The sequence below is a fragment of the Ruegeria sp. CI1 genome (genome assembly GCF_056536925.1).
Genome location: NZ_JBQFQP010000001.1, coordinates 169,305 through 225,410, shown reverse-complemented (window position 1 = coordinate 225,410; position 56,106 = coordinate 169,305). Strand labels below are relative to the sequence as shown.

Here is a 56,106-nt window from a genome sequence, read left to right as displayed (position 1 = left end):
CAGAACCAACGCGCGGATCTGATCCATCCGTTTGACCGCCAGTCCCTGCGCGATCATCCCGCCAATGGAGAGGCCGACAAAGGCGCAATCGCGGACCTCCAGCATATCCAGCAGAGCCTCGGCATCCCGCACCAGCGCACCCATCGAATAGGGGGCGGGCGGCAGGGACGACAGGCCGTGGCCGCGTATGTCGTAGCGGATGAACTTCAACCCCTTGGGAAGCAAAGGCAAAACCGCATCCCAAAGCCGATAGTCGGTGCCCAGCGAATTGGCGAATACCACGGGCGCCCCGTCGGGGTCGCCGTCGATGCGATAGTAGAGCTGGACATGACCCAGATCGGCAATGTTCATGGGATACCCCTGTGTCAGCTTGGCTATGTTTCGCGAAGATATAGGGCAGGATTGCCGCGTGATCCATGCTTCGGATCGGCAGCAGGTACTCCGGCATCAGGTGTGATCTGCCAATGCCCGGGCAAAGAGAGCCGGTTCGACGTTGCCGCCCGAGGCGACGACGATCACGGTGTCGCCCTCGATCTCGTCCTGCCGGTACAGGGCCGAGGCCAGTGCCACGGCTCCGCCGGGTTCCAGAACGATCTTGAGGCGCAGAAATGCCAAAGCCATGGCGCGCATGGCTTCGGTCTCGGTAACGCTCAGACCCGGGCCGCACAAGCGTTTTAGAATCGGGAAGGTGATCTGACCCGGTTCGGGCGTCAGGATTGCGTCGCAGATATTCCCCGAAGTCCGGTTGTTCCGTTCGATCCCGCCCGAGACCAACGAACGTTTCACGTCGTCAAAGCCTTCGGGCTCGCAGGTTCTGGCGCGCAGGCCGGGCGCGTGGCCCTCCAGCGCCAAGGCGATCCCGGAGGTCAGTCCGCCACCGCCACAACAGACCAGAACGTCGGCCATATCAACGCCGAAATCAGCGACTTGTTCGGCAACCTCCAACCCGACGGTGCCCTGACCTGCGATTACCTGTGGGTCGTCATAGGGGCGGATCAGGGTCAGGCCGCGCTCATTCGACAATGCCGCGCCGATATCCTCGCGGCTTTCGGTTTCCCTGTCATACAAAACAACTTCGGCCCCCAGTGCGCGGGTGTTTTCGATCTTCAGTTGCGGCGCATCCGACGGCATGACGATGACCGATGCGATTCCGTGTTTTGTCGCCGCCATCGCTACGCCCTGCGCGTGATTACCCGAAGAATAGGCGATGACTCCGCGTTGCCGCATGTTCGGGTCCAGCGCCGAAATCGCAGACCATGCCCCGCGGAACTTGAAGCTGCCGGTGTGTTGCAGGCATTCCGGTTTGACCAGCACCCTGCGCCCGGCAATGTCATCAAGGAAAGGAGAGCTTAGCAATGGTGTTCGCCTTGCATGGCCTTGCAGCCGTTTGGCGGCGGCTTTTATCAGGGGCAGGGTACTCATGCGGCCTCCAGGATATTGCGAATGACTGCGAGGGACTGCGGTTCGTCCAGGAACGGGGCATGGCCCCGATCAGGGACTTCTTCCGCGACGAGGGCAGGATGACGCTTGCGCATTTCTGCCAGCGTGCCCGGGCTGAGTATATCGGAGTTCATGCCCCGGATAACACCAGTAGGGATGGTGCGCAACGCGTCGATCAGGGGCCATAGGTCGGGTGGTGGTCCGGCCGCGGCCTGTTCCAACAGGGCCTGCCGCAAGTTTACATCATAGCTCAGGGCCAGTCCTGTGGGCGTTTCAAGATATTGGTTTTCTGCCTGCTTTCGCCAAATCGAAAGGGGGACACCGGGGAATTGCGGTTCCATCGAGTCTTTCAGAACCTGCGCGGCATCTTCAAAAGTCTGGAATGTGGGTGGCTTGCCGACATACTCGAAAATCCGGGCAATCCCTGTCGGCTCCACAATCGGGCCCACATCGTTCAAGATTACGCCTGCCAGCCGGTCCTGGTGACAGTCAGCCAGCACCATCGCGATCAGACCGCCTCGAGACGTGCCCAGCACGGTGACTTTGCCAAGTCCCAGATGATCAAGAAGCTCGATGACATCCTGACCCTCTCGATTGACGTTGTAATTCATATAGTTCGGGTCATGGTCCGATTGCCCCCGGCCACGATAGTCGATCGCAATCAGACGCAGGTCGGGTACGTGCGGGGCGAGGAATGTGAAATCCCGGCTGGATCTGGTCAGACCGGCAAGGCAAACCAGTGGTTTACCTTTGCCGTTGTCCTCAAAGTAGATTTTTTTTCCGTCGCTTGAGGTGAAGTGCGCCATCAGGCTCCTGCCAGTTGGGGAATCGTGGTCAGGTCGGACAGTACATGCGCGGGCCGCCACGGCAAGCGGTCCATGGGTTCGGCAGCGCGGTTGACCCATGCGGTGACAAATCCGAATCCGCTGGCCGCAGCCGCATCCCAGCCGTTCGAGCTGACAAAAAGAACTTCGTCGCGGGCGCAAGCAAAGCGCTTGGTCACCAGTTCATAGACGCGGGCATCGGGCTTGAAGATGCCCACGCTTTCCACCGACAGCACATCATCCAGCACGTCGCCGATGCCTGCCGATTGCACCGCACCATCCAGCATCGCAGGCGAGCCGTTGGACAGGATTGCCGTTTGCATCCCAGCGTCCTTCAATGCCCCCAACATTGCGGGAACTTCGGGAAAGGCCTGCAGTTCCCAATAGAGATCGAGCAACCGCTGGCGAAGCCCGCCTTCTCCGTCCAGCCCGACCGCTTCGAGCGCCCAGTCAAGACCGTCCTGTGTCACCTCCCAGAAATCGGTATGGGCGCCGGTCACCGCCCTCAGCCAGGAGTACTGCAACTGCTTCAATCGCCAGAAATTGGCCAACTCCGGCCATTTGCCACTGAGCTGGGTATGCTCGGGCTCGGCTGCGGCCAGACGCGCGGCGGCTGCGACGTCGAACAGTGTTCCGTAGGCGTCAAAGACGCAGGTGGTGATTGGCATGTGCTCCTCCCTCTTCGCGGGCAGGTTCGCACAGGAATTCAGCGCGCGAAAGAGGGGCGGGTTTACAATGGTGTGACAGACATTAGGGTGGGCCGTTCAACCAAAACCCAACCGATCGGAGACCTCATGACCGAAATCAAGCAAGGCGACACGGTGCGCATTCACTATACCGGTACCCTGCTGGACGGGAGCACATTCGACAGTTCCGAAGGCCGCGACCCGCTGCAATTGGAAGTGGGGTCGGGACAGATCATCGTTGGGCTGGACAATGCCTTGCCGGGCATGACTGTCGGTGAAAGGAAAAAGGTCGAGGTGACTTGTGTCGAAGCCTATGGCCCGATCAATCCGGCGATGCGGCAGTCCATCCCGCGCGAAGGCATTCCCGACGATATACCGCTCGACATCGGCACACAGTTGCAGATGCAGACGCCCGATGGTCAGGCCCTTCCGGTAACGGTGGTCGAAGTTGACGATGCCACCGTGACACTGGATGCGAACCACCCCTTGGCGGGGCAGGACCTGATCTTTGATATCGAGGTCGTGTCGATCAATTGAACCGAAATGACGGCTGGGCCCGCGAATGCGCCTGACCTGGCCTGTTTGGCAGGCGTACTACCTGGTGGCGATCGTGAGGCCCATCATCGCCTGTGTCTGGGGCTGCGACAAGATCACCAGCGCCGCAAGCGAGAAACACAGGCTCACCAACAACAAGCGTATCAGGTTGCCCGATTGCCTTACTGGCGGTTCCGGCTTTTTCAGCGCCTTTTCGCGTTGCGCGGCGGCGGAGAGGATCATGTCAATTTTGCTCATGCCCGAATTCCTGCGCGCCAAGTGTGGTCAAAACTTGGCAAGCGCAGGGAAAGTTCGGGTCACATGAAGTCGGGTTGAGGCATTCCCAGGACGTGGAAACCGCCATCGACACGGATAATCTCACCCGAGGTGCAGGCGCCGGCATCGGACGTCAGATAAACAGCAGTACCGCCAACGGCTTCGAGCGTTGCATTCGAACGCATCGGCGCATTCTGGTCGCAGAATTTGTAGGTTTTGCGCGCGCCACCGATGGCCGCGCCGGCCAGAGTCTTCATCGGACCAGGCGAGATAGCATTGACGCGGATACCGTCAGGTCCGAGATCGTTGGCGAGATAGCGGGTCGCCGATTCCAGCGCGGCCTTGGCCACACCCATGACGTTATAGTTCGGAACCACCCGGTTCGAACCTTGATAGGTCAGCGTCAGCAGCGAGCCGCCATTTTCTTTCATCAGCGGATAGGCGCGGCGCGCCACCTCGATGAAGGAATAGGCCGATACATCCATCGAATGCTTGAAATTGGCCCGTGTAGTGTTCAGAAACCGCCCCGTCAATTCCGACTTGTCGGAATAGGCTATGGCGTGAACAACAAAGTCGACGGTGGGCCAACGGTTGGCCAGTTCGTCAAAGGCGCGGTCTAGCGACTCGTCATCGGTGACATCGGCGTCGACCATGAAATCACTGCCGACGCTTTGCGCAAGCGGTTCCAACCGCTTGCCGAAGGCTTCGCCCTGATAGGTGAATGCCAGTTCGGCACCGGCCTCGTGCATGGCCTTGGCGATGCCCCACGCGATGGAGCGGTCGTTGGCCACGCCCATGATCAGGCCGCGTTTGCCTTTGAGAAGATCCGACATTTCACTCATCCATTATACTTGGACAGAATCATGGACCCGTTTGTGCCGCCAAAGCCGAAGCTGTTGGTCATGACACTGTCCAGTCCTGCGTTTTCAACGACTTGCGTCGCAATTTCGCCGGGCAGAATGCCCTCGGCCAGGGTATCGACGTTGATCGAAGGGGTAATGAAGTCGTTGTCCAGCATCAGCAGGCAGAAGATCGCCTCGAGCGCGCCCGCCGCGCCTTGTGCATGGCCGGTCATCGACTTGGTCGATGAAATCGGCGGCACGTTGCCCTCGCCGAAAATTCGGCGTACTGCTTCGACCTCGCCCACGTCGCCAACCGGGGTCGAGGTGCCGTGTGCGTTGATATAGCTGACCTTGCGCCCCTCGGGCACGGTCTGCAGCGCCAGGCGCATCGCGCGTTCGCCGCCTTCGCCCGATGGGGCCACCATGTCATGACCGTCCGAAGTGGCGGCAAATCCGGTCACTTCGGCATAGATCCTGGCGCCGCGTGCCTTGGCGTGTTCCAGTTCTTCCAGAACCACGATCCCGCCACCACCCGAGATCACGAACCCGTCGCGGTCCTGATCGAAAGCGCGTGAGGCGCGTGCGGGGGTGTCGTTGTATTTTGACGACATCGCGCCCATCGCGTCGAACAGGCAGCTGAGCGTCCAGTCCAGTTCCTCGCCGCCACCCGCGAACATCACATCCTGCTTGCCCATCATGATCTGTTCAGCAGCGTTTCCGATGCAGTGCAGCGAAGTGGAGCAGGCCGAAGTGATCGAATAGTTGATGCCCTTGATCCTGTAGGCTGTCGCCAGGTTGGCCGAGATGGTCGAGCACATGCACTTTGGCACCGCAAACGGGCCGATACGCTTTGTCGCACCCGATTTCAGCACAGTCTGATGTGCGGTCAGCATTGCACTGGTCGAAGGACCGCCCGACCCGGCCACCAGCCCGGTGCGGGGGTTTACTACCTGATCATCGGTCAGACCGGAATCGGCAATGGCCTGACCCATCGCGATGTGGGCGTAGGCCGCGCCCGGGCCCATGAACCTGAGTGCGCGCTTGTCCACGTGTTCAGCCACATCGATTTTGAGCGTTCCAGCTACCTGACTGCGAAAGCCGTGCTCGACCATCTGTTCGTTGGCCTCGATGCCGGACCTGCCCGCTTTCAGCGATGAAAGCACTTCCTCGGCATTGTTCCCGATCGAGGAAACGATCCCCAATCCGGTGACGACGACGCGACGCATAAGCGTACTCCTGTGTTCCGTTCTCTGTTGCCTGGTCTTCAGCTGGGGTCAGCTTTCGGACAATGCAACCTTCATGTCCTTGACTTGATAAATCAATTCCCCATCTGCTTCGACCCGGCCATCCGCCACACCCATGGTCAGGCGGCGGGTCTGAACGGCCTTGGTGAAATCGACGTAGTAGGTCAGCTTCTTGCGGTCGGGGCGCACCATACCGGTCAACTTGATTTCGCCTGTGCCGATAGCATAGCCGCGCCCCTGCCAACCACGCCAGCCGAGGTTGAATCCGGTCAGTTGCCACAGCCCATCCAGACCAAGGCAGCCAGGCATGATTGGGTTGCCCGGAAAATGGCAGTCAAAGAACCAAAGATCCGGCGTGATATCGAATTCGGCCACCACATGCCCCTTGCCATGTGCGCCACCATCCGCCGAAATGTCGGTGATCCGGTCCATCATGAGCATTGGAGGTTCGGGCAACTGTGCGTTGCCTGGGCCGAAAAGTTCGCCGCGCGCGCACTTCAGCAGATCGTCTTTGTCAAAGCTGCTCGGGAATTGGGCCATTCTGCCGCCTCTCCTGCCAGAGTCTGTTGGTCACATCTGGCCTCCTCTAACACCCGTGTGCAAGGTCCTGCAAGAGCGGGTGCGCCGCAAGTTTCAAGCGAATGGCCCTGTTTGCGAATGAATTTCATTTGAAATTTCATCTGGGCACGACTTATATATATTGTCAAACGCATGCAGGTATCGACATCATGACGCCAGACAGTCTGGAAAACGCCACGCAGTGGTTGGCCAAGGCCGGTCTCAGACCGACGCGGCAGCGCGTTGCGCTGGCCGAGCTTCTGGTGGGTGACGGTAAACACCGGCACGTCACGGCGGAAAGTCTGTTCGAGGCGGCAAAGTCCAACAGTGCTGCCGTTTCTCTGGCCACCGTGTATAACACACTGCGCGCCTTTTGCGATGCAGGTGTGCTACAGGAAATCACGGTGGACGGATCGAAAAGCTATTTCGACACCAATACCCATGACCATCCCCATTTTTTTTGGGAGGATGAGGGGCGTCTGTCCGACGCTCCGTCGGATCAGCTGGTGATCCAGCGCTTGCCAAATGCACCCGAAGGGGTTGAAATTGCTTCCGTGGATGTGGTCATCCGCCTGCGCCGCAAGGCCTGATCAATTCTTTTCGAACAGAACGGCCAACACCCGTTGGGCCGCGTCAAACAGCGGGTCGGCCGGGCCGATGCCATGCCGAGCGATTACGACGGATTCGCGGGCTTCGGGATCGCGGACAGGCCGGCTTGCAATGGGAAGCCCGTCATAGCTCAGGCCGCCAACGGGGTTGGCGTAACTGATGCCGACACCCTCGCCATGCGCGGCGAGGCTGCGAAGGATTTCCAGTGAAGTTGCCCGATGCGCCACATGCGGCGACAGGCCCTTGCGTCTGAACAGTTCCAGAACATATTGCGCGGAAAGTCCCTCTTCGGACAGGATCAGCGGAAATTCGGCCAGCCGGTCCAAGGTCACGACCTCATGTGTCGCAAGCGGATGATCGGGTGGTATCAGCGCGTTGGGGCGGCAGACATACAGCAACCGCCGCGAGAATCCGGCATCCATTCCCAGATCATAGGTCAACGCGATATCTATCTGCCCCTTGAGCAATGCCGCGAGCAGGGCTTCGAAGCCATCGGCCCGATAGGTCACTTCGACATCCGGCAACTCAGAGCGCAGACGGCGGATGGCAGGGGCCAGAAGGAACGGAGCAAGGTCGACGAAACACCCTAGCCGAAGCCGTTTTGCGGGTATTGGAGGATGGGACGGGTCTTGCAACCGGGCGGCGCGGTCAAGCAGGCTTTTTGCGCCTTCGATAAAGGTCCGCCCTTGCGGGGTTACGGCCATGGCCGAACCGCGTTTTCGGATGAACAAGGGATAACCCAGATGTTGTTCGATTCTGGCCAGGGCGGCGGACAAGGCAGGTTGCGACACATTGAGATGCTCGGCCGCTGCGGTAAGGCTGCCGTGGTGGCCGATGGCGCAGACATATTCGTACTGGCGGAGTGAAATAAATAACATGAGATTATTTATTAGTTTCGAAGATATGATTTGAACAGAGGTTCGGGACCTGCACATATCTTGGCAAACACGGATTTACGGAGGATCCCTTGCCTCACCCATTGGTTACACAGGACATGATCGACACCTTTCAGCGGGACGGTGTCGTCTTTGTGCCCGGATTGTTTGCCGATCAGGTCGATACCTTGCGCGCAGGGGTCGAGGCGAACATGTCGAACCCAGGACCGTATGCATCGGAAAACAAGAAAGAAGGCCAAACCGGCAGGTTCTTTGACGACTACTGCAACTGGGACCGAATCCCACAGTTTCGCGAGGTGATCGAAACCTCACCCGTGGCCGAAGTCGCAGCGGATTTGATGGCATCCGAATCGGTGCAGATGTTCCACGACCATGTGCTGGTGAAAGAGCCCGGCACCTCGATGGCGACGCCATGGCATCAGGACGGGCCGTATTATTTCGTTGACGGACGGCAAACCATCAGTTTCTGGTCACCGCTCGATCCGGTGAAAGAGGCGACGCTGCGCTGTGTCGCAGGGTCCCACCTGTGGGAAAAGGAAGTGCTGCCGACGCGCTGGGTTTCGGAAGAGGGTTTTTTCCCTGACGAAGGTCAGTACATGCCGATCCCCGATCCCGAGGCTGAAGGTATGAAGATTGTCGAGTTTGAAATGCAACCCGGGGATGCGGTGGCGTTCAACTATCGCGTGCTGCATGGCGCGCGCGGTAATACTTCGGCGTCACGCCGCCGGGCTTTTTCCCTGCGCCTGGTCGGAGACGATGCGCGTTACGTCGAGCGCCCGGGCCGAACATCGCCACCCTATCCGGGCCATGACATGCAACCGGGCCAGCGTTTGCGCGAGGACTGGTTTCCGGTTCTGTTCAGGCGCTGAGTTTGGGGTGTTCTCGGCGCGGAGGCTGGACCGCGTTTTAGAACCACTGCCCCGGTTCAATCAGGCCAAGATCGAGCAACTGGCCCGAGGACCATTCGAACGGTACGGAATTGCGCCATTTGAAGGTGTTGATCCGCGCCGCTGACACCGGATTTCGTTTCAGCGCCTTTGCAGCGCGAAAGGAACAGATAGCTGCAGTCAGATTGTGATGCCACGGGCAGGAATAGGTATTGTATTCAGCATCATTGAACGTGTGGTTCGAAAACAGCTCTAGCCCGGGTTTGGCTCTAAAAAGTGCGATGCGATCCATTCTCCGGCTTTCCTTTGGTATGAACTCGTCAAACCGCCAGCGCAGCCCGCCGGAAAAATCGAGTTGCCGTTCAAGCGGGTCCTCGGTTGTTGGGTCTATGCGCACTTCGGCAAAGTACCCCGATTTGTCGAGCATCGCAGTCGCGGGCGAAACCGCCGAGGGGCAAGTGTTCAGGTCTTCGGCGTACAGGTCGATCACGTAGGTCAGCATCGCGCTGCGGCGTTCCTCGGCGTGAAAAGACAGCATCTCGCCCACGCTGCGCGTTTCGCAGAACGGAAAGAACAGGTATTCGGCGTTGTAGCCGTAGTACATCCAGACATTGGGCAACGCGGCGACGATCCGGTTGACCGCCGCAAAGACCAAATGTCTGGGCCTACAAGTATAGGTGATCCGGTGCACCTGGTCGCCGAGATCCGTCGGCAGTTCGAAGTCATCCGGCATCAATGCGATCACCGTTTTGAACCCGAGATTCAAATGATGCAGCAATGTTCCTGCTATCTCGACGGCGTCTTCGGCAAAGATCATCGCCACCGGTCCTTTGACTGGCGATTTCGCGACCGAGTTCAGAAAACTGTCGAGTGATGGATACTGCATACGATGTACTTGTCCTGCTCTGCTGGCATTTGCCGTCAAACTCGGGTAAATGCGCGCGCATTGCAAGCCGCGTCCGTTCCGTATAGACGGCGCCGATCCAGCGAAATCAAAGGCACGTTTCATGTCCGAACCGAAAAAGCTCTTCATCAAGACCTACGGGTGTCAGATGAACGTTTATGACAGCGAGCGCATGGCCGAGGCGCTGGGCGGGCAAGGTTATGTCGAGACGCAAAGCCCGGATGATGCGGACATGATCCTGCTCAACACCTGCCATATCCGGGAAAAGGCTGCGGAGAAGGTCTATTCCGAGCTTGGCCGATTCAAGGGACTCAAAGCGGAAAAACCCGATCTCAAGATCGGAGTCGCAGGCTGCGTCGCGCAGGCCGAAGGCGAAGAGATCATGCGCCGCCAGCCTCTTGTCGATCTGGTGGTCGGCCCGCAAAGCTATCACCGTCTGCCCGAGATGGAGGCGAAAACGCGCGAAGGCCAAAAGGCGCTGGACACGGATTTCCCGGAAGAGGACAAATTCGAAAAGCTGAAGAACCGTCCCAAGGCCAAGCGCGGCCCGACGGCGTTTCTGACCGTTCAGGAAGGCTGCGACAAGTTCTGCGCCTTTTGTGTGGTACCCTATACTCGCGGGGCCGAGGTCAGCCGGCCTGCGGATCGTATTCTGCTTGAGGCTCGCGAACTGGTGGAGCGGGGCGTGCGCGAAATCACGTTGCTGGGTCAGAACGTGAACGCCTATCACGGGGCCGGTCAGAACGGCGATATGACGCTTGCCGGGTTGATCTGGGAGTTGAACAAGGTCGACGGACTGGAACGCATCCGGTTTACCACATCGCACCCCAACGACATGAGCGACGATCTGATCGAAGCGCACGCTACCTGCGACAAGCTGATGCCCTATCTGCACCTGCCGGTGCAATCCGGCTCGGACAAGATTCTGAAGCGGATGAACCGCAGCCATACGGCGGAAAGCTATTTGCGACTGATTGAGCGTATTCGTGCCGCACGCCCCGATATTCTGATGTCGGGTGATTTCATTGTCGGTTTTCCGGAAGAGACCGAAGAGGATTTCCAGGCCACGCTCGATCTGGTCGAAGAGGTAAAGTACGGTTATGCCTATTCGTTCAAGTATTCCACACGACCGGGTACACCGGCGGCGGAACGGCCACAGGTTCCGGGAAAGGAAGCCGATGACCGGCTGCAACGGCTTCAAGCACTGATTACCAAGCATCAGCGCAGCGTGCAGGACAGCATGGTCGGGCGTGACGTGCATGTGTTGTTTGAAAAGCCCGGGCGGCTCGACGGACAGATGGTCGGAAAATCAGAGTATCTGCATGCGGTCCACGTAAATCGGGCTGATGTAGTTCCTGGTGATCTGCGTCGTGTGCGCATCACGTCCTCCGGTTCCAACTCTCTCGCCGGAGAGTTGACATAATCTTGAGGGGAAAAGCCGAAAAATAGCCAGATTTGGGGTGCTATTGGCATTTCGATAACAAAGATTCACTTTGCCGAAACCTGTTTCTGGTTTAGGTCATCGAAATCGCACCATCTGGGCAACGGTGCGAATGGTCTTTGGGGCCGGATAGTTTGTGAGGCTCCGTAAGGAGTTGGTACGAGGAGGGAGCAGAATTTGAAACGCTTGAACGGACTGTTGTCCCTAAAAGGGTGGGCACTTTCGCTGGTGTTCGGCATTGGGGCATTGAACGGAGTCCCGGTAGTCGCTGGGAATACTGAGGCTCCTTTTGTAGAACCAGAGGTCATCGAGCCAGCCAAGCGCCATGCCGATTGGCGCGGTTTTTATGCCGGGGGAACGCTGGGGTACGCATTCGGAGGCTCGGATGACGTGGGGCAGCGCGCTCCGAACGGCGATCTGGTGGCGAGCGTGGGCGAACTGAAGCCGGGTGGGTTTAATTATGGCCTCAGGCTCGGGTGGCGAAACAACATCGCATTTCGCAGCCGGTATTATGTTTACGGGGTCGAGTTGGGCTATGAGGCGGGCAGCATCGACGATGATCTGACCACAAACACGCATCAGGCATCAGTCGATGTCAAAAACGTACTGTCCCTGCGGCTCAAGGGCGGCATCACCAGCGCGTCTGGAAAGATGCAGTATTACGGTATCGTAGGATATGCGAGAGGCGATATCGACTATGCACTGGCGGGGACGGCTGGCGGTGATACGATTGCCGTGTCGGACAACTCCGATTATGACGGCTACACTCTGGGTCTTGGGATGGAACGCATCGTGGCGGAAAAGGTTCGCCTGACGCTGGAGTATGAATTCACGCAATTCGATTCGATGCGACTGATTGATTCTTCAGGATCCTCGACAGTGGCCACGCCGAGTTATGGCAATATCAGAGTCGGTCTGAATTACGCATTCTGAGGCCGATTGCTCGAGACCCGCGATTTGAATAAATCGCGGGCTTGTTCAGCCGGGGGGCGGCAAATTTGCGTTCTCGTGCAATTTTTTTTCGTCGGTGCTTGCGCAGTTGCGAGCAATCTGACTACGCTCAAATCAAATGCCAAAACAGGAGAACCTATTGGCCATTGGTGCCCTTACCCCACCGCAAGATGACATGCCCCCGCACGAGGTGCTTGTTGAATTTCCAGACAACAGATTGTTGATTGACCTGTGCGGTGAATATGACCGCAACCTGGCCGAGATCGAGCGAAAACTGTCGATCCAAATCCTTCGCCGCGGGAACCAGCTTGCCATCATGGGCGAGGAAGAAGCTCAGAAGCGGGCGGTGGAAGTGCTGGAGGCGCTTTATGACCGGCTGCAGGCCGGTCGATCTGTCGAAGCGGCGGATATAGACCGTGAACTGCGCATGGGCGGGTCCGAGACCGGAACTGGCGTTCGCGATGGCGATCAGCTTGAAATGTTCAAGGGCGGCACGGTCGAAATCAAGACTCGAAAGAAGCTGGTTGAGCCGCGCACAGATGCGCAAAAGGCTTATGTGCAATCGCTGTTCAACAACGAACTGGCCTTTGGTATTGGCCCGGCGGGGACGGGTAAGACCTATCTGGCCGTGGCTGTCGGCGTGTCGATGTTCATCGGCGGCCATGTTGACCGTATCATCCTCAGCCGTCCCGCCGTCGAGGCGGGGGAGAAGCTGGGATATCTGCCCGGCGACATGAAGGACAAGGTCGACCCCTACATGCAGCCGCTCTATGACGCGCTGAACGACTTTTTGCCTGGCAAGCAGCTCGCCAAGTTGATCGAAGAAAAACGTATAGAAATTGCACCGCTGGCTTTCATGCGCGGTCGTACGCTTTCGAACGCCTTTGTGGTTTTGGACGAGGCGCAGAATGCCACGACCATGCAGATGAAGATGTTCCTGACCCGCTTGGGCGAAGGAAGCCGCATGGTCATTACCGGCGACCGGTCTCAGGTCGACCTGCCGCGTGGGGTACCATCGGGGTTGGCAGATGCGGAACGATTGCTGAAAATCATTCCCAAAATTGGATTCAACTATTTTACCTCCAAGGATGTTGTGCGTCATCCGCTTGTCGCCGCCATTATTGAGGCTTATGAGGCCGACGCCGGGCGAACGACCTCATCCTGATCGGGCAAGGTTTGGCTGGGCCGAAAATGAGGGCATGTGCTGCCAAGGGGGCAGGTTTGACGATCGAAGTCACATTGGAAGACCCGCGTTGGGACAATCTCGTGGCTGTCGGCAGCCGCGCCGTCTCGGCTGTTCTGGCGCATCGGGGGCTTGATCCGGAGATTTGCGAAGTCAGCCTGCTGGGATGTGACGACGTCCGGATCCAGGAACTCAACGCCGAATTCCGCGACAAGCCAAGTGCGACTAATGTTCTGAGCTGGCCGGCCGCGGAACTGGCTGCCGAGACGCCCGGGGCGGAGCCCGCTGAACCCAGCCCCGACTTTGGTGGCGACATCGCGCTGGGCGATATCGCTATTTCGTACGATACCTGCGCACGCGAGGCGCAGGATGCTGGAAAATCGTTTGAGGATCACGTAACCCATCTGGTGGTACATGGCGTGCTCCATCTTCTGGGATACGACCATGTCCGTGACCCTGATGCCACCTTGATGGAAGGTCTTGAAATCGAAATACTTGGCAAAATGGGCTTGGATAACCCATATACTGGGTAATTAAGGGCTTTGCGGTCCGGTTAATTGGAACGAGAAAATGGGCGATACAGACGGCGGTTCTATGGCGGCGCAAGGCGCGCAATCCGGGAACGGCGACGACATGAGCGAAGAGAAACAGGGGTTTTTGTCCCGCATTATTGATGTGTTCTCTTCCGGCGAAAATATCAGTGACCCCCAAATGAACGGGCAGGCCGCATCAAACTCGCAACCTCGCGGAATGATCAATCTTCGCCGTATGCGGGTCGAGGATGTTGCGATTCCGACTGCGGAAATCGTTTCGGTGCCCAGCACCATCCCGAAAGACGAACTGGTGCAGGTTTTCCGCGACAGCGGTATGACTCGGATACCGGTCTATGAGGGCACGTTGGATACTCCACTTGGGTTCATTCACCTCAAAGATTTTGCCCTGACCCACGGATTCAACGGCGATACGGTCGATTTCGATCTGGCTACGATGCTTCGCCAGTTGCTATTTGTGCCGCCTTCGATGCCAATCGGAGTTCTGTTGACCAAAATGCAGACGGAACGGCGGCACATGGCACTGGTGATCGACGAATACGGCGGCGTCGACGGGCTAGTCACCATCGAGGATCTGATCGAGCAAGTGGTGGGCGAAATTGCTGACGAACACGATGCCGACGAAGATCAACTTTGGTTGCAGGAAAAACCGGGCTGCTATGTCGTTCAGGCCAAGGTTCCGCTTGAGGATTTCGAGGCTGAAATCGGGCGTTCCCTGACCAGTCACGAAGATGTGGACGAAGAAGAAATAGACACACTTGGCGGGCTCGTATTCATGTTGTCCGGCCGGGTCCCGGCGCGGGGCGAGGTGGTCATTCACCCGGAAGGTCCGGAATTCGAGGTGCTTGAGGCCGATCCGCGCAGGATAAAACGACTGCGTGTGATGCTGCCGGACCGCGCCGCATGATCCAAATCGTTCGCTGGCCAATCTGGCTGCGCTATCTGCTGGCCGCCCTCCTCGGGGCGGTCGCTGCGTATGGGCTGGCGCCTTTCGGGTTTTGGGCCGCGACGCTGATGTCGCTTGTAGCCACCTCGGCGCTCTTTTTGTCCGCACGGTCCAAGTGGCAGGCCGCGTTGCTAGGGTGGTTTTATGCCAGCGGTTATTTTGCCCATGCTCTCTTGTGGATCGTCGAGCCGTTCCTGGTGGATGCTGAACGCTATGCCTGGATGGCTCCGTTTGCCTTAATCTTCATGGCGGGCGGCATGGCTTTGTTCTGGGCACCTGCTTTCTGGTTTGCAATGCGTCCGGGCTGGTCCGTGCCTGGTCGGATCTGGTTGCTGGTGATCTACCTGTCGGTCGGAGAGTTCGTGCGCGGCTATTTGTTTACCGGGTTTCCCTGGGCAGGGTTGGCACAGGTCTGGGTGGATACGCCGGTTGCTCAACTTTTGTCCATTGTCGGCCCTTATGGGCTGGGCGCGCTTACATTTGCGGTCACGCTGCCATTGGCACTCCTATTCAAACCGGGCTTTTCCTTGCGCTGCTTGTTTTTTCGCGTGATACCGCTTTTCGCCTTTGTAGTAGTTGCTTTCGTTCACGCGGGAACCCGGCCCGAGGTCGTCGCGACGGGTCAGACGGTGCGCATCAATCAACCCAACGCGCCGCAGCATCAGAAATGGGATCCCAACTACGCCCCCATATTCTTCAATCGTCAGATCGAGTTTACGGCCGCTGATCCAAAGCCGGATTTGGTCGTTTGGCCCGAAACCTCGGTCCCGGTCTGGCTGGAAAACGCCGAACCCACCTTGCAGCTTATCGCGGATACAGCAAGAGGTGTTCCGGTTGTTCTGGGCATACAGCGAAGCAAAGACCTGCGTATCTATAACTCAATGGTCGTTGTTGACGAAACCGGCGTTTTGACCGGTGTTTATGACAAGCATCATCTGGTTCCATTTGGCGAATACGTGCCTTTTGGCGATCTTCTGGCGCAAGTCGGGATCTATGGATTCGCCGCCACGACGGGCCAGGGGTTCAGCTCTGGGCCGGGGGCTGCACTGTTGTCGCTGGGCAAACTCGGATCCGCCTTGCCGCTGATCTGTTACGAGGCGGTGTTCCCGCAGGACGTTCTTGCCGCGCCGGAGCGTCCCGCGCTCCTTTTGCAGATAACCAATGACGCGTGGTTCGGAACTCGGTCGGGTCCGCATCAGCATCTGGCGCAAGCAAGGATGCGTGCGATCGAGCAGGGTTTGCCAATGGTCAGATCGGCAAACACGGGCATCTCCGCAATGATTGATCCATTGGGGAAGGTAACAGGTTCTTTGCCCCTGGGCGTTGAAGGATATTTCGACGAAGGACTGGCGGTTGCCTTGGGCCCGACATTCTACTCCCGTTTCGGGAACAGTGTATTCTTTATTCTTTGTCTTGCGCTATTCGCGCTGATTTATCGACGCGAAAGGTCGCGCATGTGCAAAACCGATTGACCACGCAGTCATCGGCGCTTATCTGATGCAGGTCTGTTACAACGGCTTCCTGGCGTGACAGAGTTATTGTCTTAATGGAGCAACTTTATGTCCCGACAGAACTACACATTTACTTCGGAATCGGTTTCCGAAGGACATCCCGACAAGGTCTGTGACCGCATTTCGGATGCCGTACTTGATGCATTCTTGAACGAAGAACCCGAAGCGCGCGTAGCGTGCGAAACCTTTGCCACCACGAACCGGGTGGTTATCGGCGGCGAGGTCGGTCTGTCGGATCAGGAAAAGTTACATGACTATATGGGCCGCATCGACGAAATCGCGCGCGCCTGTATCAAGGATATCGGCTATGAGCAGGATAAGTTCCATTGGAACACCTGCGAAATCACCAACCTGCTGCATGAACAGTCGGCGCATATTGCGCAGGGTGTGAATGCCTCGGACAACAAAGATGAGGGCGCGGGCGATCAAGGCATCATGTTTGGCTTTGCGACCAACGAAACTTCGGCGCTGATGCCGGCACCCATCCAGTATTCGCACGCGATCCTGCGACGGCTGGCCGAAGTGCGCAAGAACGGTACCGAGCCGGCCCTGGGGCCGGATGCCAAATCTCAGCTTTCGGTTGTCTATCGCAACGGCAAACCGGTCGGGATCAGTTCACTTGTGCTTTCCACCCAGCACCTTGACGAGTCGCTGACGTCGGATGACATTCGCGACATCGTCGAACCCTATATCACCGAAATCCTTCCCGAAGGTTGGCTGAACGGCAAGACCGCATGGCATGTCAATCCGACAGGAAAGTTCGTCATTGGCGGGCCGGATGGCGACGCGGGCCTGACCGGGCGCAAGATCATAGTTGACACCTATGGTGGCGCGGCTCCGCATGGGGGCGGCGCATTCTCCGGTAAGGATCCGACCAAGGTCGACCGGTCGGCAGCCTATGCAGCACGCTATCTGGCCAAGAACGTGGTTGCCGCCGGCATGGCCGAACGCTGCACAATCCAGCTCAGCTATGCCATCGGCGTCAGCAAGCCGCTGTCGATATACGCCGAAACCTACGGCACTGGCGAAGTCGCGCCCGAAGCCATCGAAAAGGCGATCGATCAGGTCATGGACCTGACCCCGCGCGGGATCCGCCAGCACCTGGGCCTGAACCGGCCCATCTATCAGCGCACCGCGGCCTACGGTCACTTTGGCCGCGAACCAGAGGCTGATGGCGGGTTCAGTTGGGAGCGCACCGATCTGGTGGACGCGCTGACAAAGGCCATCTGAGCCACCGCACGACAATCAGCGCCCCAACAATGGGGCGCTCTTCAGTTCGATACAAATAATGCGGGGGGCGGGTCTGTCTGGCACTGTATCCCGTCCTTGCAGCACGATCAGCGCCACAGTATGGCCCGCGACATGAGCACTGACCATCCCCAACGCCCCCGACGCAATTTCTATGGGCGCTTCAAGGGCAAGACCCTGAAGCCCAGCCAGAAGACCTATCTGAACGAGGATCTGTCCCCGCTCTCGCCCGGCGCGGTGGATTGGGACAGCAATCCCGAACGCTTGCCGCTGGATCTGGATGCCCTGTTTGGCGGCAAACCGGTATGGCTTGAGGTGGGATTTGGCGGTGGCGAGCATCTGGTGCATCAGGCAGAACAGAACCCGGATATCGGTATCATTGGCGCAGAGCCTTTCATCAATGGCGTCGCCATGCTGTTGGGCAAGATCCGTCGTGCGGATGTGTCAAACCTGGCAGTGCATCCCGGCGATGCACGAGACCTGTTCGACGTTTTGCCGAATCAAAGCCTTTCCCGCGCCTTCCTGCTTTATCCCGACCCCTGGCCCAAGAAGCGTCATCACCGCCGCCGGTTCGTTACGCCCGAGCACCTCGAGCCGCTGGCACGTGTGATGAAACCCGGCGCGATCTTCCGGGTCGCGACCGACATTCCAGACTATGTGCGTCAGACATTGGAAGAAGTGCCTAAGGCCGGATTTGAGTGGCTGGCGGAACGACCCGAGGATTGGCGCAAGCCATGGGGCGACTGGATTTCCACCCGGTACGAGCAAAAGGCGCTGCGCGAGGGGCGAGTGCCGCACTACCTGACCTTCCGACGCAAAGGGTGATTGTCGCTGGACCCGGTGACATCAATTCGCTAATCCGCAGGGAATGATAGCGCAAAAGGAGCACCCATGTCCGGACACGGCACGCCCATCCCGATGACCTCGCGTCCCTGCGGTCCGTTGACCGGTACCGCCGAGGTGCCTGGCGACAAGTCGATTTCGCACCGGTCGCTGATTCTGGGCGCGATGGCGGTGGGTGAGACAAAGATTTCGGGTCTGCTGGAAGGCGAGGATGTGCTGGATACCGCCAAGGCCATGCGCGCATTCGGGGCCGAGGTGGTCAATCACGGCGGTGGTAACTGGTCGGTGCATGGTGTCGGCGTCGGTGGTTTTGCCGAACCGGATCAGGTGATCGATTGCGGAAATTCCGGCACCGGCGTGCGCCTGATCATGGGCGCGATGGCGACGTGCCCGATCACTGCGACGTTTACCGGCGATGCCAGCCTGAATGGGCGACCGATGGCGCGGGTCACCGACCCGCTGGCGCTGTTCGGAACGCGTGCCGTTGGCCGCGAGGGAGGGCGCTTGCCGATGACCCTCGTCGGGGCCGCTTATCCCGTACCCGTCCGCTATGTGGTTCCAGTGCCGTCGGCTCAGGTCAAATCCGCCGTTTTGCTGGCCGGGCTGAATGCGCCGGGCAAGACGGTCGTGATCGAAAAGGAAGCAACCCGGGACCATTCCGAACGAATGCTGGCTGGCTTCGGGGCCGAGATTACCGTCGAGGACACTGACGAAGGCCGGGTCATCACGCTGACTGGGCGGCCTGAACTGAAACCACAGGTCATCGCGGTACCGCGCGATCCGTCAAGCGCTGCCTTCCCTGTATGCTCCGCACTGATCACACCGGGGTCGGATGTGCTGGTGCCGAATATCGGCCTCAACCCAACCCGCGCCGGTCTTTATTACACATTGCGGGAGATGGGCGCGAACCTGACCTTTGAGAATGAAAGGGAAGAGGGCGGCGAGCCAGTGGCTGATCTGCGCGCGCGCTACTCGCCCGATATGAAAGGCGTCACGGTGCCGCCTGAACGTGCGGCCTCGATGATCGACGAATATCCGGTTTTGTCGGTTGTTGCGGCCAATGCGACCGGGACCACGATGATGGGCGGCGTCAAGGAGCTGCGCGTCAAGGAAAGCGACCGCATCGACGCCATGGCACGTGGATTGCGAGCCAATGGTGTAACGGTCGAAGAAGGCGACGATTGGTGGACCATCGAAGGATTGGGCATCGGCGGTGTTCCCGGCGGCAGCACTTGTGAGAGCTTCCTGGATCACCGCATCGCCATGTCCTTCATGGTTCTGGGCATGGGGGCGCAGAACCCGGTCTCGATCGATGACGGCGGGCCGATTGCAACTTCCTTCCCGATTTTCGAACCTTTGATGGCCGATCTGGGCGCCAGGTTGGAACGGGTATGAATTTCAACTGATCTTTCGTTTTGGCCGTTCCATAGCTTCTTCCGGAAATTTTTGGTTATCGCCCCAGAATGTGGCGACTGTGCACCCGGTTTGATTGCGTCGTCGATATACAAACTCGCGACCTTCATGAAGCAGGACACGCAACCCCATTTTCGAATACCAGCGCATCGCGTGACGCAATTCTGGATCAACCTCTCTAAATTGTCTCATCAGATGCGTCGGGCGAAGAGAGATCAGAATCTCGATGGTCTTGACCCAAAGGAAAACGCGCCAAGGCGGAACGAACGGAGTGTCCAACACCTGATGCTTGTAGTCCCAATTGCGTAGATCGGTTTCTACAACTTTTTTGTCCCTGACGTCTTCGGAAAAAGGTGTCCACCGGTGAGGGGTTGCATAGATGGACATGATTTGATCAGGGTCATACCTCAGTAATTGCCTGAACAATCGCAGGTAGTCTCTATCTCGCTCATCTGCAAAGCCCACGGCAAAGGTGCATAAGCCAATCATGCCGTGAGAACGCAACAGGCGGATCGCCTGCATGTCCTTTTGCGTATTTGCCCCCTTGTTGATCGACAACAAGGTCGCTTCGTCGGTGCTTTCCAGACCCAATAGGAACCGCAAGACACCAGCTTTTTTGTATAACGGCAACAAGTCCCTGTCCCGTACAATATCATCCGCACGAGTGGACCCGATCAACGTAACTTGTACATTCTCGGCGATCAGAGCCTCAAGAAACCTTTTCCATTGCCGGCGGGAAGAGGTCGGATTCTCGTCGGCAAGATTGACCATTTCGACACCATGTTCACGAGCAAGCCACGCAATTTCCTTGGCTAATTTTTCTGGATCCCGATGGCGCCACTGGGTCCAGAAACCCCTCTGTCCGCAATAGCTGCAAAGATGTGGGCAACCACGCGAGAACTGAAGGATGACCGACCTGCGCCCTCCCCAATATGAGTAATCATCGAAATTGATCAGTTCCCATCCAATTCGGTTCGAGTCCAAATCATTGATCATCGGAGCAGGGCGTGTAGACACGGGCTGATTGGAGTTATCACGAAAGGCGATTCCGGCCACCTATTCCAGATCAGTTCTCAGTTGGATTGCAGCGATCAAGTTAGAAGTGGTCTCTTCGCCTTCACCACGAACAACAAAGTCGATTTGCGGGCACTCGGATAAGACCGAACGCCAATGATACGTGGGATATACACCGCCATAAACGATGACTAGCCCCGGTTTTTGGCGCTTCAACAGCATCGAAAGGGTTTTTACAGTCGGATGTGCGGAACTTGACCCGGAATGGCCGATCAGAACGATGTCTGGCTTGGTCTCGAGCGTACGTTCTACGCATTCATCAAAGCCTAATGGGGCAAGATCGCCGTTAATCAACGTGACGTCGTGCCCGCGGTCAATAAGTGGACCGCCAATACACAATAATCCGAACGGGGGCAGGTTTTCCTTGGGAATTCGGCTTCCAATTGCGGTATGGGGCGGGTGAAGAAGTGTAATGCGCAATTTATCAATGCTCTGCTTTTGGTTGAAACTGTTTCACCTCGTTCCAGGACTTTCAATCGGTTTTTTGCTGTCGGAAAGTTCGAACATGAACTATGCCCATGGCAGGTAGAACGGGATAGAAGATGAGCTTTACAATTGCCATCGACGGCCCCGCTGCGGCGGGAAAGGGTACGATCTCCAAGGGTGTTGCGGCACATTACGGGTTCGCGCATCTCGACACCGGGTTGCTGTATCGGGCTGTTGGACGGCGTGTGCTGACCGGTGAAGACGCTGTTGAAGCAGCGCAAACGCTGCGGCCCAAAGACTTGCGGCGCGATGATCTGCGTAGCGCGGATGTGGCCCAGGCGGCATCAAAGGTGGCAGTCATGCCCAAAGTGCGCGCAGCTTTGGTCGAATTTCAACGACACTTTTCCCGCCAAGAGGGTGGCGCCGTTCTGGATGGGCGCGACATTGGGACGGTTATCTGCCCGGGAGCTGACGTAAAGCTCTTCGTCACCGCCAGCCCCGAGGTGCGCGCCGAGCGTCGGTATATCGAGCTAACCGCGAAAGGCGAAAATATCACTCGCGAACAGGTGCTTGCGGATGTCAGGGAACGTGATGCGCGGGACATGGGGCGCAGCGAAGCGCCGATGAAACCCGCTGATGATGCCGTGCTGCTGGACACATCCGAGTTGAGCATCGAAGAGGCTCTGGAGCGCGCCATTGCGGTGATCGACAAAAAGATGCCCGCGAAAACCTAGGCTTTCGCGGGCAATTGCCGGAGTGAGTGGAACTGACACCGGCAGCGCGGGATTACAGTTCGCCCACGGCGATGTGCTTGATCTGCGCCCATTGATTGTCGGCTGTCGTTGCCGTGGCTGCCACGTCTTCGAGGAACTTCTCACGGGTTGCGGTGTTCAGGAACAGAAAGAGCTTGCCGTCAGCCAGAACATATTGATCCGGGTCGCCGTCGAATTTCTTGCCAACCGAGACACCGTAAGAGCAGAACCCGCCATGCTGCGGCAAGTAGGCTGCCGGGTTTGCCTGGAACGCGTCGAGGTTTTCTTCGGAGGTGAAATAATAGGACGCGCCGTCATATGTGGCGGAATGGGTGGCGAAGCCTTCGACCGGGTTGCCACTGGTGACCAGCGCAACCAGGTCCACACCATGCGCCGCAAGCGGGGCGCCACCTGCCGAGATGCCGTTTGAGACGTTGATCTCGTCTGCGGCAAATGCGGGTGCGGCGGCCAAGGGCAGGGCGGCGATGAGGGCGATGAGTACGAGCGATTTCATTGTTGATTTTCCTTGTTGATGAATGTGTTTCCGGGCCGGTTCTGGCCGGTATGACGAAGGTAGGGACAAAAAATCGGACGTGTTATCGCAGATAGACCGCAAGACATTGCCGATCGTTCGGGAAATGGGACGATCCTGTCGTGAATTTGATCACCAAGCTTTGAATCGTTTGATCGGGCATGCCGGCCTAGACTGTACGGAAATGAACCGGAGTTCCCGAATGATCCGCCTTGCCGCCATCCTGATATGCCTTGCCAGATTCTGTGTCGCACAGGAGGAAACCGCCCCAAACACGGAACCACCCATGACTTATGAAGAACTGGGACGTATCATCTTTACGCTGGACCCGGAGGCAAAACCGCAAGGCCCCGGGTTTCAGATGATGGTCGCCGATGTTCCGGTTTTGGTGATTACCGACATAAATGCGGACCGGATGCGCGCAATGGTTCCGATCCGCAACGCGGCGGACGTATCGCCCGACGATATGCGCCGCATGATGCAGGCCAATTTCGACAGCGCCCTTGATGCCCGCTATGCCATCGCAAACGGAACCTTGTGGGCGGTGTTCATTCACCCGCTTTCCCCGCTTGAAAAGAATCAGTTTATCTCGGGCCTTGGGCAAACGGTGAATATCGCCAAGACCTATGGCACACTCTACACCGGGGGTGCTGTGCAGTTTGGCGGCGGCGACAGCAACGATCTTCAGCGCACTCTGATCGACGAACTCCTGAAAAAGGGAGAAGAACTCTGATCTACAACGCAGATCCCTCACGCAGTTTGTCCTGCTCGTCGGGCGTGGGGGTGTGGTTGAAGACAAAGGCGGTGCGACAGGCCTCTTCGCCGCCCAGTGCCTCGATCTTGCGACGTTGATCGGCAAAAGCGCGGGCGTTGACGTCGTCCGGATCGCAGATAATGCGCAAACGGCGCTCGCCTTCGGCCAGCGCGGCGCGGACGTTTGGGTCATTTTCCCCGTCCATGGCGCGGTTCACCAATTCATGCGGGTCATTTTTCAGATCAAAAAGTTGGGGCGGATGGCCGACATAGTGGACGTATTTCCACCGGTCCCAGCGCACCATGAAGGTGCCGGTCTTTGACCCACCATCATGGTATTCGCTGAACCCGGTTCGATCCGGATCGTAAGGCGTATTGGCAATGTGGCGCAGGGATTTTCCGGGTTGGGTCACGTTGTTCTCGTCGTCAGCGATGCCACAGACCTCGCGAGCGGTTGCGGCGATATCGGTCAGGTTGGTGCAGGTAGAGACCCTGTGGCCAGCTGGCACTCCCGGCCCCGCCGCGATCATCGGGACCCCCGCGCTGGCTTCGTACATCACCTGTTTGGTCCAGAACCCCTGATCTCCCATCATGTCACCGTGATCCGAGACATAAACCACAACGGTCTTGTCAGTCTGCCCGCTGTCTTCCAGCGCCTTCAGCACACGGCCTGCGCAATCATCCATGAACGACGTCAGCCCGTAATAGGCCGCCTTGGCCTCACGTACTTTCTGTTCATCGAAATAGTCTCCGTAATTGAAGAACCCGGCAATATTTTGCAGCTCTTCGTGGTCCACCGGGCGGGCTTCATATCCTACAGGCATGTCCATTCGCGCTGGATCATAAAGCGCATACCATTCCTCGGGGCAGGTCAGGGGATAGTGTGGGCTGACCAGTGACACGAAAGCGGCCCAGGGCTGTTGATGACGATTGGGATCCTTCAGCCAGCGTTCTGCTGCGGCTGTGATATCGCGGTCATAGTCGGTATAGGTGCTTGTGCCGACACCCACATCTGCCGCCAATTCGGCGGCAGAGTCGTAGGGAGGAGGGTTTTCGCGCAACAGCCCGACAGCCCAACCTACGCCACCCACCACATGCATCGGCAGGATCTCCTGTGAAAACCCGTTGTCATCCTCGCCTGAGCGGAAGTGAAGCTTGCCAATGGATATAACTTCTCTTCCGCAATCGCGCAGCTGTCGCATCCAACTGCGTGGCTCCCCGGCATAGGGCGTGGCGCTGTCCCAGTGGCCCGTCCTGTGCACCCAGTCGCCAGTGGCCAATGCCGCGCGGGTCGGCACACACATCGGAGAAGGGGTATAGGCCGCCTCGAACATCGTGCCCCGCGCAGCAAGTGCATCAAGATTTGGGGTTTGTACGAACGGATGACCGGCGCATCCCATTGCGTCCTTGCGATGCTCATCCGAAATGATGACGAGAAAGTTCAGGTTATCGGGCATTCCATTTCCTTGTTATTCGTGAAAGCATTCCGGCCAAGACACAGTGTTGCGCGACCAACCGCGTCACGAAAGCCGTTTTTGGCTTTTTCCTTGCGGGGTGCGGACAGACCCGTTATAGAGCGCGCGTCGACAAGGCGATTTGAGCCATAGAAAAAAGAGACGAGCAGGGTCGGGACAACCGGCCCTCTTTGTTTTATGGCACGAAACCGGGTCGCCTGACCAACTCCAAGACCGGCGGAGACAACCGCTCGGCCAGAAAAATCGATGTGAAAAGGAAAACAACGCCACATGGCTAACGCAACCATGGAGGAATTCGAAGCCCTCCTGAACGAAAGCTTCGAAATGGACACCCCCGAAGAGGGTTCGGTTGTCAAAGGCAAGGTTCTGGCGATCGAAGCCGGCCAGGCCATCATCGACGTAGGCTACAAGATGGAAGGCCGCGTCGATCTGAAAGAATTCGCAAATCCCGGCGAAGCCCCTGAAATCACGGTTGGCGACGAGGTCGAAGTCTTCCTGCGCGCCGCCGAAAACGCCCGCGGCGAGGCCGTCATCTCGCGCGAGATGGCCCGCCGTGAAGAGGCATGGGACCGCCTGGAAAAAGCATATGCCGACGATGCACGCGTCGAAGGCGCGATCTTTGGCCGCGTCAAAGGTGGCTTTACCGTCGACCTGGGTGGCGCAGTTGCGTTCCTGCCCGGCTCGCAGGTTGATGTCCGCCCCGTGCGTGATGCCGGCCCGCTGATGGGTCTCAAGCAGCCGTTCCAGATTCTGAAGATGGACCGCCGCCGTGGCAACATCGTCGTGTCGCGCCGCGCCATCCTGGAAGAATCGCGTGCCGAACAGCGCGCTGAAGTCATCGGCAATCTGTCCGAAGGCCAGAACGTGGACGGCGTCGTCAAGAACATCACCGAATACGGTGCGTTTGTTGACCTGGGCGGTGTTGACGGGCTGCTGCACGTCACCGACATGGCGTGGCGCCGTGTTAACCACCCGTCCGAGATCCTGACGATCGGCGAAACCATCAAGGTTCAGGTCATCAAGATCAACAAGGAAACCCACCGCATCAGCCTGGGCATGAAGCAGCTGCAGGAAGATCCGTGGGATCTGGTTGGCGCCAAATACCCGCTGGGCTCGGTTCACAAAGGCCGTGTCACCAATATCACCGATTACGGCGCGTTCGTCGAACTCGAAGCTGGTGTCGAAGGTCTGGTGCACGTCTCGGAAATGTCCTGGACCAAGAAAAACGTCCATCCTGGCAAGATCGTTTCGACCAGCCAGGAAGTCGACGTCATGGTTCTGGAAATCGACGGCGCCAAGCGCCGCGTGTCCCTGGGCCTCAAGCAGACGATGCGCAACCCGTGGGAAGTGTTCGCGGAAACTCACCCCGAGGGAACTCAGGTCGAGGGCGAAGTCAAGAACATCACCGAATTCGGTCTGTTCATCGGCCTCGAAGGCGACATCGACGGCATGGTCCATTTGTCGGATCTCAGCTGGGACGAGCGTGGCGAGGATGCCATCCAGAACTATCGCAAGGGCGATGTCGTTCAGGCGGTCGTCTCGGAAGTGGATGTTGAGAAAGAGCGTATCTCGCTGTCGATCAAAGCCCTGGGTGGTGACAAGTTCGCCGAAGCCGTTGGCGGCGTGAAGCGTGGCTCGGTTATCACCGTGAACGTTACCGCGATCGAAGATGGCGGCATCGAGGTGGAATACGAAGGCATGAAGTCCTTCATCCGCCGTTCCGACCTGAGCCGTGACCGCGCCGAACAGCGCCCCGAGCGCTTCTCGGTAGGTGACAAGGTTGATGTTCGCGTCACCAACGTCGACAGCAAGACCCGTCGTCTGGGTCTGTCGATCAAGGCACGCGAGATCGCCGAAGAGAAAGAAGCCGTGGAGCAGTACGGCTCGTCGGACTCGGGCGCGTCGCTGGGCGATATCCTGGGTGCAGCGCTAAAGTCGGGCGACTAAGCCCGAAACGCCTGACGGTTATCAAATTGCGGCCCCGTGCATCTGTGCGGGGCCGTTTTTGTTGCGAATCAACGCGTTCCGTTTCTGCATGTGCAAAGCCCCCACTACCGGGAAACAGGTGTTAATTCGCTGATGGATGGCGAAAAATTGTGTTTTCGGGCCTCAAATTGAAGCGTCCGCGCAAAGACTCTGCGTTCCCCCGCCACAGGTTTTTCCCTATACTCCCAACCAAATAGAACAAAACAACCCGTGACCTGGGAGGGTATTCCGAATGATCCGTTCCGAACTGATTCAAAAAATCGCCGATGCAAACCCGCATCTTTATCAGCGTGATGTCGAGCGGATCGTGAATACTATCTTTGAAGAAGTGACTGACGCCATGGCCCGCGGCGACCGGGTTGAACTGCGCGGGTTCGGCGCGTTTTCGGTGAAAAAACGGGACGCGCGGATTGGTCGCAATCCCAGAACCGGCGAAACCGTGCAAGTGGAAGAAAAGCACGTGCCCTTCTTCAAGACCGGCAAGCTGCTTCGCGATCGATTGAACGGAAAAGCCTGAACATATGATGCGTTACATTCGCTATGCCTTTTTGGCCGCACTTGGGATCGTTTTGATTTCTGTGTCGCTGGCCAACCGGGCACCTGTCACCCTGAAACTCATCCCCGATGATCTGGCTGATCTGTTGGGTTTCAACTTTACGCTGTCGTTGCCGCTGTTTCTTGTAGTTCTGGGCGGCGTTGTTGCCGGGCTGGTGATCGGATTCATCTGGGAATGGCTGCGCGAGCACAAACACCGCCGTCAAGCCGATGTGAAGCACCGCGAAGTGCGCAAGCTTGAGCGTGAGGTCTCCAAGCTCAAGAAGCAGAAGAACGAAGGCAAGGACGAAGTTCTGGCCCTGTTAGAAGAGACCAGTTAAGGGTCATTCATGCCCGACCAAGTCAGCGTGAAAATCTGCGGTCTGACCGCGCCCGAACATGTGCGCGCCGCCGTTACGGCTGGTGCGCGCTATGTCGGCTTCGTGTTCTTCGAAAAATCGCCACGTCACCTGATGGCAGAAAAAGCGGCGAATCTTGCCGCCGAAGTACCTGCTGGTGTGGCCAAGGTGGCATTGGTGGTAAATGCCTCGGATGAGGAACTGGACCGGATCACCGGCGCTGTGCCGCTCGACATGTTGCAGTTGCATGGCAAGGAAAGCCCCGATCGGGTGTCCGAGATCAAAGGCAGGTATGGCCTGCCGGTCATGAAGGCGATCGGCATCGGGGACGAGACGGATTTGTCGCAAATTGATCTGTACTCGGATGTAGTCGACCAACTGCTTATAGACGCCAGGCCGCCGAAGAATGCGGTGTTGCCCGGCGGCAATGGACTGGCATTTGATTGGCGGCTGTTGGCGGGGCAAAAATATTGGCGGCGCCCCTGGATGCTGGCGGGTGGTCTGTCGCCCGAAAATGTGGGCGAGGCGGTGCGGATGACAGGTGCGCGTCAGGTCGATGTGTCCTCCGGGGTGGAATCTGCCCCAGGCGTCAAGGATGCGGGCCTGATTCAATCCTTTATCAAGGCAGCCCACCGTTAATACCTGCGCAAATGTCGTGACATCGGGTGTCGCTGTTTGACAACCTGATTGGCTTCATCGCCTGACAAACCCGGTTTTGGATAGCAATTCGAATTGCCTTGGCTTGCTCTCATCGCGCTGGCGCTCTAGGACAGGTAAAACCCAACAGAGGGCGCGACACATGGCAAACGATCTTTTCAATTCCTTCATGTCCGGTCCGGATGAAAACGGCCGCTTTGGTATCTTTGGCGGTCGCTTTGTCAGCGAAACCCTGATGCCGCTGATCCTGTCGCTGGAAGAGGAATATGAAAAGGCCAAGGTCGACCCCGGTTTCTGGGCCGAGATGGATGATCTCTGGGCCAACTACGTGGGCCGTCCGTCACCGCTCTATTTCGCCGAGCGACTGACCGAAGAAATTGGCGGCGCAAAGATCTATATGAAACGCGACGAATTGAACCACACCGGTGCGCACAAGATCAACAACGTGCTGGGTCAGATCATTCTGGCGCGCCGCATGGGCAAGACCCGGATCATCGCGGAAACCGGCGCGGGGCAGCACGGCGTGGCCACTGCCACGGTCTGCGCCAAGTTTGGACTGAAATGCATCGTCTATATGGGTGCGCATGATGTGCGCCGTCAGGCACCAAACGTGTTCCGCATGCGCCTGCTTGGGGCCGAAGTGATTCCGGTGACATCAGGCCGCGGCACTCTGAAAGACGCGATGAACGACGCCCTGCGCGATTGGGTGACAAACGTGCGCGATACGTTTTATTGCATCGGCACCGTGGCCGGACCACACCCCTATCCGGCGATGGTCCGCGACTTCCAGTCGATCATCGGAAAGGAAGCCAAGGAGCAGATGATGAAGGCCGAGGGCCGTCTGCCCGACACAATCATTGCCGCCATCGGTGGTGGTTCGAACGCGATGGGCCTGTTCTATCCGTTCCTCGACGACAAATCGGTCAGCATCATCGGGGTCGAGGCGGGCGGCAAAGGTGTCGACGAAAAGATGGAGCATTGCGCCTCGCTAACCGGCGGCCGTCCGGGCGTATTACACGGCAACAGAACCTATCTGCTGCAGGATGACGACGGCCAGATCCTCGAAGGTTATTCGATTTCTGCCGGTCTCGACTATCCCGGCATCGGGCCGGAGCATTCCTGGCTGCATGAGGTCGGCCGCGCCCAATATGTCTCGATCACCGACAAGGAGGCGCTTGACGCGTTCCAGCTGTGCTGTGCCACCGAAGGCATCATTCCCGCGCTGGAACCCAGCCACGCCTTGGGCCACGTGATCAAGATCGCGCCTGATCTGCCCAAGGATCACATCATCTGCATGAACATGTGTGGCCGGGGCGACAAGGATATCTTTACTGTCGCCAAATACCTGGGCTTCGATATGTCCGACACCGAAGGCCGCGACGCGGATTGATCGGTCAAACCACGCGTAATACGCGACAAATGGAACTTCGGAACCGAGGTTCCGTTTGTTTTGTCCGGGCCGTTGCTGCCTTGCGAACCCGTGATGACTACACCGGTGCCCGTTGCGCGATCAGTATCGACAGGGGCACAATGTCCAGTGCCCGTTTGTGCGTGGCTTCCAGATTGACCCTGGGGGCACAGCCCTCGTCATAGGCTTGCAGGAACCGCGCGGCGCACAAACACCAGCTGTCGCCCGCTTTCAGCCCCGGAAAGTGGAACTCTGGCCGGGGCGTGCTCAGATCGTTGCCTACGTATTTGGAATAGGCCAGAAACTCGGCCGTCATCACTGCACACACGGTATGGCTGCCATGGTCTTCGGTGCAGGTATTGCAGACACCATCCCTGAAAAAACCCGTCAGGGGATCATCCGAACACGGGGCCAGTTCGCCATCGAGAACGTTGATGCTTTCGCTTTTGATCATACGCCCAGTCTACAGGCTTTCAGCGATCTTGCGGAACATTTCGATATTTTCTTCGTTCACACCTTTGTCACGAAACTTGCGATCAGCTCCGGTAGTGACGATCACGACATCCCGCGCCTGATCGATATACAGGTATTGCCCGTAAACCCCACGTCCCAGAAACTCGCCTTCGTGTGCGCCGACGGGAATCCACCATTGATACCCATAGCCGATTTTTCCCGGTTCAGTGGGTGCGGTCGGAACTGTGGAGGCCTTGATCCATTCGGCGGGAACGATCTGCTGTCCGTTGTATTGCCCGTCTTGAAGGATCATCTGCCCGAATCGGGCAAAATCGCGAGTGGTAAAATTCAATCCGCCCAACACAAAGGCGGTGCCGGAACCATCGGTGATGTAATAGCCGTCATGTTCCAGCCCAAGCGGCGCGATGATCCTTTCAGCCATCAATTCGCCAATGCTGCGACCCGTTGCGCCCCGGATTACCATGCCGATGACATGGGTATCGATGGACACGTATTGCCAGGTCTCGCCCGGCTCTGCGAAGCGTTCCGTGAAGCTTGCCGTGAAATCGTCCAAAGTGCCGCCCAACGCCACGACGCGCCCCATCCGGTTGATGTCCGAGCTTTTGTCCAGATAGTCCTCATCAAACGTGACGCCGCTTGCCATATTCAGAACGTTGCGGATCGTGGTGCCGTCATAGGCGGTGTCGACCAGATCGGGCACGTATTTGGTAACCGGATCGTCGATCGAGGCAATGGCGCCTTCCTCCAGCAGAATGCCGAACAAGGCAGAGAGATAGCTTTTTGCAATTGACCAGGAAATTCGCCGGTCCTCGGCGCTGGTACCCAGATAATACTCTTCGAACCGCACCTTGCCACCCTGCAGCACCAGCAGCGACGTCACCGCCCGTTCGTCAATCCAATTCTCCGCGCCTTGCGGCAGTTCATATTCATCGCCATGAGGCAGCTCGACAGTCGGTCCGTCGCCGCGCGGCAAAGGCGCCGTCAGAAACGCCGCATCCATATGAGAGAAATTGCCAACGATTTTTTCCTCGGAAAACAGTGAATTCACCGCCATCAGCCGCAGAATTTCTTCCCGCTTCCAAAATCCCACGACTGTAGCCGCCAGAACGAGCGCCAGCAAAACGCGGCCTAACCATTTTCCGATATTGCGCATCTCGAATTCTCCCTCAAGTGACCATTGCATCGCCATCTTGCGCGTGAGGCAATCGCAACGTTGCGGAAGGCAGGGAACTTACCTGAACTTGTTCAGCAGCCTTTGCATCGGTGACAAAGCTTCGTCCTGCTTTTCGTCCTGCGATTCGACTTGCTGCCGTGGATCGGTCTTTGGTTTGGGTGTCGTCGACGAGCGTGGCGGTGCAGAGCGCAGAGACACCGCATTCATGAACTTGCCGCCATCTTCCTCGGCCAGATGGTGCGCCCCGTCCGATACCCCACGCAGGACGTTCTCCAACCAGTCCTGATCGGCCTTGGCAAAATCGTGCAGGACATAGCCCGACACCAGTTCCTTGCGCCCCGGATGACCGATGCCCAGACGGACGCGGTCATAGGCCGCTCCGATATGGTCATGGATCGAGCGTAGGCCATTGTGCCCTGCATGCCCGCCGCCTGCCTTGACCCGCACCTTGCCAGGGGCGAGGTCCAGTTCGTCATGCAGCACGGTCACATCTGTCGAGTCCAGCTTGTAGAAACGCATGGCCTCGCCCACCGACTGGCCCGAACGGTTCATGTAAGTTTCCGGCTTGAGCAGAATGACCTTTTCGTTGCCCAGCCGCCCCTCGGCAATCTGGCCCTGAAACTTTGACTTCCACGGCCCGAAAGCATGATCCTCGGCAATGCGATCCACCGCCATGAAACCGATATTGTGCCGGTTCCGGGCGTATTTCTGTCCCGGATTTCCCAATCCGACAAAAAGTTTCATTCCGGCGCTCCGCATGATTGTCGTGTTTGCCGGTCTAGATGCCCCGAAATACGCCGAGAATCCAGATCGGAAGCAGGCCAAAAGAAAACGGGGCTTCAAAGAAGCCCCGTTTCACATTCCGGATCCGTGAGTTCCGGGCTTATTCTTCGTCTTCGCCGATGACTTCAACTTCATCAGCTGCGACCTCTTCACCGTCTTCTTCGTCGTCGCTCGTCGACAGACCTGTCGGGGCCGAGATGTTGGCAATCACGAAGTCACGGCTGATGGTCGGCTTGGTGCCTTCGGGCAGATCAACCGACGAAATGGTGACCACGTCGTTGATGTTCAGTCCGGACAGATCGACGGTGATCTTTTCCGGAATGTCACCGGCGGTGCACACCAGCTCCACCTCGGGGCGAACCACGGTCAGCACGCCGCCCTTCTTGATGCCGGGTGCAGCACCTTCGTTGATGAATTCGACCGGGATGAACAGGTTGATCTTGGTGGTCCGGCGCAGACGCATCAGGTCGAGGTGCGTGGGCAGGTCCTTGACAACATCGCGCTGAACGTCGCGGCAGATCACGCGTACGTCGTCGTGGCCGTCGACCTTCAGGTTGAACAGGGTCGATTTGAAGCGGCCTGCTTTCAGCATCTTCAGCAGCTTGTTGAACGGGATGTTGATCGGCAGAGGCTCTTTGTCGCCACCGAATACAATGCCCGGAACCATGCCGTCGCGGCGTGCCTGACGAGCGGCGCCCTTGCCTGTCCCCGTCCGTTCCAGAGCTTCGAGATCAGGAATCTCACCAGCCATGTTTAATCTCCAATGTTAGGGCAGGGTGCCTCCAAGGCTGTCACCCCGCATGAAGCGCTGCCCATACAGCGGATTTGCGGATTTGAAAAGGGCGATTCGGGCCGAAAGCGCCAATTGGCGGCCATTTCTCCGCCGCGATCACTCCAGGGGGCGTAAATATCCCCCGGCTTCGCGCAGTCGATCAAAAAGCGCGAAATCTCGGGCGTGTACCTTGCGCAAGCTTTGTTCGGCCTCGTCCGACAATGGCGTTGGAACAAAGGGCGAGACGTTGCGGACGGGAAATTCGATGTCTTCGTGAAACCGGTCAGAGAAAAATGTCTGAATCCGTTCGTGTTCGTCATAGTCGAACAGGTGGTGGACCGGGACGCTCTCATCTTTGAGCATCAGATAGTGGGATTGGTTGCGGATCGCGGCAAAAACGGGTTGCGGGTCTTGCGTCGTTCCAATGGCAAAGGATTCGAAGCTGATGTTCTTAAGAGTCCTTGGGTTTTCAGGGTCCGTCAACCGTGACCTATAGCGATACCAGCTTCGGATGTACTCGATTGGATCGCGCATCAAGGCCACGATTTCAGGTCGGGCACCGCTGAACTGGCGCAAAAACGGCGCGACGCTGTTTTGATATTGCGCGGCTGTCGTGTGTTTTCGCATATTTGCAAAGACAATATCGGCATGAGTTCTCAGCGCCGCCTCTATGGCGGTCGTACCGGTTTTCGGCACTGCGAGAAACACGAGGTTCTGTTTCAGATAGACTTGCAGGACGGGTTGCCTTGTATTTTTTGCCGAATATCCTGTGGTTTATCCGGATTGTCAAAACAGGGGCAGGATCGCCAATCCGTCACGCCTGCCAGCGCCCACCGAAGTCCTCGGGTATCAGCAGGTTGTGGCGCCCAAGCGCCGCTACTGATTTTTCACCGCACAGCGCCATGGTCGTGTCCAGCTCCTTCCGGATCACTTCCAGCGCGGTGCTCACCCCTTTTTGGCCCATGGCGCCCAGACCATAGACGAAAGCCCGCCCGATATAGGTACCCCTGGCCCCCAAAGCCAAAGCCTTGAGCACGTCCTGACCCGAACGGATACCACTGTCCAGATGCACTTCGATATCGCTTCCGACTGCATCCATGATTTCCGGTAGAACGCGAATCGAACTCAATGCGCCATCCAACTGGCGTCCGCCATGGTTTGATACAACTATGGCATCGGCCCCGATCTTTGCGGCCATTTTGGCATCCTCGGCATCCAAGATACCCTTAAGGATCACCTTGCCGCCCCATTGCTCCATCAGCTTCTCGACCTTGCCCCAGTCGAGGCTTGGGTCGAATTGTTCCGCAGTCCACGCACCCAGTGACGAGGTGTCGGATATGCCGTGCACATGGCCCACGATGTTGCCAAACTCGCGCCGCTTGGCGCCCAGCATCTCGATACCCCATGCCCATTTTGTCATCAGGTTCGCGATGGTTTTCGCGGTCAGTTTCGGCGGAGCTGACAGGCCGTTCTTCAGATCCTTGTGCCGCTGACCGAGAATTTGCAGATCCAGCGTGATTACCAGCGCCGAGCATTTGGCATCCTTGGCCCGCTGGATCAGACGGCGGACATAGTCCTCGTCCTTCATCGTATAAAGCTGAAACCAGAAGGGCGTGGAGGTGTATTCGGCCACGTCCTCGATCGAGTTGATCGACATGGTGGACAGGGTGAATGGTACACCGAATTCTTCCGCTGCCTTTGCCGCCTTCATCTCGCCGTCTGCATGCTGCATCCCGGTTAACCCGACCGGAGCCAGTGCAACCGGCATCGTAACGTCCTGCCCGATCATCTGTGACGCGATGGATCGGCCCGACATGTCAACCGCCACGCGCTGGCGCAGCCGGATCTGCTCGAAATCCGAGGAGTTCTCTCGGAACGTCTGCTCTGTCCAGCTGCCACTTTCGGCATAGTCATAAAACATCCGTGGCACACGGCGCTCATAGATGCGTCTAAGGTCGTCGATATTGGTGATGACGGGCATCCGTCCAAACTCCCGGTGAGGTGGTAAAAAGTTTTTACCAATTTATTGCTCCGCGCGCAATACACCCATGTGCGCAGGAATGACGCAGCATAAACGGCACGAATAAACAGACACCCGGCAAGGTGTCCGTACATGATTTATCAGTCAGAAAAATGCCGTGTCAGACCGAGTGCGCCCCGTCTGCCAGCGATTTGACGAACGCCAGTACGTCAGCAACTGGCTTTCCCGCCCCGATCTGGCCGACGATGGCAGAGCCCACAACTGCGCCATCCGCAATAGATGCGATTGCACGCGATTTTTCCGGCGTATTGATGCCAAAGCCGACGATAACCGGCAGGTCGGTCGCCGACTTGATCCGTGCCACTTCGGGGCCAACATCGCCAGCCTCGGCCTCGGCGGCACCGGTGATGCCTGTAATCGAAACGTAATAGACGAAACCGGAGGTGTTCTGCAGCACACGCGGCAGGCGCTTGTCGTCCGTGGTGGGGGTCGCAAGCCGAATGAAATTCAAACCGGCTTTTTGCGCGGGAATGCACAGCTCGTCATCTTCCTCGGGCGGAAGGTCCACGACGATCAGGCCGTCGATCCCGGCAGACCTGGCTTTTTCCAGAAAGGCATCGACGCCGCAACTGTAGATCGGATTGTAATAACCCATCAGCACGATCGGCGTCGTATCGTCGGTTTCGCGAAAACTGCGCGCCAGCTCCAGCGTCTTGTCCAGCGTCATGCCGCCGTCCAGCGCCCGCTGACCAGCTGCCTGAATGGTCGGTCCGTCCGCCATTGGATCGGTAAAGGGAAGTCCCAGTTCGATCACATCGACGCCCGCACCCGGCAGCCCCTTGACCACCTGCAGCGAGGTTTCATAGTCGGGATCACCCGCCATGATATAGGCGACAAAGGCTTTCTTGCCCTCGGCTTTCAGGGCAGCGAATTTGGCGTCGATACGGGTCATCGGAAGTCCTTGCACTCGGGTTTCGACCTGATGTGCAGAAACTTGGCGGGAAAATCAATCCCGCCTTGGCCCGGAACGCCTAGAAAGATTTGTGAAACCGGATCAGGGCCGAGTTCACACCGGGATTGAAGTCGTTGGTACTGGCATTCGATTTGTGTGTGATGGCCAACGACAACCGATTGCCACTGTCAAAGCGGTAACCGACCGCAAACAGACTACGGATCTGGAATTCACCGCCCAGATCATTCAACTCGTCGGATTCCGAGAAGAATCCGGGCATCACGCTGCCTTCCAGAAACCAGTTGCTGTCGAAATCATAGATACCGTAAAGACCCACGCCGACATGAACATCGCCGTTTTCGTGAACCGACAACGCACCGCCCCAGCCCGCACCGAAATGCGTGGCTTGGTGAAAGGGTTTATGCTGATATTCTAAAGAGATTACACCCTGATCCAGGGATCGGCTGTCGGAAAAATCTGCATAACCGGCGCCAAATATCACAGATTGGGCCTGTGCCGCGCCAGCGCCGACGACCAGGAAGATTGAGACAACAAGAGATTTCATCCGCGTGTTCCGCTACTTATTACCTGTTTCAAGGTTAACTGATCATTACACCCTGTCAATTTCAATGTTCAAGGATGCACAATGCTTTCGCAACGTGTTGACCTGTCAAAACCCACACGCAATTTCTATCTGTGAATGTCAGCTTGCGCATTGTCCGGGACCCGCCTAAAAGCGCCCGTCGAATGGCATCAGGAGGCCGGTATGGGCTTTAAAATGGGAATCGTGGGGCTGCCCAACGTGGGCAAGTCGACCCTGTTCAACGCGCTGACGAAAACGGCTGCGGCGCAGGCGGCGAACTTCCCGTTCTGCACCATCGAACCCAATGTGGGCGATGTGGCGGTGCCGGATGACCGCCTGGACAATCTGGCGGCCATTGCCAAGTCGCGTCAGATCATCCCGACCCGGATGACCTTTGTCGACATTGCCGGTCTGGTGAAAGGCGCGTCGAAGGGCGAAGGGTTGGGCAACCAGTTTCTGGCCAACATTCGTGAAACCGACGCCATTGCCCATGTGCTGCGCTGCTTCGAAGATGGCGACGTGACCCATGTGGATGGCCGGGTCGACCCTGTGGCCGATGCCGAGACCATCGAAACCGAACTGATGCTGGCCGATCTCGAAAGCATCGAAAAACGACGTGCCAACCTGGTGCGCAAGCTCAAGGGCAACGACAAGGAAGCCCAGCAGCAGGATCGCCTGTTGGCAGCCGCGCAAGCGATGCTTGAAGACGGCAGGCCCGCCCGTATGGTCGAGGTCAGCGACGAAGACGCCAAGGCGTGGAAAACGCTGCAATTGCTGACCACCAAGCCGGTGCTTTATGTCTGCAACGTGTCCGAGGAAGAGGCCGCCGAAGGCAACGACTATTCACGAGCTGTGGCTGAAATGGCCGCGGCGCAAGGCAATGCGCATGTGATCATCTCGGCCAAGATCGAAGAAGAGATCAGCCTGCTGGAACCGGACGAGGCGGAAATGTTCCTGTCTGAGATGGGCCTGTCCGAGCCGGGTCTCGACCGCCTGATCCGCGCCGGATATGACCTGCTCAAGCTGGAAACCTATTTCACCGTCGGCCCGAAAGAGGCCCGCGCATGGACCATCCGAAAAGGTACCGCAGCGCCGCAGGCTGCCGGGGTCATTCATGGCGATTTCGAAAAAGGGTTCATCCGTGCCGAGACCATCGCTTTTGACGACTATATCGCCTGCAACGGCGAAACTGGCGCCAAGGATGCGGGCAAAATGCGGGCCGAGGGCAAGGGGTACATCGTCAAGGATGGCGATGTAATGCATTTCCTGTTCAATACCTAGACAAGAAACTGACGGACACTACCGCCACAATTCGCCTCCGCGCGGCGGGTTGCGGGTAGTTCTTGGCACTGACGCAAACTGTTTGACGACAGCGATTGGAACCAAACCAATGCGCTCCGGGCAGATTTGTGCTAGATAGCCAAATGTGACTTTGGATCAGATTATGAGGTCGGCAGTGACCATCAGGCGAGTAAAGCCGCGCTATTTTTTCATAGCGTTGGTGCCGGTGTGCATCTTTTTGATCAACAAGCTGATCACTGGTCAGTTGATGGCCACCGATTTGAACGTGCCGTCAAATATCCTGCAGGATGACCGCCCCTGGCTGGAGGGAGTAGGGCGATTCAGATTCCTCGCCACTTCTTGGTTCTTCGCATCCCTCGCAGTGCTTGCCGTGTCAATACTGGTCCGCACTCTGGCGCGCCCGACAGCGAGAGAGACAAGGATTTTGGCCGCAGGAACGGTTTTCGTCATATTCTTGTTGGCCATCATTCCACCCATTCAGCAAAACATGTCGCCTGACACGCCACGGGCCTACTACCGCCTTGGCGCCGCGTTTTTCGAAACGGCCTTGTCGCGAGGCACGCTGCCAGCGTGTCTGGAACCGGATGACAAATGGCTGCTCGGGCGGTGTGGCGAAGTACCGGTCATTTCCTTGTTCAATCGCGTGTTGGACATAATAACCGCACTTGCCGGTCTTGCGGTGGGTGCTCTGATCGTTGGAATGATCCTGTGCCTCGACACCTGCGAGGCCGACGACCTGGAACAGGAGGCTGCGCGGCTGGCCAAAAACATGCTTCAGATGCGGCATCAGCTGTACCTGTCCAGTTTGGTACTGACGTTCGGAATGCTTTTTGCAACCAGTTGGATGCATTGGCCGCTTCCGATGGTCGCAGATTCACACAGGGCGGCCTACGGGTCGGTGGTGTTGGCCTCGTCGCTGTTCACCGGAACCTATTTTTCCTTGCTTCTTCTCAGTTTCTACTTGCCCGTGGCCCTGATCTTGGATGGCTGGGTCAAGACCCTGACCGATAAGGCGGACCATTGTTCCAAGAGCGGAGAACAGCTCGATTTCGACGCCTGGAAAACGTCGCATGGACTGAAAGTGGGACTCAGCGAGCACTTGCGTTCGGGCTTTGCTTTGACCGCGCCAATTGTTGCAGCCTTTGCGGGTGGGATTTTTCCGGTGTCTCTGTGAAGTCTGACTAACGGCAAGCTTGGGGGTGTTTCTTTTGCCGCTCGATGGCGCATCCAAGTTCGAGCTTTGGACAATTGTGCCGGACGTTTCGAGGTGCGCCAAATCAACACTATGCTTGACGCACGCCCCAAAACTATTGGTATGCTAACAAACACCGGCCTATCGCAAGGGAGGAAGCGATGTCTGCCAAACTCGTCATCAGGAACATTGGCCTTATCCTGTCCGGCAAGATGGAGCACCCGATCTATGACGGCGACTGCCTGATCGCGGTCGACGGCAAAATCGCCGATTGGGGGTATGAGGCCGATCTCGATACCGAAGGCGCGGATACCGAAATCGATGCACATGGCGTGACGCTTGCACCGGGTCTGATCGACAGTCATGTGCACCCGGTCGTGGGTGACTATACCCCGCGCCAGCAACAGCTTCACTGGATCGACTCGACGTTGCATGGCGGGGTGACAACGCTGATCTCGGCGGGCGAGGTGCATATGCCGGGTCGGCCCAAGGATATCGTTGGCCTCAAGGCGATGGCGATTGCCTCGCAGCGCTGGTACGAGAATTTTCGTCCCTCGGGTGTCAAGGTGCACGCGGGCGCGCCGGTGATTGAACACGGCATGGTCGAACAGGATTTCAAGGAGATGGCGGACGCCGGCGTCAAACTGTTGGGTGAGGTGGGTCTGGGCACCGTCAAGGACGGTAAGACCGCCAGACAGATGGTCGACTGGGCGCGGAAATACGGCATCCAGTCCACGATCCATACCGGGGGGCCGTCGATCCCCGGCTCAGGCCTGATCGACGCGGATATGGTGTTGGAAACCGGAACGGACGTGATCGGACACATCAATGGCGGGCATTCCGCGCTGCCGGATGATCAGATCATGTGTTTGTGTGAAAACTGTACTGCAGGTCTTGAGATTGTACACAACGGCAACGAACGTGCTGCTTTGCTCACGCTCAACACGGCGCGTGAACTCAGGCAGATGGACCGGATCATTCTGGGCACCGACGGTCCTGCCGGATCGGGCGTCCAGCCGTTGGGAATTCTGCGCATGGTGGCGATGCTGTCGTCATTGGGCGACGTTCCGGCCGAAATCGCTTTCTGCTTTGCCAATGGCAATACGGCCCGCCAGCGTGAGCTGGACACTGGGTTGATTGAACGCGGCTATTGTGCGGATTTCGTGCTGATGGATCAGGCGCAGCACGCGCCGGGCAAGACCATCCTTGAATCGGTTCAACTGGGCAATTTGCCCGGCGTGGGCATGACCATCATTGATGGTGTCGTCCGTTCAGAGCGCAGCCGCAATACGCCGCCGGCAACACGACTGCCGCAAGTTTTAGCCTGATTTCAGGCGATCTTGCGCAGCAGCCTGTTGAGGCTTCGCTGCTCGGAGGCAGTGAGCGGGGCCAATGTTTCGGCGGTGATCCGGCGGCCCACTTTTTGCATCCGTTCAACCAGAGCCGCGCCAACTGGAGATAGCGAAATAAGTGTACGCCGTTTGTCGGCAGGGTCGGGTTCGGTAAGCGTCAGGCCCTTGTCGCGTAACCGGTCCACGACACCCTTGATCGTCGCAACATCCATGGCCGCCAGACGTCCAAGGTGGTTCTGCGAGCACTTGCCCTTTTCCGAGATCCGCACCAGCGCCGCGAACTGCGTGGCGGTCAGCCCCTCGATCGTGTGGGCCTGAAAGATCGCCGCGTGACGCTGACTGGCCAGGCGCAGCAAATAGCCGACCTGATCGTCCAGAACATATGCCGTGTCGTCTGTTGCCATTTCACTTCTGCACTGGGTGCCGCCGGGTTCAATTCGTGCCGGTTCCAATATTCTTTCTAACGGTTTAACGCAACCCGTCCTTGCCTTCGGCCTCGCCTGCCGTCAACCCGCCAACGCGGGGCAGGGGGCGGCCGCTGTCGGTGACGGCGACGGCCACCATGATTTCGTTGGCACGAGGGGCGTCGTTCAGCCGGACCTCGATACCGTCGAAATGACTGCGGACATAGGCGGCGTCCTTGTGGCCCAGCGGCACGTCCAGCACTTGGCCCGGGCTGCCCATCTTTTTGGAGGATGGCACCAGCGCCGCACCCTTTTCGACCTCCTTGCGCAGGGGCGCGCCAAGCTTGGGATGCAGGATCGCGGCGGCATGTTCCAGCTCGCCATTCTCGCCAACCATCGCAGATTTTCCATAACTTTCAGCCTGTTGCGGGGCAATCCCCAGCGCCTCGACACAGCGGCGGCCCAGCAGTTCACCCAGTTCCGCGCCGGTTTCGATCAACTCGCTCAGGTCTTCCACGTAACGTCCGGCAAAGGGGTTTTCGATCACCGCGACGGCGACAGCCTTGCGTGTTGGTGGATTGATACCGCGCCCGGATTCAATGTGGGTTTCTTCGACATTTACGGCAATTTTGCGGATTTTTGTCATCTCAATCCATCCTCTCCCTTGATCTGCCAGGCTTCCAGCCCGCCTGAGCGGGAATGAATGCGCGGGCCGGTTGTCATTACCAGCGCAAAAGCCATCTCGTCGGCGCGTGGGGCGTCGTTGCAGCCGACCTCCATACTGTCGAAATGGCTGCGCACATAGGCGACGTTGATATGGGTGATCGGGACATCGAGTCTTGCGCCTAACCCACTGACTTTCTTGGAAGAAGGGACGATTGCGTTGGCTTTCCCAAGCAGCTGGCGCATTGCATAGCCGCCGGGGGCGTGCCAGAGCGCGCCGTGTTCCAACTCGCCACCTTCGCCGATCAGCGAACCCTTGCCGTATCCTTCGACATTCCCGGGCCCGCCCAGCATGTCGATCAGCTTTTGCGCCATTTGCAGTCCGAGGGGTTTGAGGTCTTCCATAAATCCTTGAATATCAGCTACATAACGCCCCGCAAACGGGTTCCTGATGATCGCCAGAACCGAGGCGCGGCGCAGCGGTGTGTCCGAGGCCGGGCCACCTTCGTGATAGATTTCCTCCAATGAGGATACGGTTTTCCGCAATTCAACTTTATGCAATTTCCAGAACCTCCTGCCGGGTTTCCGAGACCAATCCGCAACTGCCCACCTGACGGGACTGACCGCGCAGGGTCAGGTGTGCGGCGCGCAATTTGTCCGTTTTGTACATGGTTTCAGCCACCTGTTGTCCGTTTTGTACAGCCTGGCAGACCTCGTTTTCGCTCAAATCGCCGCAGCCTGCCACTACCAAACGGTCCCCCAGATCGCTGTCGTCCTGCACCTGACTGGCGGGAACCCGACGGATGGCCGGGTGACCGGGCAGGTCAACCGCGTTGGCGATGAGGGTCGCTGCGACATCCGCCGAGGCTGCGTTGCGGGCGAGGACGGTGACGCTGTCGGCGATGCCGAAGGAAAGGCTGCGCCCGCCGAGGCCCGAGGTGGCGAGACCGCCAATGCCATCAGACGCGTGAACGGTGATGCGGCCAAGGTTGCGACCGTGCAGATCCTGCATCGCCATCGAAAAGCGCTCGTCTCCGGTCAGATGTATGGCGATGTCGCCGCCATTGTTGACATAGGCGCGCCGCAGGTCGGCGGCGGACAGCATCGCGCCCAGTACTTCGTCGGCGACGGCCCCGGCGACCGCGGCCATGCGGGTGACAAAACGGGCGCAGTGGGGAAGGGTCGCGGAATGCATCCTGCGGGCGGTTGGCCCCGAGGGTCCGGGCCTGTCCGGTGTCATGGGCGCACGCAGTGTTTCCAGTTCGTCCACCAGTTCCTGAAGAATGGTGTCGAACCGGGCGCGGGCGGCATCAAAGGCGCGGACGCGTTCGCCGTCCGCGCCGATGATCAGGTCGATGGGGCCGTGCTGCAGGTGCAGCCGGGTTCCGCAAGGGAGTATGGCGGCAACCGGCCCCATGTCAGCGCGCCCACCGGAAATGCTTGTGGTCGGTCGGGTCGGTGTGATGTTCGTCGGGCGGCAGGACGCGGGCGTTTTCGGAGACGACCTGAGCGACCGGTTTCACCTCGCCCATATGCCCGCCAAGTGCGGCATAGTCGCTGATGCGCATGGTGAACTCGATGGGCGCGACCAAAGCGGGTGTCGGCACATAGCCGAAGGATTGCGTCGGCATGTCCAGCACGTCGACCATCACGGTGATGCCGCCACCGGGCCAGACATAGCTTTCGGCGCCGCCGCAGGTGACAAAGGCCAGCGCCTCCTTGACCGACTTGGTCAGGCGCACCGGGTTTTCGGTGACGCCGGCGCGCAGCGACCCGCCCGCGCCCCCCATGAACAGAACCGAACAGACAGAGGGTTCGCAGTTTTCGGCAATCAGGTCGGCCGAAGCTTTCAGCCGGTCGGGGATTTGCACCGGTTGCGGGGTGAGCGTGTCGTCAAGCTCGAAATAGGCATATTGCTCGCCCGTGGTGGACACCATCAGCAGGCGCAGGCCGGGCCAGGCGACCTCGGGCTTGAACTCGCCCAGGATCACCAGCGGGTCGGTGATGTCGGTGCCGCCCCAGCCGGTGCCGGGCTCGGCCACCTGGAAATAGCGGCCCGGTGTCGAGCGGCGGCCCTTGATGCGGATGCCCGTGTGCGGCACGTCAAGCATCCGGCCTGCCTGATGTTCGCTGAGCACGCCGGTGATGTGATCGTCGACCACGACCACTTCGTCCACATGGCCCGTCCATTGCTTGGCGAACATGCCGATGGCGGCAGAACCGCAGCCGACGCGCATCAGCTTTTCCTCGACCCCGTTGATGATGGGGGCTTTGCCGGCCTGAACCACAACGGTGGTTTCGTGGCCCGGCTCGCCGATGACCATTTCCACCGCTTCGCGGTTGCAGAGCTTCAGGAGGGCATCGCAGGTCACGCGGCCCTCTTTCTTGGAGCCGCCAGTCAGGTGTTCGACTCCGCCCAGCGACAGCATCTTGGAGCCGTATTCGCTGGTCATCACATGGCCGATGGGTTCGCCGTCGACCCGCACCTCATCGCGTTCGTGGCCGATATGGCGGTCGGTGTCGATCTTCACCTTGACCCCGCAATAGGAGAAGATGCCTTCGGTCACCACGGTGACCATGTCGACGCCTTCGACCTGCTGGCTGACGATGAAAGGGGCGGGTTTGTAGTCGGGATAGGTGGTGCCCGCGCCCACGGCGGTGACAAAGGGGCGGTGACCCTGCAGGATGTCGCCATCCCAGTCGCCGGGGGTGCCGCCCTCCATGAAGGGCACTAGTTTCTGGTTGGTGTGTTCGATCACGGTCAGCGCGTCGAGGCGCACCAGCTCGCCGCCGTGGTTGGCATAGCGGTCGCAGGCGCCCGAACGCCCGTCGGCGATGTAGCAGAGTACCGGGCAGGCGTCGCAGCGGATTTTCTCGGGTTTGACGCGTTCAGTGGCCATTGGCGTGGTCTTTCAATGCTTCGCGCAGGCGCGATGGCGTGGCGGGCCCCTGATAGAGGCGCACCCCGCAGGCATCCTTGATCGCGTTCAGGATTGCGGGCGCGGTGGGGATCAGGGCGTGTTCGCCCAGCCCCTTGGCGCCATAGGGGCCGTGCGCGTCAGGTTCTTCGATGATCAGGGTTTCGACCGGGGGCATGTCGCCGATCGTGGGGATCAGGTAGTCGTGCAGGTTCTCGGTGCGGCCGGGAATGTATTCTTCCATCAGGGCCATGCCCAAACCCTGTGCGATGCCGCCTTCGACCTGACCCTCGACCATCATCGGGTTGATGGCGCGGCCCACGTCATGCGCGGCGGTGAAGCGCAGAGGTTTGACGGTGCCCATCCGGGTGTCGACCTCGACCACCACCAGATGCGCGGCATAGCCGAATTGGGCATAGGGGATGCCCTGGCCGTTTTCGTCAAGCGGTTTGGTGGGCGGATCATAGGTCTCTTCGGCGCGCAGGACGTAACCTTGGGCATCGGCAGGCAGGGGGGCGAGATCGATCTCGTGGGTGCGGTCGCCGTCGGTGATCTGCAGGGTCGGGCCGGTGAGGGTCAGCTCTGCCTCGGGGCTGGCGTTGACGCGCGACAGGATCTCCGCGCGCAGGGCTTCGCCCGCCAGCTGCGCGGCCTTGCCGGTGACGTAGGTCTGGCGCGAGGCCGAGGTTTTGCCGGCGTCGGGCGTGACGTCGGTGTCGGGGCCGATAAGGGTCAGCTGCGTGGTGGGCAGGCCAAGCGCGGTGGCGAAGATCTGGGCGATGACGGTGTTTGCGCCCTGCCCGATATCGGCCGCGCCCTGATGCAGAACCAGCGTGCCATCGGCGCGGATGCCGCCCTTGATGGTCGAGGGGTTGGGCAGCGAGGTGTTGCCGCAGCCGTACCACCCGGCGGCGATGCCGACACCGCGTTTGAGGGTCCGGTTTTCGGCGTTGAAGGCGGTGGCCTGTTCGCGTTCGGTTTTCCACGCGGGCCGCAGCGCTTTTAGGCAGGGACGGATGCCGACGCCCTGATCGAAGACCTGACCGCAGATTGTCGGTACGCCGTTTTCCAGCGCGTTCGAGATGCGGAATTCCAGCCGGTCGATGCCCAGCCTGTCGGCCAGTTCGTCGAACAGGCTTTCCTGTGCCAGCGCCGATTGAGGAACCCCGAAGCCGCGGAAGGCGCCGGAAGGGGCGCAGTGGGTGTGGATGCCCTTGGCCTCGGCCCGGTAGTCGGTGAACCGGTAGGGGCCGGAGGCGTGGACAGGCACGCGGTTGGCGACGGTCGGCCCCCAGCTGGAATAGGCGCCGGTGTTGAAAAGACCGTCAAAGGTCATGCCGCACAGCTTGCCATCCTTGGTGGCGCCGATGCGCAGGCGCATGTCCGAGGGGTGGCGCTTGGTGGTCGATTGCATCGACTCGGTGCGGGAATAGGTCAGGCGCACCGGCTGGCCGGTCTTGAGGGCGGCGATGGCGAGATAGGGCTGCACCGAGATATCCAGCTTGGCCCCGAAGCCGCCGCCGGTGGCGGTGGGAACGATGCGGATCTGGTCGCGCTCCATGGCGAGGATATCGGCAAGGCTTTCGAGATCCATCACCGGGGCCTGGGTGCAGGCGTGGACATGCACGCGCCCGTCCACGACCTGGGCAAACCCGGCCTCGGGTTCGATATAGGCGTGTTCGACAAAACCCGAGCGGAAGCGGCCCTGGACCACGATATCGGCGCGGGCCAGCGCCGCCTCGGCATCGCCATGTCTGACGAAGCCCGAGGTCATGACATTGCCCGCGCGGTCAGGGTGCAGCAGGGGGGCGCCCCTGGCCATCGCCTCGGCCATGCCCGTGGTCGCGGGCAGTTCCGTCCACGTGACCGGGAAGCTGCGCGGATCGAAGGCGGCGATGGTGTCGGGTGTTCCGACGATGGCGGCCACGGCCTCGCCCCGGAACCGGGTCTCGCCGGTGGCGAAGACGGGCTGGTCGACAAAGCCCGGAATGGTGCCGAAGAGGTTGCGCCCCGGCACATTCGCCGCCGTCAGCACCGCGGCGATGCCCGGAGTGGCGGCAAAGGCGTCGAGGTCGCCAAATTCGAAGGCATCACGGTGATGGGGCGAGCGGATCACGTACAGTTCGAGCGTGCCCGCCGGGGCCACATCGTCGCCGAAGGCTTCGGTGCCCGCGACCTTGGGCAGCCCGTCGAGGCGGGGGATGGCCGCGCCGATATGGTCGTCGTGGTATTCGCGCCTGATCGGCTCACGATAGGTCTGCACCACCGCATCGATGATCTTGCGATAGCCGGTGCAGCGGCACAGGACGCCGCCGAGCGCATCCTTGACCTCGTTCTCTTCCGGTCGCAGGTCGCGGCGCAGAAGGGCGGTGGCCGAGACCAGCATGCCGGGTGTGCAGATACCGCACTGCGCCGCGCCGTGGGCGTGGAAGCTGTCGGCAAGGCGCTGGGTTACCGGCTCGTTCCGGGTCAGGCCGGTGAGGGTTTCGACCGTTTGTCCCGCCGCCTGATGCGTGGGCGTGAGGCAGGCACAGACGGCCTCGCCATCGACAAGCACGGTGCAGGCCCCGCAATCGCCGGCGTTGCAGCCGATCTTGACGTCGCGTGCCGACAGGCGTTCGCGCAGTGTCTCGGACAGGCGTTCCCCCAGTCGGGGGCGCACGGCAACGGATTCGCCGTTCAGCCTGAACTGGATCAGTGCGTCATCAACCCGACCGTCCATCGGAACCTCCGGCCTTGTGAATTGCGCGCAGGATCTGTTCGGCCACCGCATCCGCGCGATAGGCTGCGCTGCCGCGGATGTCGTCGATCGGGGTGAGCGGGGCGAGGTGGGCGTCGCGCACATCCACCTCGGCAATCGTCTTGCCGGTCAATTCCTGTTCCAGCGCGGTCAGGCGCTGCGCCACGGGCGAGCAGGCGCCGACCGCGATGCGGGCCTCGGCAATCCTGTTGTCGTCATCCAGCGCGATCAGGGCCGCGGTCATGGTGATCGAGATCACCAGATAGCGCCGCGCGCCGAGCTTTTCGAAGCTGCCGGTGGCGTTGTCGGGCGGGGCGGGGATCAGCACCGCCGTCACCATCTCGCCCGGTTCGAGCGCGGTTGCGCGGACACCGGTGATGAAGTCGGACAGGGGCAGGCTGCGGGTCGCCCGGATCGAGGTGATCTCGACCTGCGCGTCGAGCGTCAGCAGGGGTGGCACGCCGTCGGCGGCAGGTGAAGCGTTGCAGAGGTTGCCCGCGACGGTTCCGGCGTTCTGAATCTGGATGCTGCCCACCTCGCGCGCGGCCGCCTGCAGGCCGGCAAAGGCGGGGGGCAGTTGCAAGCGGGTGATATCGCTCCACCGTGTGGCCGCGCCGATGCGCCAGTGGCCATCTTCGCGCCGGATGCCGCGCAGGCCCCCGATGCGGGTGATGTCGAGAAGGTCGGTCTGCAACGCGCCCTGCGGCTTGGACGGATAGAAATCGGTGCCGCCCGCAACGATTCTGGCCCCGCCAGCGGCCAGGGCATCAAGTGCTTCGCTAAGTTCAGTCGGTGCGAGATACCTCAAACAGCCGCCCCTCCCCGGATGCCCATTCTTGTTTGTGTACGAATGATATTGAAGGATTGCGATTCGAGTCAATGATGTGCGGGCTGCCGCCCGTCACGTTTGTGCGGGCGGGCGGCTCATCCGTGCGCGCCATATCTTCATCAGGTCGTCGAACCGGGGGTCCTGACGCAGGGGGGCCAGATCGGGGTCTTCGGTGGCCCATTTCATCATCCGGATCGGCCGGCCCTCCATGATCGATTTCCTGAGATACGCGAGGGCGTTGTCGCGATCCCCGAGCATCGAATAAGCGCAGGCGATGTTGTAGGTCGAGCGCGGATCGGCGGGGGCGACATCAACGGCCTTTTGCAGCCAGTCCAGCGCCCTGTCGCGATCACCGAGATGGATCAGGGCGAACGCGCCGATATAGGCGGCGTGCACATTGCGGTCGTCATATTCGAACAGCCTGCTGGCGATCGAGAATGTCTCGTGCGCGAGGGTCAGCATTCTGTCCCTGTGGCCAAGTTCCTTCCACAGGGTCATCAGCATCATCTTGGATTGCAGATCGTCGCCCCGCACCCTGGCGGCCTTGTGGAACAGGTCTGCCGCGGTCTCGAAATCATTGTGGACCACATGGAACATGCCGAAGTTCCAGAATGCCTCGTACAGCATGGGGTCGATTTCAAGCGCGGTGTTGAATTCGCGGATTGCGCCAGCGGTGTCGTCCTTGAGCATCAACACGAAGGCGAGTGAAGCGTGGGCCTCGGCCATGCCCGGCGCGACCTCGAGCGCGCGGCGGCTGTTGGCTTCGGCGGTATCGAGCATCTCGGGTTCGGACGAGTAGAAATGGTAATAGGTCGCGTCGCAGTCGGACAGGCCGGTCAGCGCGATTGCATAGCCGGGGTCCAGCTCTACCGCCCTGAGGAACAGTTTGCGGGCATTTTCGAGGTTGTCACGGCTCATGCTGTGCATCAGTTGCCGACCCTGAAGATAGCAGTCATAGGCCTGAAGGTTGCGCGTGGGCACGCGTTCGATGGCCTTTTTCTCTTTCGGGGCGATGACGATTTTCAGGGCGTCGACGATGTTGCGGGTGATTTCGTCCTGCACCTCGAACACGTCGGTGAGGTCGCGGTCATAGCGTTCGGCCCACAAATGGCCGCCGGTCTGGCCGTCGATCAACTGGGCCGTCACCCGCACCCGGTTGCCCGACTTGCGAACGCTGCCTTCGAGGATGAACATCGCGTCCAGATCGGTGCTGATCTGACGGACGTTCACCGACTGGCCCTTGTAGGCAAAGGTCGAGTTGCGGGCGACGACGAACAATCGCGAGATCCTGGACAGGTCGGTGATGATGTCCTCGGCGATGCCGTCCGAAAAATATTCCTGTTCGGTATCGCCGCTCATGTTCGAAAACGGCAGCACTGCGATGGAGTAGCGTTCGGGGGTGGCGGGCGCAGATGAGTGCGGCGCGGGTGATCCGGAGGCGATCTGGAACACATGAACCGGCTTGGCGATGTTTTTCAGCTGTTTCAGCCCCAGGTCGCGGAAGGCGCAGTCGACCTTGCCGACAACCATATCGTGGGCGGGACCCGAAAGGCAGATGCTGCCCGGTTCCGACAGGCTTTCCAGCCGGGCCGCAACATTGACCCCGTCGCCATAGATGTCGTCGCCATCGACAATCACATCGCCGAGGTTGATGCCGATGCGCAGGGCGAACGCGTCGTCGATGAGCGACAGGGTCTGCTGGATCGCCAGCGCGCATTCCACCGCGTCCACGACCGAGGTGAACTCGGCGAGAAATCCGTCGCCCACGAGTTTGACGATGCGACCGTTGCGGCGGGTGATGTGGGGGTCGAAATGGTCGGCATGATGCTGCTTGAGCGCGGCAAGCGTTCCGGCCTCGTCCGAGGCCATCAGGGCGGAAAACCCCACCACATCCGCAATCATGATCGCTGCAAGCCGGCGCGTCACCTTGTTTCCCCCTTCTTCGTACGATCATACGACGTCCGCGGAAGGGGCGGAACTGCTTATCTGGGGGCCGGTTCGTCGTTTAGCGAGGAAAGCCGTGCTGGCGGATCTCGGCGGATCATCGGTTTAAAACCGGCGCTCGGTATCGCGCGTCAGGGTATAGGTCTGGCGCCAGATCTTTTCGAACAGCGGCAGGGATCGGGTGCGATAGACCTCGTTTGCCTGCAGGTCTTGCCCGGATTTGAGCAGGTCGGCGACCAGCAGGCACAACGCTATAGCCTCTTCCAGATCCAGGATGATGGGCTGGAGTTGGGAGGCGAATTCCGGTGAAAACTCACCGCGCCGGATGCGGGCCTTCAACTGGTTCAGATCGGCCTGAACGATTTGTCTGGGAACGCCGGACAGCGAATCCAGTTCCGATCCTTCCTTGGTCACGGGTGTGACCCAGCCGCCATGCACCGCAATGAGCGCCTGGGATTGCAGGTGGTACAGGTGGCGCGAGTCGTGTTCGAGTTTGACGATGGTCCTGTATTGCAACAGAAGATCGGCATCCGGATCGGTCTTGTTGGCGGTGTTGTTGGCCCAGGCAGAAGACAGGAACAGGGTCAGGACCGTTATTGCCGAAAGAAAACACCTGCGCGTCATCGATTACCCCCTCGATTGCGGCCATCCTATCATTTTCGGGCATTTTTTGCCATTTCTCAGCGATTTGGGTCGGCGCGGCCGAATATGCCGGGACTTGGAGGTTTTTCAGAAACATTGGTTGGTAGGGCTTGGTGTTCTCATGGGCCGCTCAGCCAGACTGCGCATGATAGCAACGCCGGGTTTCCGTGTTAGAGTCGGCGGAACTTCGCAGATGCCCGTGCCCTGAATTGTCCGGATTTCACGTATATGATAGCGAAACGATATCGGGACGGCGCAATGTCGGCAATCAGTCTGCCTTGTGCCCGCCCCCAAAGAATAAAAGCACAAACCGAAGGTTCGGGTGTTTCGACCACAGTTCTGACAGGCGGTATCAAAACTGTCTGGCAATGGTTCCTGAGTAAGATTTTACCGACGCGGTCGACGTTCCTGCCTTTGTCCCTGATCGCAGCAGTGTCTTATGGCAAGGGATCGCAAAAGATGTTGATGGCACGTCAGCTGGCGGATGTCGAAGACCTGTATCGGCGGGAACGGGAGTTGCGCCTGATCTTTGTCTCGCAACAACGCGACCCCCTTTTGCTGGGCCTTATGATTGCAATGTGGGGCATGCTCGGGCTCATTGTCCTGCGTATTGCCGACTATCATTTTTCGGTGCTGGCCAAAGCCGCGTTTCTTTGGGAATTCATCCTGTCGATTTGTTAGGCCTCGGACAGGTATCGTGTTCTGCCGGAGCCACTGCGAGGGCTTACACTTGGTGCGTCGGGCGGTATGTTGATGTACCCGCACTTTGGACCAAGGACCGCTCATGATCGAATTGCGAGACCTGCAACTGCTGAGTGCCCTTGCGCGGCATCGCCATTTTGCCAAGGCGGCCGAGGAATGCGGGATCTCTCAGCCCGCGTTCTCGATGCGCATCCGTAATCTGGAGGAGCGGCTGGGCATCACCATCGTGCGCCGGGCCAACCGGTTTCAGGGTCTGACCGACGAGGGTGAGATGATCGTGCGCCGGGCGCGGCGCATTCTGGGCGACACCAAGGCGCTGGAACAGGAGGTTGCGTCGATCCGGGGCGAGATTTCCGGTTCGTTGATTCTGGGCGTTATCCCGACGGCGCTGGCCTTTACCGGTCGGCTGGTGCGGCGGCTGCATCAGGCGCATCCAAAGATCGTGGCGCGGATCGACTCGATGTCCTCGACCGCGATCCAGCAGGGGCTGGACGAGGGGACAATCGATGCGGGCATCACCTATGGCGACAGCATCGGCACCGATCTGCGCCATGTGCAGCCGCTTTACGAGGAAAGCTATGTGCTGTTGGTGCCAGCGCATATGACCGACGAAACCGGGCCGATCCCGTGGGCGCGGGTGGCCGAGTTTCCGCTGTGCCTGCTGGAGCCACAGATGCAGAACCGTCGCATCCTCGACCGGATTTTTGCCGAGCTGGGCCTGCATCCGCGCGTGGTGGCCGAGACCAGCGGCTTTACCGCCGCCATGGTCATGGCGCGCGAGGGGCTGGCGGCGGCGGTGGTACCGCGCGTGCTGATCCGGGCGCTGGGCGACCCGGAGGGCACAAAGGTGCTGCCGCTGGTCGAACCCGAGGTGTCGAAACCGATCTGTCTGGCAACGCTGGAACGCGATCCGGAACTGCCGACGGTGGCGGCGCTGCGGCGGGTGGTAACCTCTTTACGGTGATAAATTGTCGTTATCGTGCGATTGAGATTTGCGATTTGACGATATGATGAGCTGATGAGAGACCGGGGCGTCAGTCGGAGGGCATCATGGCACCATTGGATACCAAGCCAGCAGGCGCGCCAAAGGGCGTCTGGAAGTCAGGTAAAGGCAAGGGGCGGCGCACGCCCAAGGGCCGTCAGTTCACGGATGAGGCACAGGCCGAGATTGCGCGCCTGCTGGGCGACCGCCCGCGCCGCCGCGACCTGCTTATTGAATTCCTTCACTTAATTCAGGATGCCCACGGCCACATCAGTTCCGATCATATCGCCGCGCTGGCGGTGGAAATGCGGATCGGTCAGGCCGAGATCTATGAGACCGCGACCTTCTATGCCCATTTCGACGTGGTCAAGGAAGGTGAGACGCCGCCGCCCGCGCTGACCATCCGGGTGTGCGATTCCCTGTCCTGCGAGATGGCTGGCGCCCAGCAGTTGCAGAAGGCGCTGGAGGACGGGTTGGACCGGTCACAAGTGCGTGTGCTGCGCGCGCCATGCATGGGGCGTTGCGACACCGCGCCGGTGCTGGAGATCGGCCACAACCATATCGATCACGCGACCCCCGAAAAGGTGCAGGCCGCGATTGCCGCAGGTGACACCCATGCACATCTGCCCGAATACGAGAATTATGCCACCTATGAGGTAAACGGCGGTTACGCCAAGCTGAAAGAGCTGCGCGACGGCGGCAACTGGGAAGAGGTACAGGAAACGGTTCTGGCCTCGGGCCTGCGTGGTCTGGGCGGCGCTGGTTTTCCGTCTGGCAAGAAATGGGGCTTTGTTCGCATGAACGAAGGGCCGCGCTATCTGGCCGTGAACGGGGACGAGGGCGAGCCGGGTACGTTCAAGGACCGCTACTATCTTGAGCGCACGCCGCATGTCTTTCTGGAAGGGATGCTGATCGCCGCCTGGGCAGTCGAGGCCAAGACCTGCTTTATCTACATGCGCGACGAATATCCGGCGGTACTGGAGATTCTGGCAAAAGAGATTGCCGCGCTGGAACAGGCCGGGATCGTCGCCAAGGGTTACATCGATCTGCGCCGGGGCGCTGGCGCTTATATCTGCGGCGAAGAATCCGCGATGATCGAGTCGATCGAGGGCAAGAAGGGCCTGCCGCGTCACCGCCCGCCATTCGTGGCGCAGGTCGGGGTCTTTGACCGTCCGACACTGGTTCACAATGTCGAGACGCTTTATTGGGTGTCGAAGATCTGCCGCGAGGGGCCGCAGATCCTGAACTCGGTTGAAAAGAATGGCCGCAAAGGGCTGCGCAGCTATTCGGTCTCGGGCCGGGTGGCGAAGCCGGGTGTATACCTGCTGCCTGCAGGGTCGACCATTCTGGACGTGATTGATGCCGCCGGGGGCATGGCCGAGGGCCATGTGTTCAAGGCGTATCAGCCGGGCGGGCCGTCGTCGGGTCTGTTGCCTGCAAGCATTGACGACGTCCCGCTCGACTTTGACACGCTGCAGCCGCTTGGCACCTTTATCGGGTCTGCCGCCGTGGTGGTTCTGTCCGATCAGGACACCGCGCGGGATGCGGCGCTGAACATGCTGCGGTTCTTCGAGGATGAAAGCTGTGGCCAGTGCACGCCCTGCCGGGCGGGCTGTGAAAAGGCGGTCAAGCTGATGAAGGCCGACAAGTGGGATCAGGATCTGCTGGAGGACCTGTGTCAGGTGATGGCCGATGCCTCGATCTGCGGTCTGGGGCAGGCGGCCCCGAACCCGATCCGTCTGGTCATGAAACATTTTGCCGACGAAATCTGAGGGGAGACAGAGCCATGCTTGACGCAAGCCCAACCAAGACCGTCACCTTCAGCCTGAACGGCGATGACGTCACCGTGCCCGAGGGCACCACGATCTGGGAAGCGGCCAATGGCCGGGGCCTGGTGATTCCGCACCTGTGCCACAAGCCTGCACCGGGATATCGGCCCGATGGCAACTGCCGCGCCTGCATGGTCGAGGTGGAGGGCGAGCGCACGCTGGTTGCTTCGTGCATCCGGCCTGCGGCGGACGGTATGATTGTGAAGACCGACAGTGACCGCGCCGAGAAATCGCGCGCCATGGTTATGGAACTGTTGGTTGCCGACCAGCCCGAGCAGCCGCATGACGTATCCAGCCATTTTTGGGATATGGCCAGGCTGAACGAGGTCTCGGGCAGCCGCTTTCCTGCGAAAGAGGCCGAGAAAATCCCGCTGCTGGATGACAGCCACGTCGCGATGCGTGTCAATCTGGACGCCTGCATCAACTGCAACCTCTGCGTCCGCGCCTGCCGCGAAGTGCAGGTCAACGACGTGATCGGCATGGCCGGTCGCGGCCATACGGCGCAGGTGGTGTTCGACCAGAACGACCCGATGGGTGCGTCGACCTGTGTTGCTTGTGGCGAATGCGTTCAGGCCTGCCCGACCGGCGCGCTGATGCCCGCCACCGTGCTGGATGACCAGCAGCGCGGCGACAGCAAGGATTACGATTCCGAGACCGAAAGCGTCTGCCCGTTCTGCGGTGTGGGCTGCAAGGTGTCGCTGAAGGTCAAGGACGGCAAGGTCAAATATGTCGAGGGCATCAACGGTCCCGCAAACGAGGGCCGCCTGTGCGTCAAGGGTCGCTTTGGCTTTGACTACATCCACCACCCGCACCGTCTGACCAAGCCGCTGATCCGACGCGAGGATGCGCCCGCCAAGGGGCTGAATGTCGATCCGGGCGACCTGTCGACCCATTTCCGCGAAGCGACGTGGGAAGAGGCGATGGATCTGGCAGCCACCAGGCTGATGGCCCTGCGCGCCGAAGACCCACGTTCGGTTGCCGGTTTCGGCTCGGCCAAATGCACCAACGAAGAGGCGTATCTGTTCCAGAAATTCATCCGTCAGGGCTTCCGCCACAACAACGTCGACCACTGCACCCGTCTGTGCCATGCGTCGTCTGTGGCGGCCCTGATCGAGAATGTGGGCTCGGGCGCGGTGACCGCGACCTTCAACGAGATCGAGAACGCCGATGTGGCGATCATCATCGGCTCGAACCCGATCGAGAACCACCCCGTCGCGGCGACCTATTTCAAGCAGTTCGCCAAGCGTGGCGGCAAGCTGATCGTGATGGACCCGCGCGGCGTCGGCATGCGCAAGTTTGCCACCGAGATGCTGCAGTTCCGCCCCGGTGCCGACGTCTCGATGCTGAACGCGATCATGAACGTGATCGTCGAGGAAGAGCTGTACGACAGCCAGTACATCCACCGCTGGACCGAGAACTGGGAGGCCGAGAAGGAACATCTGCGCGCCTTCACCCCCGAGAAGATGTCCGAGATTTGCGGCATCGAGCCCGATCAGCTGCGCCGCGTCGCGCGCATCTTTGCAGGCGCCAAGGCCGGTCTGATTTTTTGGGGCATGGGCGTCAGCCAGCATATCCACGGCACCGACAATTCGCGCTGCCTGATCAGCCTTGCGCTGATGACCGGCAACGTGGGCAAGCCGGGCGCCGGTCTGCACCCGCTGCGGGGTCAGAACAATGTACAGGGCGCATCCGATGCGGGCCTGATCCCGATGTTCCTGCCGGATTATCAGTCGGTGACCGATGACGGCATCCGCGCCAGGTTCAACAGCGTGTGGAACTCGGAGGACTTCTCGAACGAGAAAGGCCTGACCGTGACCGAGATCATCGATCACGCTTATGCGGGCAAGATCCGGGGCATGTACATTCAGGGTGAAAACCCCGCCATGTCCGACCCCGACGCGGGCCACGCGCGCGAGGCGCTGGCCAAGCTGGACCTGATGATCGTGCAGGATATCTTTCTGACCGAGACGGCGAACTATGCCGACATCATCCTGCCCGCCTCGGCGCTTTACGAAAAGAATGGCACGGTGTCGAACACCAACCGTCAGGTGCAGCGGGTGCGCCCCGCCGTGCCGCCGCCGGGCGAGGCGCGCGAGGACTGGAAAATCACCGTCGAACTGGCGCAGCGCATCGGGTTGAACTGGG

Annotated in this window: 57 protein-coding genes and 1 riboswitch (2 of these 58 running past the window's edge); of the genes, 26 read left to right on the top strand and 31 right to left on the bottom strand. The window is 59.4% G+C overall.

Annotation, left to right across the window (positions count from 1 at the left end):
- The 4 genes from pcaD to ACR0LZ_RS01080 all read right to left on the bottom strand — a co-directional run.
- Window positions 1–351, bottom strand: the 5' portion of a protein-coding gene (pcaD, locus tag ACR0LZ_RS01095) for a 3-oxoadipate enol-lactonase (protein WP_480747916.1). Its footprint begins 456 nt before the window's first position; only the first 351 of its 807 coding nucleotides appear in the window; it begins with the start codon at window positions 349–351; its stop codon lies beyond the left edge, outside the window.
- A 96-nt stretch (window positions 352–447) separates the two neighbouring features.
- Window positions 448–1,422: a threonine ammonia-lyase gene (locus ACR0LZ_RS01090; RefSeq protein WP_480747915.1), complete on the bottom strand. Its 975-nt coding sequence runs from the start codon at window positions 1,420–1,422 to the stop codon at window positions 448–450.
- A complete protein-coding gene (locus ACR0LZ_RS01085) occupies window positions 1,419–2,246 on the bottom strand; it encodes an alpha/beta fold hydrolase (protein ID WP_480747914.1) in 828 nt (275 codons plus the stop codon). The genes ACR0LZ_RS01090 and ACR0LZ_RS01085 overlap by 4 nt, the downstream gene beginning before the upstream one ends.
- A complete protein-coding gene (locus tag ACR0LZ_RS01080) occupies window positions 2,246–2,932 on the bottom strand; it encodes a haloacid dehalogenase type II (RefSeq protein ID WP_480747913.1) in 687 nt (228 codons plus the stop codon). The genes ACR0LZ_RS01085 and ACR0LZ_RS01080 overlap by 1 nt, the downstream gene beginning before the upstream one ends.
- A gap of 126 nt (window positions 2,933–3,058) precedes the next feature.
- Here ACR0LZ_RS01080 and ACR0LZ_RS01075 point away from each other — a divergent pair, with 126 nt between their 5' ends.
- Window positions 3,059–3,487 (top strand): FKBP-type peptidyl-prolyl cis-trans isomerase, encoded by a 429-nt coding sequence (locus ACR0LZ_RS01075; RefSeq protein ID WP_480747912.1) that lies wholly within the window; start codon window positions 3,059–3,061, stop codon window positions 3,485–3,487.
- 57 nt (window positions 3,488–3,544) lie between these two features.
- Here the strand turns inward: ACR0LZ_RS01075 and ACR0LZ_RS01070 are convergent, their stop codons facing one another.
- The 4 genes from ACR0LZ_RS01070 to fabA are packed head-to-tail and all read right to left on the bottom strand — an operon-like array spanning window position 3,545 to window position 6,386.
- Window positions 3,545–3,742, bottom strand: coding sequence for a hypothetical protein (locus ACR0LZ_RS01070; RefSeq protein WP_480747911.1), 198 nt, complete (start codon window positions 3,740–3,742; stop codon window positions 3,545–3,547).
- Window positions 3,743–3,801: 59 nt separating this feature from the next.
- Window positions 3,802–4,593 (bottom strand): enoyl-ACP reductase FabI, encoded by a 792-nt coding sequence (locus ACR0LZ_RS01065; protein WP_480747910.1) that lies wholly within the window; start codon window positions 4,591–4,593, stop codon window positions 3,802–3,804.
- A gap of 5 nt (window positions 4,594–4,598) precedes the next feature.
- Complete coding sequence (gene fabB / locus ACR0LZ_RS01060) at window positions 4,599–5,828, bottom strand: beta-ketoacyl-ACP synthase I (RefSeq protein WP_480747909.1); 1,230 nt, start codon at window positions 5,826–5,828, stop codon at window positions 4,599–4,601.
- Window positions 5,829–5,876: 48 nt separating this feature from the next.
- Complete coding sequence (fabA, locus tag ACR0LZ_RS01055) at window positions 5,877–6,386, bottom strand: bifunctional 3-hydroxydecanoyl-ACP dehydratase/trans-2-decenoyl-ACP isomerase (protein WP_480747908.1); 510 nt, start codon at window positions 6,384–6,386, stop codon at window positions 5,877–5,879.
- Between the two features lie 188 nt (window positions 6,387–6,574).
- Between fabA and irrA the strand changes: the two genes are divergently transcribed.
- A complete protein-coding gene (gene irrA / locus ACR0LZ_RS01050; protein ID WP_480747907.1) occupies window positions 6,575–6,994 on the top strand; it encodes an iron response transcriptional regulator IrrA in 420 nt (139 codons plus the stop codon).
- On the opposite strand, the gene ACR0LZ_RS01045 is transcribed toward irrA, so the two are convergent.
- A complete protein-coding gene (locus ACR0LZ_RS01045) occupies window positions 6,995–7,891 on the bottom strand; it encodes a LysR family transcriptional regulator (protein WP_480747906.1) in 897 nt (298 codons plus the stop codon).
- A gap of 89 nt (window positions 7,892–7,980) precedes the next feature.
- Here ACR0LZ_RS01045 and ACR0LZ_RS01040 point away from each other — a divergent pair, with 89 nt between their 5' ends.
- A complete protein-coding gene (locus ACR0LZ_RS01040; protein WP_480747905.1) occupies window positions 7,981–8,778 on the top strand; it encodes a phytanoyl-CoA dioxygenase family protein in 798 nt (265 codons plus the stop codon).
- 37 nt (window positions 8,779–8,815) lie between these two features.
- Here ACR0LZ_RS01040 and ACR0LZ_RS01035 read toward each other — a convergent pair whose 3' ends face one another.
- Window positions 8,816–9,682, bottom strand: coding sequence for a hypothetical protein (locus ACR0LZ_RS01035; RefSeq protein ID WP_480747904.1), 867 nt, complete (start codon window positions 9,680–9,682; stop codon window positions 8,816–8,818).
- A 121-nt stretch (window positions 9,683–9,803) separates the two neighbouring features.
- On the opposite strand from ACR0LZ_RS01035, the gene miaB reads away from it, so the two are divergent.
- From miaB to aroA, 9 genes are all read left to right on the top strand, one after another.
- Window positions 9,804–11,123, top strand: coding sequence for a tRNA (N6-isopentenyl adenosine(37)-C2)-methylthiotransferase MiaB (gene miaB / locus ACR0LZ_RS01030; RefSeq protein ID WP_480747903.1), 1,320 nt, complete (start codon window positions 9,804–9,806; stop codon window positions 11,121–11,123).
- Between the two features lie 195 nt (window positions 11,124–11,318).
- Entirely contained in the window at window positions 11,319–12,074 is a 756-nt protein-coding gene (locus ACR0LZ_RS01025; protein WP_480747902.1) for an outer membrane protein, read from the top strand.
- Between the two features lie 157 nt (window positions 12,075–12,231).
- The gene (locus ACR0LZ_RS01020) at window positions 12,232–13,257 is read left to right on the top strand and encodes a PhoH family protein (RefSeq protein ID WP_480747901.1); all 1,026 of its coding nucleotides are present in this window, start codon (window positions 12,232–12,234) and stop codon (window positions 13,255–13,257) included.
- Between the two features lie 56 nt (window positions 13,258–13,313).
- Entirely contained in the window at window positions 13,314–13,808 is a 495-nt protein-coding gene (gene ybeY, locus ACR0LZ_RS01015; protein ID WP_480747900.1) for an rRNA maturation RNase YbeY, read from the top strand.
- A gap of 37 nt (window positions 13,809–13,845) precedes the next feature.
- Entirely contained in the window at window positions 13,846–14,733 is an 888-nt protein-coding gene (locus ACR0LZ_RS01010; protein ID WP_480747899.1) for a hemolysin family protein, read from the top strand.
- The gene (gene lnt / locus ACR0LZ_RS01005) at window positions 14,730–16,244 is read left to right on the top strand and encodes an apolipoprotein N-acyltransferase (RefSeq protein WP_480747898.1); all 1,515 of its coding nucleotides are present in this window, start codon (window positions 14,730–14,732) and stop codon (window positions 16,242–16,244) included. The genes ACR0LZ_RS01010 and lnt overlap by 4 nt, the downstream gene beginning before the upstream one ends.
- 30 nt (window positions 16,245–16,274) lie before the next feature.
- Window positions 16,275–16,326, top strand: a riboswitch (SAM-SAH riboswitch).
- A gap of 5 nt (window positions 16,327–16,331) precedes the next feature.
- Window positions 16,332–17,513 carry a methionine adenosyltransferase gene (gene metK / locus ACR0LZ_RS01000; protein ID WP_480747897.1) on the top strand — a complete coding sequence of 394 codons (1,182 nt, stop codon included), beginning with the start codon at window positions 16,332–16,334 and terminating at the stop codon, window positions 17,511–17,513.
- Between the two features lie 132 nt (window positions 17,514–17,645).
- The gene (gene trmB / locus ACR0LZ_RS00995; protein ID WP_480747896.1) at window positions 17,646–18,356 is read left to right on the top strand and encodes a tRNA (guanosine(46)-N7)-methyltransferase TrmB; all 711 of its coding nucleotides are present in this window, start codon (window positions 17,646–17,648) and stop codon (window positions 18,354–18,356) included.
- A gap of 66 nt (window positions 18,357–18,422) precedes the next feature.
- Entirely contained in the window at window positions 18,423–19,769 is a 1,347-nt protein-coding gene (gene aroA / locus ACR0LZ_RS00990) for a 3-phosphoshikimate 1-carboxyvinyltransferase (RefSeq protein WP_480747895.1), read from the top strand.
- A gap of 3 nt (window positions 19,770–19,772) precedes the next feature.
- Here the strand turns inward: aroA and ACR0LZ_RS00985 are convergent, their stop codons facing one another.
- Window positions 19,773–20,843 carry a radical SAM protein gene (locus ACR0LZ_RS00985; protein WP_480747894.1) on the bottom strand — a complete coding sequence of 357 codons (1,071 nt, stop codon included), beginning with the start codon at window positions 20,841–20,843 and terminating at the stop codon, window positions 19,773–19,775.
- Window positions 20,844–21,281: a cobalamin-dependent protein gene (locus ACR0LZ_RS00980; RefSeq protein WP_480747893.1), complete on the bottom strand. Its 438-nt coding sequence runs from the start codon at window positions 21,279–21,281 to the stop codon at window positions 20,844–20,846.
- A 122-nt stretch (window positions 21,282–21,403) separates the two neighbouring features.
- Between ACR0LZ_RS00980 and ACR0LZ_RS00975 the strand changes: the two genes are divergently transcribed.
- The gene (locus tag ACR0LZ_RS00975; RefSeq protein ID WP_480747892.1) at window positions 21,404–22,021 is read left to right on the top strand and encodes a (d)CMP kinase; all 618 of its coding nucleotides are present in this window, start codon (window positions 21,404–21,406) and stop codon (window positions 22,019–22,021) included.
- A gap of 52 nt (window positions 22,022–22,073) precedes the next feature.
- Here ACR0LZ_RS00975 and ACR0LZ_RS00970 read toward each other — a convergent pair whose 3' ends face one another.
- Window positions 22,074–22,553 (bottom strand): YHS domain-containing (seleno)protein, encoded by a 480-nt coding sequence (locus tag ACR0LZ_RS00970; RefSeq protein ID WP_480747891.1) that lies wholly within the window; start codon window positions 22,551–22,553, stop codon window positions 22,074–22,076.
- 220 nt (window positions 22,554–22,773) lie between these two features.
- Here ACR0LZ_RS00970 and ACR0LZ_RS00965 point away from each other — a divergent pair, with 220 nt between their 5' ends.
- A complete protein-coding gene (locus tag ACR0LZ_RS00965; protein ID WP_480747890.1) occupies window positions 22,774–23,304 on the top strand; it encodes a hypothetical protein in 531 nt (176 codons plus the stop codon).
- Window position 23,305: 1 nt separating this feature from the next.
- Here the strand turns inward: ACR0LZ_RS00965 and ACR0LZ_RS00960 are convergent, their stop codons facing one another.
- Window positions 23,306–24,781, bottom strand: coding sequence for a sulfatase family protein (locus ACR0LZ_RS00960; protein WP_480747889.1), 1,476 nt, complete (start codon window positions 24,779–24,781; stop codon window positions 23,306–23,308).
- Between the two features lie 288 nt (window positions 24,782–25,069).
- Between ACR0LZ_RS00960 and rpsA the strand changes: the two genes are divergently transcribed.
- The 5 genes from rpsA to trpB all read left to right on the top strand — a co-directional run bounded on the left by rpsA (window position 25,070) and on the right by trpB (window position 29,725).
- On the top strand, window positions 25,070–26,746 hold the full coding sequence (rpsA, locus tag ACR0LZ_RS00955) for a 30S ribosomal protein S1 (protein ID WP_480747888.1): 1,677 nt from the start codon (window positions 25,070–25,072) through the stop codon (window positions 26,744–26,746).
- A gap of 271 nt (window positions 26,747–27,017) precedes the next feature.
- Window positions 27,018–27,302 (top strand): integration host factor subunit beta, encoded by a 285-nt coding sequence (gene ihfB / locus ACR0LZ_RS00950; protein WP_480747887.1) that lies wholly within the window; start codon window positions 27,018–27,020, stop codon window positions 27,300–27,302.
- Window positions 27,303–27,309: 7 nt separating this feature from the next.
- A complete protein-coding gene (locus ACR0LZ_RS00945; RefSeq protein WP_480748086.1) occupies window positions 27,310–27,660 on the top strand; it encodes a lipopolysaccharide assembly protein LapA domain-containing protein in 351 nt (116 codons plus the stop codon).
- 9 nt (window positions 27,661–27,669) lie between these two features.
- Entirely contained in the window at window positions 27,670–28,317 is a 648-nt protein-coding gene (locus tag ACR0LZ_RS00940; RefSeq protein WP_480747886.1) for a phosphoribosylanthranilate isomerase, read from the top strand.
- Between the two features lie 160 nt (window positions 28,318–28,477).
- Complete coding sequence (gene trpB / locus ACR0LZ_RS00935; RefSeq protein WP_480747885.1) at window positions 28,478–29,725, top strand: tryptophan synthase subunit beta; 1,248 nt, start codon at window positions 28,478–28,480, stop codon at window positions 29,723–29,725.
- 97 nt (window positions 29,726–29,822) lie between these two features.
- Here trpB and ACR0LZ_RS00930 read toward each other — a convergent pair whose 3' ends face one another.
- The 8 genes from ACR0LZ_RS00930 to ACR0LZ_RS00895 form a co-directional block, all read right to left on the bottom strand.
- Window positions 29,823–30,197: a DUF2237 family protein gene (locus tag ACR0LZ_RS00930; RefSeq protein ID WP_480747884.1), complete on the bottom strand. Its 375-nt coding sequence runs from the start codon at window positions 30,195–30,197 to the stop codon at window positions 29,823–29,825.
- Window positions 30,198–30,206: 9 nt separating this feature from the next.
- Window positions 30,207–31,370, bottom strand: a complete 1,164-nt coding sequence (locus tag ACR0LZ_RS00925; protein WP_480747883.1) for a serine hydrolase domain-containing protein — start codon at window positions 31,368–31,370, stop codon at window positions 30,207–30,209.
- A 78-nt stretch (window positions 31,371–31,448) separates the two neighbouring features.
- Window positions 31,449–32,135, bottom strand: coding sequence for an aminoacyl-tRNA hydrolase (gene pth / locus ACR0LZ_RS00920; protein ID WP_480747882.1), 687 nt, complete (start codon window positions 32,133–32,135; stop codon window positions 31,449–31,451).
- Window positions 32,136–32,274: 139 nt separating this feature from the next.
- A complete protein-coding gene (locus tag ACR0LZ_RS00915) occupies window positions 32,275–32,925 on the bottom strand; it encodes a 50S ribosomal protein L25/general stress protein Ctc (RefSeq protein ID WP_480747881.1) in 651 nt (216 codons plus the stop codon).
- 138 nt (window positions 32,926–33,063) lie between these two features.
- Window positions 33,064–33,654 carry a hypothetical protein gene (locus tag ACR0LZ_RS00910; protein ID WP_480747880.1) on the bottom strand — a complete coding sequence of 197 codons (591 nt, stop codon included), beginning with the start codon at window positions 33,652–33,654 and terminating at the stop codon, window positions 33,064–33,066.
- Window positions 33,655–33,760: 106 nt separating this feature from the next.
- A complete protein-coding gene (locus tag ACR0LZ_RS00905; protein WP_480747879.1) occupies window positions 33,761–34,927 on the bottom strand; it encodes an alpha-hydroxy acid oxidase in 1,167 nt (388 codons plus the stop codon).
- A 160-nt stretch (window positions 34,928–35,087) separates the two neighbouring features.
- Entirely contained in the window at window positions 35,088–35,879 is a 792-nt protein-coding gene (gene trpA / locus ACR0LZ_RS00900; protein WP_480747878.1) for a tryptophan synthase subunit alpha, read from the bottom strand.
- A 79-nt stretch (window positions 35,880–35,958) separates the two neighbouring features.
- Window positions 35,959–36,444 (bottom strand): acyloxyacyl hydrolase, encoded by a 486-nt coding sequence (locus ACR0LZ_RS00895; RefSeq protein ID WP_480747877.1) that lies wholly within the window; start codon window positions 36,442–36,444, stop codon window positions 35,959–35,961.
- 201 nt (window positions 36,445–36,645) lie between these two features.
- Here ACR0LZ_RS00895 and ychF point away from each other — a divergent pair, with 201 nt between their 5' ends.
- From ychF to ACR0LZ_RS00880, 3 genes are all read left to right on the top strand, one after another.
- Window positions 36,646–37,743, top strand: coding sequence for a redox-regulated ATPase YchF (gene ychF / locus ACR0LZ_RS00890; protein ID WP_480747876.1), 1,098 nt, complete (start codon window positions 36,646–36,648; stop codon window positions 37,741–37,743).
- 175 nt (window positions 37,744–37,918) lie between these two features.
- Window positions 37,919–38,938, top strand: a complete 1,020-nt coding sequence (locus tag ACR0LZ_RS00885; protein WP_480747875.1) for a hypothetical protein — start codon at window positions 37,919–37,921, stop codon at window positions 38,936–38,938.
- A gap of 179 nt (window positions 38,939–39,117) precedes the next feature.
- Complete coding sequence (locus ACR0LZ_RS00880; protein ID WP_480747874.1) at window positions 39,118–40,284, top strand: amidohydrolase family protein; 1,167 nt, start codon at window positions 39,118–39,120, stop codon at window positions 40,282–40,284.
- Window positions 40,285–40,286: 2 nt separating this feature from the next.
- On the opposite strand, the gene ACR0LZ_RS00875 is transcribed toward ACR0LZ_RS00880, so the two are convergent.
- From ACR0LZ_RS00875 to ACR0LZ_RS00835, 9 genes are all read right to left on the bottom strand, one after another.
- The gene (locus tag ACR0LZ_RS00875; RefSeq protein WP_480747873.1) at window positions 40,287–40,712 is read right to left on the bottom strand and encodes a MarR family winged helix-turn-helix transcriptional regulator; all 426 of its coding nucleotides are present in this window, start codon (window positions 40,710–40,712) and stop codon (window positions 40,287–40,289) included.
- 64 nt (window positions 40,713–40,776) lie between these two features.
- A complete protein-coding gene (locus ACR0LZ_RS00870) occupies window positions 40,777–41,358 on the bottom strand; it encodes an amino acid synthesis family protein (protein ID WP_480747872.1) in 582 nt (193 codons plus the stop codon).
- Entirely contained in the window at window positions 41,355–41,936 is a 582-nt protein-coding gene (locus ACR0LZ_RS00865; RefSeq protein ID WP_480747871.1) for an amino acid synthesis family protein, read from the bottom strand. The genes ACR0LZ_RS00870 and ACR0LZ_RS00865 overlap by 4 nt, the downstream gene beginning before the upstream one ends.
- On the bottom strand, window positions 41,929–42,792 hold the full coding sequence (locus ACR0LZ_RS00860; protein WP_480747870.1) for a UPF0280 family protein: 864 nt from the start codon (window positions 42,790–42,792) through the stop codon (window positions 41,929–41,931). Before ACR0LZ_RS00860 ends, ACR0LZ_RS00865 begins: the two co-directional genes overlap by 8 nt.
- 1 nt (window position 42,793) lies before the next feature.
- Window positions 42,794–44,275 carry a 6-hydroxynicotinate reductase gene (locus ACR0LZ_RS00855; protein ID WP_480747869.1) on the bottom strand — a complete coding sequence of 494 codons (1,482 nt, stop codon included), beginning with the start codon at window positions 44,273–44,275 and terminating at the stop codon, window positions 42,794–42,796.
- Window positions 44,265–47,015 (bottom strand): molybdopterin-dependent oxidoreductase, encoded by a 2,751-nt coding sequence (locus ACR0LZ_RS00850; RefSeq protein WP_480748085.1) that lies wholly within the window; start codon window positions 47,013–47,015, stop codon window positions 44,265–44,267. Before ACR0LZ_RS00850 ends, ACR0LZ_RS00855 begins: the two co-directional genes overlap by 11 nt.
- On the bottom strand, window positions 46,999–47,841 hold the full coding sequence (locus ACR0LZ_RS00845) for an FAD binding domain-containing protein (RefSeq protein WP_480747868.1): 843 nt from the start codon (window positions 47,839–47,841) through the stop codon (window positions 46,999–47,001). Before ACR0LZ_RS00845 ends, ACR0LZ_RS00850 begins: the two co-directional genes overlap by 17 nt.
- 93 nt (window positions 47,842–47,934) lie before the next feature.
- Complete coding sequence (locus tag ACR0LZ_RS00840; RefSeq protein ID WP_480747867.1) at window positions 47,935–49,788, bottom strand: TPR end-of-group domain-containing protein; 1,854 nt, start codon at window positions 49,786–49,788, stop codon at window positions 47,935–47,937.
- A gap of 123 nt (window positions 49,789–49,911) precedes the next feature.
- Window positions 49,912–50,430: a hypothetical protein gene (locus ACR0LZ_RS00835; protein ID WP_480747866.1), complete on the bottom strand. Its 519-nt coding sequence runs from the start codon at window positions 50,428–50,430 to the stop codon at window positions 49,912–49,914.
- Between the two features lie 276 nt (window positions 50,431–50,706).
- Here ACR0LZ_RS00835 and ACR0LZ_RS00830 point away from each other — a divergent pair, with 276 nt between their 5' ends.
- From ACR0LZ_RS00830 to fdhF, 4 genes are all read left to right on the top strand, one after another.
- A complete protein-coding gene (locus tag ACR0LZ_RS00830; protein WP_480747865.1) occupies window positions 50,707–51,129 on the top strand; it encodes a hypothetical protein in 423 nt (140 codons plus the stop codon).
- Window positions 51,130–51,232: 103 nt separating this feature from the next.
- Window positions 51,233–52,114, top strand: a complete 882-nt coding sequence (locus ACR0LZ_RS00825; protein ID WP_480747864.1) for a LysR family transcriptional regulator — start codon at window positions 51,233–51,235, stop codon at window positions 52,112–52,114.
- An 86-nt stretch (window positions 52,115–52,200) separates the two neighbouring features.
- Complete coding sequence (locus ACR0LZ_RS00820) at window positions 52,201–53,904, top strand: NAD(P)H-dependent oxidoreductase subunit E (RefSeq protein WP_480747863.1); 1,704 nt, start codon at window positions 52,201–52,203, stop codon at window positions 53,902–53,904.
- 14 nt (window positions 53,905–53,918) lie between these two features.
- Window positions 53,919–56,106 carry the 5' portion of a formate dehydrogenase subunit alpha gene (gene fdhF / locus ACR0LZ_RS00815; RefSeq protein ID WP_480747862.1) on the top strand. Its footprint extends 593 nt past the window's final position, so the window shows 2,188 of its 2,781 coding nt (coding positions 1–2,188); its start codon is at window positions 53,919–53,921; the stop codon falls past the right edge of the window.

What these genes read in the sequence shown, in the direction of transcription:
- aroA (WP_480747895.1), top strand. Translation starts at nt 18,423, where the DNA reads ATGTCCGGACACGGCACGCCCATCCCGATGACCTCGCGTCCCTGCGGT.
- ACR0LZ_RS00820 (WP_480747863.1), top strand. Translation starts at nt 52,201, where the DNA reads ATGGCACCATTGGATACCAAGCCAGCAGGCGCGCCAAAGGGCGTCTGG.
- ACR0LZ_RS01085 (WP_480747914.1), bottom strand. Translation starts at nt 2,246, where the DNA reads ATGGCGCACTTCACCTCAAGCGACGGAAAAAAAATCTACTTTGAGGAC.
- fabB (WP_480747909.1), bottom strand. Translation starts at nt 5,828, where the DNA reads ATGCGTCGCGTCGTCGTCACCGGATTGGGGATCGTTTCCTCGATCGGG.
- ACR0LZ_RS00855 (WP_480747869.1), bottom strand. Translation starts at nt 44,275, where the DNA reads ATGGCCACTGAACGCGTCAAACCCGAGAAAATCCGCTGCGACGCCTGC.
- ACR0LZ_RS00895 (WP_480747877.1), bottom strand. Translation starts at nt 36,444, where the DNA reads ATGAAATCTCTTGTTGTCTCAATCTTCCTGGTCGTCGGCGCTGGCGCG.
- lnt (WP_480747898.1), top strand. Translation starts at nt 14,730, where the DNA reads ATGATCCAAATCGTTCGCTGGCCAATCTGGCTGCGCTATCTGCTGGCC.
- ACR0LZ_RS00960 (WP_480747889.1), bottom strand. Translation starts at nt 24,781, where the DNA reads ATGCCCGATAACCTGAACTTTCTCGTCATCATTTCGGATGAGCATCGC.
- ACR0LZ_RS01010 (WP_480747899.1), top strand. Translation starts at nt 13,846, where the DNA reads ATGGGCGATACAGACGGCGGTTCTATGGCGGCGCAAGGCGCGCAATCC.
- ACR0LZ_RS01075 (WP_480747912.1), top strand. Translation starts at nt 3,059, where the DNA reads ATGACCGAAATCAAGCAAGGCGACACGGTGCGCATTCACTATACCGGT.
- metK (WP_480747897.1), top strand. Translation starts at nt 16,332, where the DNA reads ATGTCCCGACAGAACTACACATTTACTTCGGAATCGGTTTCCGAAGGA.
- trmB (WP_480747896.1), top strand. Translation starts at nt 17,646, where the DNA reads ATGAGCACTGACCATCCCCAACGCCCCCGACGCAATTTCTATGGGCGC.
- ACR0LZ_RS00975 (WP_480747892.1), top strand. Translation starts at nt 21,404, where the DNA reads ATGAGCTTTACAATTGCCATCGACGGCCCCGCTGCGGCGGGAAAGGGT.
- ACR0LZ_RS00965 (WP_480747890.1), top strand. Translation starts at nt 22,774, where the DNA reads ATGATCCGCCTTGCCGCCATCCTGATATGCCTTGCCAGATTCTGTGTC.
- ACR0LZ_RS01070 (WP_480747911.1), bottom strand. Translation starts at nt 3,742, where the DNA reads ATGAGCAAAATTGACATGATCCTCTCCGCCGCCGCGCAACGCGAAAAG.
- ACR0LZ_RS00915 (WP_480747881.1), bottom strand. Translation starts at nt 32,925, where the DNA reads ATGGCTGGTGAGATTCCTGATCTCGAAGCTCTGGAACGGACGGGGACA.
- trpB (WP_480747885.1), top strand. Translation starts at nt 28,478, where the DNA reads ATGGCAAACGATCTTTTCAATTCCTTCATGTCCGGTCCGGATGAAAAC.
- ACR0LZ_RS01090 (WP_480747915.1), bottom strand. Translation starts at nt 1,422, where the DNA reads ATGAGTACCCTGCCCCTGATAAAAGCCGCCGCCAAACGGCTGCAAGGC.
- fabA (WP_480747908.1), bottom strand. Translation starts at nt 6,386, where the DNA reads ATGGCCCAATTCCCGAGCAGCTTTGACAAAGACGATCTGCTGAAGTGC.
- miaB (WP_480747903.1), top strand. Translation starts at nt 9,804, where the DNA reads ATGTCCGAACCGAAAAAGCTCTTCATCAAGACCTACGGGTGTCAGATG.
- ACR0LZ_RS00870 (WP_480747872.1), bottom strand. Translation starts at nt 41,358, where the DNA reads ATGACAAAAATCCGCAAAATTGCCGTAAATGTCGAAGAAACCCACATT.
- ACR0LZ_RS00860 (WP_480747870.1), bottom strand. Translation starts at nt 42,792, where the DNA reads ATGGGGCCGGTTGCCGCCATACTCCCTTGCGGAACCCGGCTGCACCTG.
- ACR0LZ_RS00875 (WP_480747873.1), bottom strand. Translation starts at nt 40,712, where the DNA reads ATGGCAACAGACGACACGGCATATGTTCTGGACGATCAGGTCGGCTAT.
- ihfB (WP_480747887.1), top strand. Translation starts at nt 27,018, where the DNA reads ATGATCCGTTCCGAACTGATTCAAAAAATCGCCGATGCAAACCCGCAT.
- ACR0LZ_RS00880 (WP_480747874.1), top strand. Translation starts at nt 39,118, where the DNA reads ATGTCTGCCAAACTCGTCATCAGGAACATTGGCCTTATCCTGTCCGGC.
- ACR0LZ_RS00940 (WP_480747886.1), top strand. Translation starts at nt 27,670, where the DNA reads ATGCCCGACCAAGTCAGCGTGAAAATCTGCGGTCTGACCGCGCCCGAA.
- ACR0LZ_RS00835 (WP_480747866.1), bottom strand. Translation starts at nt 50,430, where the DNA reads ATGACGCGCAGGTGTTTTCTTTCGGCAATAACGGTCCTGACCCTGTTC.
- ACR0LZ_RS00945 (WP_480748086.1), top strand. Translation starts at nt 27,310, where the DNA reads ATGCGTTACATTCGCTATGCCTTTTTGGCCGCACTTGGGATCGTTTTG.
- ACR0LZ_RS00825 (WP_480747864.1), top strand. Translation starts at nt 51,233, where the DNA reads ATGATCGAATTGCGAGACCTGCAACTGCTGAGTGCCCTTGCGCGGCAT.
- irrA (WP_480747907.1), top strand. Translation starts at nt 6,575, where the DNA reads ATGACGCCAGACAGTCTGGAAAACGCCACGCAGTGGTTGGCCAAGGCC.
- ACR0LZ_RS01035 (WP_480747904.1), bottom strand. Translation starts at nt 9,682, where the DNA reads ATGCAGTATCCATCACTCGACAGTTTTCTGAACTCGGTCGCGAAATCG.
- ychF (WP_480747876.1), top strand. Translation starts at nt 36,646, where the DNA reads ATGGGCTTTAAAATGGGAATCGTGGGGCTGCCCAACGTGGGCAAGTCG.
- ACR0LZ_RS00925 (WP_480747883.1), bottom strand. Translation starts at nt 31,370, where the DNA reads ATGCGCAATATCGGAAAATGGTTAGGCCGCGTTTTGCTGGCGCTCGTT.
- ACR0LZ_RS00850 (WP_480748085.1), bottom strand. Translation starts at nt 47,015, where the DNA reads ATGGACGGTCGGGTTGATGACGCACTGATCCAGTTCAGGCTGAACGGC.
- trpA (WP_480747878.1), bottom strand. Translation starts at nt 35,879, where the DNA reads ATGACCCGTATCGACGCCAAATTCGCTGCCCTGAAAGCCGAGGGCAAG.
- ACR0LZ_RS01065 (WP_480747910.1), bottom strand. Translation starts at nt 4,593, where the DNA reads ATGTCGGATCTTCTCAAAGGCAAACGCGGCCTGATCATGGGCGTGGCC.
- ACR0LZ_RS00905 (WP_480747879.1), bottom strand. Translation starts at nt 34,927, where the DNA reads ATGCCCGTCATCACCAATATCGACGACCTTAGACGCATCTATGAGCGC.
- ACR0LZ_RS01080 (WP_480747913.1), bottom strand. Translation starts at nt 2,932, where the DNA reads ATGCCAATCACCACCTGCGTCTTTGACGCCTACGGAACACTGTTCGAC.
- ACR0LZ_RS00930 (WP_480747884.1), bottom strand. Translation starts at nt 30,197, where the DNA reads ATGATCAAAAGCGAAAGCATCAACGTTCTCGATGGCGAACTGGCCCCG.
- ACR0LZ_RS00830 (WP_480747865.1), top strand. Translation starts at nt 50,707, where the DNA reads ATGTCGGCAATCAGTCTGCCTTGTGCCCGCCCCCAAAGAATAAAAGCA.
- ACR0LZ_RS00970 (WP_480747891.1), bottom strand. Translation starts at nt 22,553, where the DNA reads ATGAAATCGCTCGTACTCATCGCCCTCATCGCCGCCCTGCCCTTGGCC.
- ACR0LZ_RS01045 (WP_480747906.1), bottom strand. Translation starts at nt 7,891, where the DNA reads ATGTTATTTATTTCACTCCGCCAGTACGAATATGTCTGCGCCATCGGC.
- pth (WP_480747882.1), bottom strand. Translation starts at nt 32,135, where the DNA reads ATGAAACTTTTTGTCGGATTGGGAAATCCGGGACAGAAATACGCCCGG.
- rpsA (WP_480747888.1), top strand. Translation starts at nt 25,070, where the DNA reads ATGGCTAACGCAACCATGGAGGAATTCGAAGCCCTCCTGAACGAAAGC.